Source organism: Aeromonas sp. 2MA4, assembly GCF_029237305.1.
GTDB lineage: Bacteria > Pseudomonadota > Gammaproteobacteria > Enterobacterales > Aeromonadaceae > Aeromonas > Aeromonas salmonicida.
Genome location: NZ_JAACFY010000002.1, coordinates 1 through 55667, shown reverse-complemented (window position 1 = coordinate 55667; position 55667 = coordinate 1). Strand labels below are relative to the sequence as shown.

54 protein-coding genes and 1 riboswitch (1 of these 55 running past the window's edge) are annotated in these 55667 nt (G+C 59.6%); of the genes, 37 read left to right on the top strand and 17 right to left on the bottom strand.

What is annotated here, in order from left to right:
• Positions 1-608 carry the 3' portion of an NAD-dependent epimerase/dehydratase family protein gene (locus GWQ31_RS02825; protein WP_275908585.1) on the top strand. The gene continues 205 nt to the left of window position 1, outside the view, so 608 of the gene's 813 nt are visible here — the last part of the coding sequence; the start codon falls outside the window, past its left edge; its stop codon occupies positions 606-608.
• Positions 609-757: 149 nt separating this feature from the next.
• On the top strand, positions 758-1156 hold the full coding sequence (gene yciA / locus GWQ31_RS02820) for an acyl-CoA thioester hydrolase YciA (RefSeq protein WP_005309782.1): 399 nt from the start codon (positions 758-760) through the stop codon (positions 1154-1156).
• A gap of 6 nt (positions 1157-1162) precedes the next feature.
• Here yciA and GWQ31_RS02815 read toward each other — a convergent pair whose 3' ends face one another.
• Complete coding sequence (locus GWQ31_RS02815) at positions 1163-1387, bottom strand: hypothetical protein (protein WP_034523267.1); 225 nt, start codon at positions 1385-1387, stop codon at positions 1163-1165.
• 111 nt (positions 1388-1498) lie between these two features.
• Between GWQ31_RS02815 and GWQ31_RS02810 the strand changes: the two genes are divergently transcribed.
• Positions 1499-2344, top strand: a complete 846-nt coding sequence (locus GWQ31_RS02810) for an endonuclease/exonuclease/phosphatase family protein (protein ID WP_011898910.1) — start codon at positions 1499-1501, stop codon at positions 2342-2344.
• Between the two features lie 85 nt (positions 2345-2429).
• Here the strand turns inward: GWQ31_RS02810 and GWQ31_RS02805 are convergent, their stop codons facing one another.
• Both GWQ31_RS02805 and gloB read right to left on the bottom strand, forming a co-directional pair.
• Positions 2430-3977 (bottom strand): LysM peptidoglycan-binding domain-containing protein, encoded by a 1548-nt coding sequence (locus tag GWQ31_RS02805; protein WP_275908584.1) that lies wholly within the window; start codon positions 3975-3977, stop codon positions 2430-2432.
• A gap of 69 nt (positions 3978-4046) precedes the next feature.
• Positions 4047-4811 (bottom strand): hydroxyacylglutathione hydrolase, encoded by a 765-nt coding sequence (gloB, locus tag GWQ31_RS02800; protein ID WP_125596376.1) that lies wholly within the window; start codon positions 4809-4811, stop codon positions 4047-4049.
• A 71-nt stretch (positions 4812-4882) separates the two neighbouring features.
• Between gloB and GWQ31_RS02795 the strand changes: the two genes are divergently transcribed.
• Positions 4883-5605, top strand: a complete 723-nt coding sequence (locus tag GWQ31_RS02795) for a methyltransferase domain-containing protein (RefSeq protein WP_275908583.1) — start codon at positions 4883-4885, stop codon at positions 5603-5605.
• Here GWQ31_RS02795 and rnhA read toward each other — a convergent pair.
• Positions 5593-6057 carry a ribonuclease HI gene (gene rnhA / locus GWQ31_RS02790; RefSeq protein ID WP_005309827.1) on the bottom strand — a complete coding sequence of 155 codons (465 nt, stop codon included), beginning with the start codon at positions 6055-6057 and terminating at the stop codon, positions 5593-5595. The two genes, GWQ31_RS02795 and rnhA, sit on opposite strands and share 13 nt — an antisense overlap.
• Positions 6058-6132: 75 nt before the next feature.
• Here rnhA and dnaQ point away from each other — a divergent pair, with 75 nt between their 5' ends.
• Together dnaQ and GWQ31_RS02780 are read left to right on the top strand one after the other, a co-directional pair.
• Positions 6133-6867 carry a DNA polymerase III subunit epsilon gene (dnaQ, locus tag GWQ31_RS02785; RefSeq protein WP_021137882.1) on the top strand — a complete coding sequence of 245 codons (735 nt, stop codon included), beginning with the start codon at positions 6133-6135 and terminating at the stop codon, positions 6865-6867.
• The gene (locus tag GWQ31_RS02780; RefSeq protein WP_099992455.1) at positions 6864-8120 is read left to right on the top strand and encodes a TIGR03503 family protein; all 1257 of its coding nucleotides are present in this window, start codon (positions 6864-6866) and stop codon (positions 8118-8120) included. The genes dnaQ and GWQ31_RS02780 overlap by 4 nt, the downstream gene beginning before the upstream one ends.
• A gap of 79 nt (positions 8121-8199) precedes the next feature.
• Here GWQ31_RS02780 and GWQ31_RS02775 read toward each other — a convergent pair whose 3' ends face one another.
• Positions 8200-9717: an HD domain-containing phosphohydrolase gene (locus GWQ31_RS02775; protein WP_021137880.1), complete on the bottom strand. Its 1518-nt coding sequence runs from the start codon at positions 9715-9717 to the stop codon at positions 8200-8202.
• Positions 9718-9882: 165 nt separating this feature from the next.
• A complete protein-coding gene (gene fadE / locus GWQ31_RS02770; protein ID WP_212540858.1) occupies positions 9883-12339 on the bottom strand; it encodes an acyl-CoA dehydrogenase FadE in 2457 nt (818 codons plus the stop codon).
• Positions 12340-12585: 246 nt separating this feature from the next.
• Between fadE and lpcA the strand changes: the two genes are divergently transcribed.
• The 3 genes from lpcA (at position 12586) to GWQ31_RS02755 (ending at position 14620) form a co-directional block, all read left to right on the top strand.
• A complete protein-coding gene (gene lpcA / locus GWQ31_RS02765; protein ID WP_005309841.1) occupies positions 12586-13164 on the top strand; it encodes a D-sedoheptulose 7-phosphate isomerase in 579 nt (192 codons plus the stop codon).
• A gap of 17 nt (positions 13165-13181) precedes the next feature.
• Positions 13182-13955, top strand: coding sequence for a class II glutamine amidotransferase (locus GWQ31_RS02760; RefSeq protein WP_005309844.1), 774 nt, complete (start codon positions 13182-13184; stop codon positions 13953-13955).
• 329 nt (positions 13956-14284) lie between these two features.
• On the top strand, positions 14285-14620 hold the full coding sequence (locus GWQ31_RS02755; protein WP_005309846.1) for an Hpt domain-containing protein: 336 nt from the start codon (positions 14285-14287) through the stop codon (positions 14618-14620).
• A 50-nt stretch (positions 14621-14670) separates the two neighbouring features.
• Here GWQ31_RS02755 and yvcK read toward each other — a convergent pair whose 3' ends face one another.
• Positions 14671-15582, bottom strand: a complete 912-nt coding sequence (yvcK, locus tag GWQ31_RS02750; RefSeq protein WP_059168588.1) for a uridine diphosphate-N-acetylglucosamine-binding protein YvcK — start codon at positions 15580-15582, stop codon at positions 14671-14673.
• 113 nt (positions 15583-15695) lie between these two features.
• Between yvcK and GWQ31_RS02745 the strand changes: the two genes are divergently transcribed.
• Positions 15696-16880, top strand: a complete 1185-nt coding sequence (locus GWQ31_RS02745; protein WP_096118412.1) for an FIST N-terminal domain-containing protein — start codon at positions 15696-15698, stop codon at positions 16878-16880.
• Positions 16881-16900: 20 nt separating this feature from the next.
• Positions 16901-18997 carry an ATP-binding protein gene (locus GWQ31_RS02740; protein WP_275908582.1) on the top strand — a complete coding sequence of 699 codons (2097 nt, stop codon included), beginning with the start codon at positions 16901-16903 and terminating at the stop codon, positions 18995-18997.
• A 229-nt stretch (positions 18998-19226) separates the two neighbouring features.
• On the opposite strand, the gene GWQ31_RS02735 is transcribed toward GWQ31_RS02740, so the two are convergent.
• The 3 genes from GWQ31_RS02735 to narQ form a co-directional block, all read right to left on the bottom strand.
• Positions 19227-19802, bottom strand: a complete 576-nt coding sequence (locus tag GWQ31_RS02735) for an LON peptidase substrate-binding domain-containing protein (protein ID WP_005309859.1) — start codon at positions 19800-19802, stop codon at positions 19227-19229.
• 103 nt (positions 19803-19905) lie between these two features.
• Positions 19906-20544: a two-component system response regulator NarL gene (gene narL, locus GWQ31_RS02730; RefSeq protein ID WP_017411638.1), complete on the bottom strand. Its 639-nt coding sequence runs from the start codon at positions 20542-20544 to the stop codon at positions 19906-19908.
• Positions 20544-22256 (bottom strand): nitrate/nitrite two-component system sensor histidine kinase NarQ, encoded by a 1713-nt coding sequence (narQ, locus tag GWQ31_RS02725; protein WP_275908581.1) that lies wholly within the window; start codon positions 22254-22256, stop codon positions 20544-20546. The genes narL and narQ overlap by 1 nt, the downstream gene beginning before the upstream one ends.
• 79 nt (positions 22257-22335) lie before the next feature.
• Positions 22336-22475, top strand: a riboswitch (molybdenum cofactor riboswitch).
• Here narQ and moaA point away from each other — a divergent pair.
• The 16 genes from moaA to GWQ31_RS02645 all read left to right on the top strand — a co-directional run bounded on the left by moaA (position 22463) and on the right by GWQ31_RS02645 (position 35750).
• A complete protein-coding gene (gene moaA, locus GWQ31_RS02720; RefSeq protein WP_275908580.1) occupies positions 22463-23443 on the top strand; it encodes a GTP 3',8-cyclase MoaA in 981 nt (326 codons plus the stop codon). Its footprint overlaps the riboswitch before it by 13 nt.
• A 265-nt stretch (positions 23444-23708) precedes the next feature.
• Positions 23709-24218, top strand: coding sequence for a ferredoxin-type protein NapF (gene napF / locus GWQ31_RS02715; protein ID WP_087756010.1), 510 nt, complete (start codon positions 23709-23711; stop codon positions 24216-24218).
• Between the two features lie 28 nt (positions 24219-24246).
• A complete protein-coding gene (locus GWQ31_RS02710; protein WP_059168583.1) occupies positions 24247-24510 on the top strand; it encodes a chaperone NapD in 264 nt (87 codons plus the stop codon).
• A gap of 129 nt (positions 24511-24639) precedes the next feature.
• Positions 24640-27129: a nitrate reductase catalytic subunit NapA gene (napA, locus tag GWQ31_RS02705; protein WP_275908579.1), complete on the top strand. Its 2490-nt coding sequence runs from the start codon at positions 24640-24642 to the stop codon at positions 27127-27129.
• Positions 27130-27145: 16 nt separating this feature from the next.
• Positions 27146-27880 (top strand): ferredoxin-type protein NapG, encoded by a 735-nt coding sequence (gene napG / locus GWQ31_RS02700; protein WP_275908578.1) that lies wholly within the window; start codon positions 27146-27148, stop codon positions 27878-27880.
• Complete coding sequence (gene napH / locus GWQ31_RS02695; RefSeq protein WP_265461266.1) at positions 27877-28752, top strand: quinol dehydrogenase ferredoxin subunit NapH; 876 nt, start codon at positions 27877-27879, stop codon at positions 28750-28752. The genes napG and napH overlap by 4 nt, the downstream gene beginning before the upstream one ends.
• Positions 28752-29207: a nitrate reductase cytochrome c-type subunit gene (locus GWQ31_RS02690; protein ID WP_005309884.1), complete on the top strand. Its 456-nt coding sequence runs from the start codon at positions 28752-28754 to the stop codon at positions 29205-29207. The genes napH and GWQ31_RS02690 overlap by 1 nt, the downstream gene beginning before the upstream one ends.
• Before the next feature lie 94 nt (positions 29208-29301).
• Entirely contained in the window at positions 29302-29892 is a 591-nt protein-coding gene (locus tag GWQ31_RS02685) for a cytochrome c3 family protein (RefSeq protein ID WP_005309887.1), read from the top strand.
• A gap of 261 nt (positions 29893-30153) precedes the next feature.
• Positions 30154-30660, top strand: coding sequence for a molybdenum cofactor biosynthesis protein B (gene moaB / locus GWQ31_RS02680; protein ID WP_159165998.1), 507 nt, complete (start codon positions 30154-30156; stop codon positions 30658-30660).
• A 49-nt stretch (positions 30661-30709) separates the two neighbouring features.
• Positions 30710-31204 (top strand): cyclic pyranopterin monophosphate synthase MoaC, encoded by a 495-nt coding sequence (moaC, locus tag GWQ31_RS02675; RefSeq protein ID WP_059113847.1) that lies wholly within the window; start codon positions 30710-30712, stop codon positions 31202-31204.
• Positions 31201-31446 (top strand): molybdopterin synthase sulfur carrier subunit, encoded by a 246-nt coding sequence (gene moaD / locus GWQ31_RS02670; protein WP_265421616.1) that lies wholly within the window; start codon positions 31201-31203, stop codon positions 31444-31446. Before moaC ends, moaD begins: the two co-directional genes overlap by 4 nt.
• Before the next feature lie 101 nt (positions 31447-31547).
• A complete protein-coding gene (moaE, locus tag GWQ31_RS02665; RefSeq protein ID WP_125607942.1) occupies positions 31548-32027 on the top strand; it encodes a molybdopterin synthase catalytic subunit MoaE in 480 nt (159 codons plus the stop codon).
• 88 nt (positions 32028-32115) lie between these two features.
• Positions 32116-32841, top strand: a complete 726-nt coding sequence (gene modA, locus GWQ31_RS02660) for a molybdate ABC transporter substrate-binding protein (protein WP_169046419.1) — start codon at positions 32116-32118, stop codon at positions 32839-32841.
• A 221-nt stretch (positions 32842-33062) separates the two neighbouring features.
• A complete protein-coding gene (gene modB, locus GWQ31_RS02655; protein WP_275908698.1) occupies positions 33063-33743 on the top strand; it encodes a molybdate ABC transporter permease subunit in 681 nt (226 codons plus the stop codon).
• A complete protein-coding gene (gene modC, locus GWQ31_RS02650) occupies positions 33740-34840 on the top strand; it encodes a molybdenum ABC transporter ATP-binding protein (RefSeq protein WP_275908577.1) in 1101 nt (366 codons plus the stop codon). The genes modB and modC overlap by 4 nt, the downstream gene beginning before the upstream one ends.
• A 130-nt stretch (positions 34841-34970) precedes the next feature.
• Positions 34971-35750 (top strand): alpha/beta fold hydrolase, encoded by a 780-nt coding sequence (locus tag GWQ31_RS02645; RefSeq protein ID WP_169046417.1) that lies wholly within the window; start codon positions 34971-34973, stop codon positions 35748-35750.
• A gap of 67 nt (positions 35751-35817) precedes the next feature.
• Here the strand turns inward: GWQ31_RS02645 and moeB are convergent, their stop codons facing one another.
• Positions 35818-36573, bottom strand: coding sequence for a molybdopterin-synthase adenylyltransferase MoeB (gene moeB, locus GWQ31_RS02640; protein WP_275908576.1), 756 nt, complete (start codon positions 36571-36573; stop codon positions 35818-35820).
• The gene (gene moeA / locus GWQ31_RS02635; protein ID WP_275908575.1) at positions 36570-37796 is read right to left on the bottom strand and encodes a molybdopterin molybdotransferase MoeA; all 1227 of its coding nucleotides are present in this window, start codon (positions 37794-37796) and stop codon (positions 36570-36572) included. Before moeA ends, moeB begins: the two co-directional genes overlap by 4 nt.
• A gap of 320 nt (positions 37797-38116) precedes the next feature.
• Between moeA and folE the strand changes: the two genes are divergently transcribed.
• Both folE and GWQ31_RS02625 read left to right on the top strand, forming a co-directional pair.
• Positions 38117-38773: a GTP cyclohydrolase I FolE gene (gene folE, locus GWQ31_RS02630; protein ID WP_059113584.1), complete on the top strand. Its 657-nt coding sequence runs from the start codon at positions 38117-38119 to the stop codon at positions 38771-38773.
• A 414-nt stretch (positions 38774-39187) separates the two neighbouring features.
• Entirely contained in the window at positions 39188-40843 is a 1656-nt protein-coding gene (locus GWQ31_RS02625; protein ID WP_275908574.1) for a methyl-accepting chemotaxis protein, read from the top strand.
• Between the two features lie 205 nt (positions 40844-41048).
• On the opposite strand, the gene GWQ31_RS02620 is transcribed toward GWQ31_RS02625, so the two are convergent.
• The gene (locus tag GWQ31_RS02620) at positions 41049-42791 is read right to left on the bottom strand and encodes a formate--tetrahydrofolate ligase (protein WP_275908573.1); all 1743 of its coding nucleotides are present in this window, start codon (positions 42789-42791) and stop codon (positions 41049-41051) included.
• Positions 42792-42857: 66 nt separating this feature from the next.
• On the opposite strand from GWQ31_RS02620, the gene GWQ31_RS02615 reads away from it, so the two are divergent.
• A complete protein-coding gene (locus GWQ31_RS02615; protein WP_275908572.1) occupies positions 42858-43295 on the top strand; it encodes a hypothetical protein in 438 nt (145 codons plus the stop codon).
• A 13-nt stretch (positions 43296-43308) separates the two neighbouring features.
• Here the strand turns inward: GWQ31_RS02615 and GWQ31_RS02610 are convergent, their stop codons facing one another.
• Complete coding sequence (locus GWQ31_RS02610) at positions 43309-44211, bottom strand: LysR family transcriptional regulator (protein ID WP_005309942.1); 903 nt, start codon at positions 44209-44211, stop codon at positions 43309-43311.
• A 110-nt stretch (positions 44212-44321) separates the two neighbouring features.
• Here GWQ31_RS02610 and GWQ31_RS02605 point away from each other — a divergent pair, with 110 nt between their 5' ends.
• The 4 genes from GWQ31_RS02605 (at position 44322) to GWQ31_RS02590 (ending at position 47330) form a co-directional block, all read left to right on the top strand.
• A complete protein-coding gene (locus GWQ31_RS02605) occupies positions 44322-44882 on the top strand; it encodes a YceI family protein (protein WP_058395707.1) in 561 nt (186 codons plus the stop codon).
• Complete coding sequence (locus GWQ31_RS02600; RefSeq protein WP_275908571.1) at positions 44882-45619, top strand: hypothetical protein; 738 nt, start codon at positions 44882-44884, stop codon at positions 45617-45619. Before GWQ31_RS02605 ends, GWQ31_RS02600 begins: the two co-directional genes overlap by 1 nt.
• A gap of 186 nt (positions 45620-45805) precedes the next feature.
• A complete protein-coding gene (locus GWQ31_RS02595; RefSeq protein WP_021137850.1) occupies positions 45806-46927 on the top strand; it encodes an adenosylhomocysteinase in 1122 nt (373 codons plus the stop codon).
• 91 nt (positions 46928-47018) lie between these two features.
• Positions 47019-47330 carry a SelT/SelW/SelH family protein gene (locus GWQ31_RS02590; protein ID WP_005309953.1) on the top strand — a complete coding sequence of 104 codons (312 nt, stop codon included), beginning with the start codon at positions 47019-47021 and terminating at the stop codon, positions 47328-47330.
• Between the two features lie 107 nt (positions 47331-47437).
• On the opposite strand, the gene GWQ31_RS02585 is transcribed toward GWQ31_RS02590, so the two are convergent.
• Positions 47438-49204 carry a GNAT family N-acyltransferase gene (locus GWQ31_RS02585; protein ID WP_275908570.1) on the bottom strand — a complete coding sequence of 589 codons (1767 nt, stop codon included), beginning with the start codon at positions 49202-49204 and terminating at the stop codon, positions 47438-47440.
• Positions 49205-49463: 259 nt separating this feature from the next.
• Positions 49464-50687, bottom strand: a complete 1224-nt coding sequence (pepT, locus tag GWQ31_RS02580) for a peptidase T (RefSeq protein WP_275908569.1) — start codon at positions 50685-50687, stop codon at positions 49464-49466.
• 1079 nt (positions 50688-51766) lie between these two features.
• Between pepT and speA the strand changes: the two genes are divergently transcribed.
• Together speA and GWQ31_RS02570 are read left to right on the top strand one after the other, a co-directional pair.
• Entirely contained in the window at positions 51767-53668 is a 1902-nt protein-coding gene (gene speA / locus GWQ31_RS02575) for a biosynthetic arginine decarboxylase (protein ID WP_017411628.1), read from the top strand.
• Between the two features lie 286 nt (positions 53669-53954).
• Positions 53955-54143, top strand: a complete 189-nt coding sequence (locus tag GWQ31_RS02570) for a hypothetical protein (RefSeq protein ID WP_005309974.1) — start codon at positions 53955-53957, stop codon at positions 54141-54143.
• Positions 54144-54262: 119 nt separating this feature from the next.
• On the opposite strand, the gene GWQ31_RS02565 is transcribed toward GWQ31_RS02570, so the two are convergent.
• The gene (locus tag GWQ31_RS02565) at positions 54263-54550 is read right to left on the bottom strand and encodes a hypothetical protein (protein WP_005309977.1); all 288 of its coding nucleotides are present in this window, start codon (positions 54548-54550) and stop codon (positions 54263-54265) included.
• Between the two features lie 401 nt (positions 54551-54951).
• On the opposite strand from GWQ31_RS02565, the gene GWQ31_RS02560 reads away from it, so the two are divergent.
• Positions 54952-55539 (top strand): histidine phosphatase family protein, encoded by a 588-nt coding sequence (locus GWQ31_RS02560; protein WP_275908568.1) that lies wholly within the window; start codon positions 54952-54954, stop codon positions 55537-55539.
• The last annotated feature ends 128 nt before the right edge of the window (positions 55540-55667 follow it).

Sequence of the window (55667 nt, the reverse complement as noted above, 5' to 3'; positions counted from 1 at the left end):
GCGAGCTGGTGATCTGCGTGCCACCGAGCAAGACGGAGGATTACCCTGCGGCCATCGCCCGGCTATGCCAGCTGGCAAAAGCTGCGGGTGTGCAGAGAGTGCTGTTCGTCAGCGCCACTTCGGTATGGGCGCCAGGGCAGGGGGAAGGGGAGCAGCCCAGACCCGGCCACGCCAGAGGGGAGCGAATGCTCGCTGCCGAGCAGGCTGTGTTGACCGCCGGTTTTGAGTGCGCCATGGTGCAGCGCCCCGCCGGTCTTTACGGCCCGGATCGCCATCCCGGTCGTTTTCTGGCGGGCAAGACTCTCGATGGCGGAGCCCAAGCGGTAAACCTGGTGCATCTGGATGATGTGGTGGCGGCTTGTCAGCTGATGCTGACGCACGCAGAAAACGGGGATGCCTATAACCTGAGCGCTCCCGTGCATCCGCGCCGCGAGCAGTTCTATCCATTTGCGGCTCGCCTGCTCGGTTTGCCGGCACCCAGCTTCATCGAGCCAGCCGGGACCTTTGCCCCCATCGAGGGCCAGCTTATCTGCCAGCGCCTCGGTTTTAGCTACAGTTGGCCCGATCCGGCCCACTGGTTTGCCGAGCAGGCCGCACTGGGTCACTGAGGCTGCCTCGCCTTCGTTCAATCGTGTTTCCCTGCCGGGTAACATGCGGCTCCAAAGGCCCATTTTGGCTGAGAACGCAGGGCAATTGAGGTTTGCCAAGGCGGGGCTCGCCCCCTATCATGCCGCCATTCATGATAGAGAGAGCGGTAATGATGGTAGATACAAAACGTCACCCTGACGGGGAACTGTTGCTGAGAACCCTGGCGATGCCAGCCGATACCAACCCCAATGGCGATATCTTCGGGGGCTGGATCATGTCCCAGATGGATATAGGTGGGGGCATCATGGCCAAGGAGCTGGCAAAAGGACGTATTTGTACCGTTTCCGTCGAAGGCATGACCTTTCACAGCCCGGTCAAGGTCGGTGATGTGGTGTGTTGCTACGGGCGTTGCCTGAAGATTGGCCGCAGCTCCATGCGTCTGAAGCTGGAGGTCTGGGTCAAGCCGGTGCTGCGTGCAAACGAGGCTCAACGTTACTGCGTGACCGAGGGGATTTTCACCTATGTTGCCATCGACGAGCAGGGTAAATCCCGTCCGGTACCCGTCTGATCCGGCTCAGACAAGTCGGGCGTTGATGATGGATATTTCCTGCTCAAAGCCGGTTTTTTGCCGTATCATGCGTTCCAGCATCTCTTCCGAGCCGACACACTGCTCGGTGTCGAACAGGCAGAGATCGCACTGGGGATCCCGTCTGATCTGATAGACGGTGGAAAGCTCCACTTGATGACAATTTCCTTGTTGATCATAAAATGTCACGCGGTACTGGTGCTGTCTCGCCATCGTTGAATTCCTTCTGGATGAGCCGGGCCGGACACGAGCTATGAGCCTAGTCGGCAGCGGTGACGTTTGTGATGGTCATGACACAATGCAGAGGCAGGTGGTTGTTAGCCAATGAAAAATAGTTATCGCATTCTGGGTACGTCGCTGTTGACGTTGGGGTTGGTTGGCTGTTTCGAGGTACCGGATCAGGATCATATGATCACGGCGCAGGGCATCATTCCCGGCGTCAACTGCCAGAAGCCGCCACTGGTGGCGCTGGCCTCCACCGCCTTGCCCCGCGAGTTTGGCATTACCGTCTGGAACCTCTACAAGGGTCAGCGTAAAAACTGGCGCGAGGGGCTGGACGAGTATGCCAAATCCCAGGATCTAGTGTTGTTGCAGGAGTCGGCGACCCGTCCGGACATGCTGGACTGGCTCAAAGCCGGTGAGTTTCAGTGGCAACAGTTGCAAGCCTTTACTCAGGGCGGCGTTTCATTTGGTGTCATGACGGTCGCCAAAACACCACAGGCTTTCGTCTGCGGCGTTCGTTCCCCCGAGCCTCTGCTACGCATTCCAAAATCTGGTCTGGTCAGCCTGTACCCCTTGCAGGGCGATCCTGACGGTGTGCTGGTGGTAAACCTGCATGCGGTCAACTTCGAACTGGGCATGGCCACCTTCCGCGAACAGCTCAATGACCTGACGGCTCTCATTCGCCGTCATCAGGGGCCCGTCATTCTGGCCGGGGATTTCAACACCTGGAGCGACAAACGGGAATTCTGGTTGAACAAGCTGGTGGGGGAGCTGGGGTTGCAGGAAGCCATTCCTGTGCCGGATCTGCGCCGTACCGCATTTGGCCGTCCGCTGGATCACCTCTATTACCGCAATCTGGATCTGGTAGAAGTGAGCAGCCCGGCCACCGATGCCTCGGATCACAATCCCATCATGGCGCGCTTTTCGGCCCAGGCCATCACCCCCTGATGGATGCTCCCGGATAGGAGCAGCAAGACGTGATAAAAAAACACCCCGCACTTGGCGGGGTGTTTTCGTATTGAGTGGTGAACAATCAGCTGCTGTTCTTCACGAACAGGGTCAGTTCCTGACCCGGCTTGAGATAGTCACTCTTGCCAAGTTGATTCCAGCGCATCACATCCATTACGGCGACCTGAAAACGGGCGGCAATGGCGGAGAGAGAGTCACCGCGGCGTACCTGATAGACCATGGACTTGTTGCTGCTCTTGCCCTGCTTGGGCCAGATCACCAGCTTCATGCCGGGTTTCAGGGACGATTTGGCATTGAGACCGTTCCACTTTGCCAGCTCATCATGATTGACCCCGTGAGCCTGGCTGATGCTCCAGAGGCTGTCGCCGGAACGCACCTTGTACTGGAGCTTGCCACCGCTGCGCTTGGCGACTTGCTGCGGCTTGCTTTGAACGGCCGGACTGACAACAGCCTTGCTGCTGCCGGTCGGGATCATCAGGGTCTGGCCACGGCGCAGATTGTTGCCACGCAGGTTGTTGGCCAACTTGAGCTGTTGCACACTCACCCCGTTGTTCTGGGCGATGCGGGAGAGGGTATCGCCACTGGTGACCTGATAGGAGCGGGTGCGTATACGCTCGCTCTGCGGCAGATCGGCCAGCGCCAGCTCCAGGGTATCGGCATATTCGACCGGTACCAGTAACCGATAGGGGCCCTGGGGAGATGTCGACCAGCGGCTCAGGGCCGGGTTGACCTCTTTCAGCTGAGCCGGACGCAAGCCCGCCAGCTGAGCGGCCACGTTCAAGTCGATCTGGCCTCCGGTATTGACCACCCGCAGCTGCGGTTTGTTGGCCAGTACCGGCAGGGTGACATTGTAGTTGTCCGCATTGCGGATCATGTCAGCCATCGCCAGGATCTTGGGGACATACATCCGGGTTTCGCGCGGCAGATCGAGAGACCAGTAATCGGTGGGACGACCGGCCTTCTGGTTGCGCACAATGGCGTTTCGCACGCGCCCTTCACCGGCATTGTAGGCAGCCAGAGTTTGCAGCCAGTCGCCATCAAAGAAGCGGTTCAGGTATTCCAGGTAATCCAGCGCTGCATTGGTGGAGGCCAATACATCGCGTCGGCCGTCATACCAGCTGTCCTGGCGCAGACCGAAGTTCTTGCCGGTCGCAGGCACGAATTGCCACAGGCCGACCGCATTGCTGCGGGAACGGGCGTGGGGATCGAACATGCTCTCGATCATGGGAATGGTAATAAGCTCCATTGGCAGCTCACGCCGTTCGATTTCCTCTACCATCAGATACAGGTAGGGCTCAGCCCGGCTGGCAATGGTCGCCAGATGCTTATCGTTGCGCAGTAACCAATCACGCTGTTGGCTGACACGGGCATTGTCCTGTGGTTCAAACTGCATATCATCGCTGATACGCACCCACAGGTTATCCGTGTCATCCAGTGCGTCGATCTGTTCGTCACCGAACAGGAAGCGCGTCGAATGTTTTTTATACGCTTTTTTGTTGACTTGGGGGGACTTGATCGGCTCGATTGCCGTTAGCGCCCGGTCATCCTGATGGCTCAGGTTTTGGCAGCCGCTGAGAAACAGCGCCGCCAATAAGGCCGTTCGTACCTTCATCTCGCTCAGGTCATCTCTTGAAAAACAGCTGGCATCATAAGGGGCAATGGCCCCCTGATCAAGGTTCGTTCAAAAAACGTCCTTCCAGCTGCGCAGGACGGCGAAGGTATCCTCTGGATTTTCCAAGCATTTTAAGGCGTGTTTTTCAGCAGAAAATTTCACGGAATCCTGCTCGCAACGCAGAAAAACGTTGAAATCGCGCTCATCGCCCAGGCGAGAAGGGAGACTCGGCAGGCCCTGCTGGCGCAGTTTGCTGATCATGCCGATCCGCTGCTGGATCGCCTTGTTGTCGGGCTCGACTGCGTAGGCGAAGCGCAGGTTGGAGAGAGTGTATTCGTGGGCACAATAGATGAGGGTGTCGTCAGGCAGGGCCGCGAGCCGTTGCAGCGAGTCATGCATCTGGGCCGGGGTGCCTTCGAACAGGCGACCGCAACCGCCGGAGAAGAGCGTATCACCGCAAAACAGCATGCCATGGCCGTGGTAGGCAATATGGCCATGGGTATGACCGGGCACATGAATCACATCCAGGCTCAAACCATGCCAGTTGATCTGATCCCCGTCATCGAGCCACTGGCCATGGTGATCGGGCATGGGGTCATGTTTGGGGCCATACAATCTGGCATGGGGGAAATGCTTGAGCAGGGCGGTGACGCCGCCCACATGATCCTGGTGGTGGTGAGTCAGCAAGATGGCATCGAGCTGCAAGTCCAGGGCAGCCAGCCGATCCAGCACGGGGCCCGCATCGCCCGGGTCGACCACCAAGCAGTGATTTTCGTGTCTGATCAACCAGATGTAATTGTCGGTAAAGGCTGGAACTGTGATAACGGTATACATGAGTTAGCTTCTCTTTAGGGAGGGTATCTTATATAACTGGATGGCGTTCGCACCCCAAGTTGAGCCCCATTATGCAGTTGGCACGTACCGAACAACAAATCGAGGTCCCGACCAGCTGGTCGGCGTTACCCATGGGGGACTGGGTGGCTGCCGAGATCCAGGAGCGGCTCGATAGCTGGTGCCCACATCTGTTTGGTTATCATCTGCTTAAAGTGGGCGCCCTGAGCGCAGAGCTCTCCTGTGGTTGCTCTTCCATTCGCCACCAGATAGGGGTGGCGACCAGTGGTCGCTTGCTGGATATCAAGGGCGATCCGCTGGCCTTGCCGGTACGCGCCGGCAGTGTGGATGCCTGTCTGCTTGCCCATTGCCTAGATTTCTCGCCCGATCCCCACCAGGTACTGCGTGAAGCAGAGCGGGTGCTGACCGACGATGGCTGGCTCATCGTCAGCGGCTATAACCCGCTCAGTCTGGTCGGTATTGGTCATTGTCTGCCTTTCCTGCGCCAACGTCTGCCCTGGTCGGCACGAATGTTCACCCCGGCACGGGTCACCGACTGGTTGCAACTGCTCGGTTGTGAGGTGATGTTTGACGAACGCTTCGGCTATTCGTTCATGAGCAAACAGAGCCGGATCGGCTGGTGGCGGGAGAGTGTGGGGCGGGATTACTGCAGACCGTTTGCATCCGTCTATGTTATAGCGGCGCGCAAACGGCGTTTTCCGCTCATCCCGGTGCGTCGTCGCTGGCGTTTGCCTGAGTCGATAGCGGCACCGGGCATGGCACGTCAGGGCTGGTAGCCGGTATCTTCGGCGAGTTCCTTGCCGCTGGCGGCATCGCGCGCCAGTTCATCGCAGCGTTCGTTCTCGGGGTGACCCGAGTGCCCCTTGACCCAGAGCCACTCGATCTGATGGCGGGCCACTTCGGCATCCAGCTCTTTCCAGAGATCGACGTTCTTGACCGGCTGACGATTTGAGGTCATCCACCCCTTTTTCTTCCAGCCGATGATCCATTGGGTGATCCCCTGGCGCACATACTGGCTGTCGGTGGTGAGCCGTACCTGGCAGGCGGCATTGAGGGTACGCAGCCCCATGATGGCGGCCATCAGCTCCATCCGGTTATTGGTGGTCAACCGAAAACCGCCGGAAATCTCCTTGCGGTGATCGCCATAGACCAGGACGGCGCCATAGCCACCCGGGCCGGGATTACCGAGGCAGGAACCATCCGTGTATAAATCAATGTGTTTTAACATGAGCAATCGATCTTTTTTAGCGTGAGTCTTGGGGTAAACTAGCGGGTAAGGCCGAAGTTTGACATAGATTGGATCATGAACACACCCCAACTGAATCGCCAGATCATTCTGGATACTGAAACCACAGGTATGAACACAGCCGGTGGCCCCATCTATCTGGGACACCGCATCATAGAGATTGGCTGTGTGGAGGTGATCAACCGCAAGCTGACCGGTAATCACTACCACGTCTATATCAAGCCGGATCGGCTGGTGGATCCCGAGGCCATCCAGGTGCATGGCATCACGGATGCCTTCCTGGCAGACAAGCCCTCGTTCAGCCAGATCGCCAACGATTTCATCGAGTTCATTCGTGGTGCCGAGCTTATCGCCCACAACGCCCCCTTTGACGTGAGCTTCATGGACTATGAGTTCGGCAAGCTCGGACTCAACTTCAAAACCAGGGATATCTGCAGCATCACGGATACCCTGGCGATGGCGCGGGATCTTTTCCCGGGCAAACGCAACAACCTGGATGTGCTGTGCGATCGCTACGGCATAGATAACTCTCACCGCACTCTGCACGGCGCCTTGCTCGATGCGGAGATCCTGGCCGACGTTTACCTGCTGATGACGGGTGGCCAGACCAAGCTGAACCTGGCCACCGAAAGCAGTGAGAGCGAGCGCAATCAGGACACCAGCATTCGTCGACTGGAGAGCAATCGCCCGCCGCTCAAGGTAGTGCGCGCCGGCGCCGATATCGAAGCGGTGCACGAAGCCAGGTTAGACCTGGTCCAGAAGAAGGGAGGTGCCTGCCTGTGGCGGCAATGAGCAAGCTATGGAGTGGCCTGCTGCTGTTGACTTCATTGACGGTCACGGCCAACGAGGTGTTTGCCCCCTCTGACATTCCCCTGCTCGATAATCGCTTTCGCATCGATTATGGCGTGAAGGAGATTACCTTCATCGTCACGCGCAAGCCGGGCACCTCCTCCGTGATCCTGGTGCGTCCCGATGGCAGCAAGCTCTATGTCGGCAAGGTCACACCACCCGAGGTGGGCTGGCTGGCGCTCAAGGATCATGATCTCATCACCATTCGTGATCCCATGCCAGGTCCTTGGCAGGCCATCGGCGAGGTAGACCCTGACAATCGGGTGCGGATCCTGTCGAACATCAAGCTTGAAACCGAGCAGTTGCCGACCCAGCTCTATCAAGGGGAGGTGATCAAACTCAAATCCTGGCTGTTGATTGACGATGCGCCGCCCAAAGACGGGTATTACCTCACGGATCTCGGCATGACGGTGAAGTTGCAGCGTTTCAATGATGATACCCAGCAGGGTGAGCCCATTCTGGATGAAGTGCTTGGCCGCTACCTTGATGATGGCAAGGGGCTCGACGAGGTGCCGGGAGATGGCGTCATGACCGCCGAGGCTCTGCTCGATGTTCCGGCCGGCAAGTATCGGGCTTTGTACAGCACCGGCAATCAGGTCTTCTCCCGGGCCCGGTCTCAGGATGTGCTTGTCTATCCGCTCCCCGTCAACTTCACCTTGACGCCCCCGTCACAAGAGGCAGGCGCCCTGCTCTCATTTTTGATCGACGGTGATGAGCTGGATCCCGCCTCCGTGGTTGTCAAAGGCAAGGCGATGAACACGACCAATGAGAGTCTGCCTTTCAGTGCTGTGGCAACCGGGTTCAAAGTCGAAGTTGATCTGTCGGCGCTCAAGGCGGTTGGTCAGTATGAGGTGAGTGCGACTCTGTTTGGGACAACCCGGTTGGGCCGCGAGATCCAGGTCATACTGCCGGTCAAATCGTTCAATATTTTCCCCGTGCAGGCGGCCCCACCTCCGGTTACACCTGTGGCATCGGTTGCGGTACCGACCCAGGTCAAATTTGAGGAGAAAGAGAGCAGCGGCTGGTTGATATGGTTGCTAGGCGGGGTTGGGATACTGGTTGTCCTGCTCGGTGGGGTGGGATTCATCTTGCTGCAAAAGCGCCGTGCGATGAAGAAAGCGATGGCCGCGCACAAGGCCGAAAGCGAAGGGGCCAAACCCGAGGCCAAACTGGACCTGAACCTGCCCGAACAGTAACGAGCAGGCCTTCACTAAAAAGCCGCCTGTTGAGGCGGCTTTTTTATATGCAGCAGTTGGTGCACGGGTGTGAAAGGGGTCAATGATCCCCGACATAGATATCCTTGTGCTGATCGCGGATCTCGAGGAACTTGTCCAGATTGGCCAGCATCAGCTCCACCAGTTGGGGATCGAAGTGCTGTCCCTTCTCTTCTTCTATCAGCGCCAGTACCTTGTCCAGCGGCCACGCCTTCTTGTAGCAGCGATCCGACCCGAGAGCATCAAACACGTCGGCCAGCGCCACGACTCGTCCCTCCAACGGAATATCGTCTCCCTTGAGACCGCGGGGATAACCGCTGCCATTCCACTTTTCGTGGTGGTTACCTGCTATGGTGGCACCTATCTGGAACAGGGCCAGGTCGCTGCCGGAGAGCATGTCCTGCCCCAGTTGGGCATGGGTCTTCATGATCTCCCACTCTTCCGGGGTCAGTTTGCCTGGCTTGTGCAAGATGGCATCCGGGACCCCGACCTTGCCGATATCGTGCAGGGGAGAGGCGCGCTTGATGAGCTCGCTCTGCTCCTCGCTCATGCCAAGCAGCTGGCAGAGCAGCTCAGTGTAGAGGGCGACCCGTTTGACGTGCAGGCCGGACTCCTTGGAGCGGGTTTCCACCAGCTCGCCGATGCGATAGATGATCTCGCGCTGGTTATCTGCAATGACCTCGTTGAGCCGGATGTTCTCCAGCGCCACTATGATGTTTTCGGTAAACAGGCTCAGCAGCCCCATGTCCATCTGGCTGAGCTGACGGGTGGTTTCGATGTGAAACAACAGGTGATGGCGGGGATTCTGACAGTAGAGCACCATCTGGTTGCCATCATAGACGTTGGCGCGATTGGTCATGGCCTGACGCAAAATAGCAGGAGCATCGACAAGCCGCACGGACGGGTGGCCGGGCAGCAGAGGCTCCAGGATCTGATCCCTCACCTCATAGGCAAGCTGCTTCACGTCATAGATCTGGGACTCTTCCAGATTGAGCAGAGCGCTGAGCTGTTCCTGCGCGCCCTCGACAAACTGGCGTAGCGCCCGTTTTTCGAAGATCCCCTTGGAAGCCTCAATGACCTTTTCCAGTCCCTGGCGATTGCTCTCCAGGGTACGGATGTCGCGGTATGAACGCAGGCTGGCCCGCAGCAGGGTGCGCAGCTTCTGGGAGGTGAGCTCTGTCTTGTCCTTGTAATCGTTGATGTCGTAGTTGGTGACCACATCATCTTCCGGCGCTTGTCCCGGTTGCCCGGTTCGCAGCACGATGCGCACCATCTTGTTTTGCAGATCTTCGCGCACGAATTTGACCACATCGAGACCGGCGTGATCGACTTCCATGACCACATCGAGCAGCAACAAAGCTACATCCGGGGTCTTGGCGAGCAACTCCTTGGCCTTGGCAGCTGAATAAGCATGCAAAAATTCAATGGGTTTGTTATCGAATTCAAACTTGCTCAGGGTGATCTTGGTGATGCGATGCACTTCGGGCTCATCATCCACAATCATCACCTTCCATCCAGCTTGCTGCTGTTCCTGAAGGGGCAGATCGTCATCGTCAATAATCAGGATTTGGTCATCCATCATGCAATCCTGTTTGGGATCCTGTGCTTACATTAACTGCTTCACTAAGGATAGGAAACTTATTGAGAAATAAAATTTGATCTGTGAAATCTCTTTGTTGTCATCGTGATCCAGGTCCATAAAAAACGCCTCCACATGGGAGGCGTCAGGTTCGTTTTCTGCGTATCAGGCAGCTCTGTGATAGGCCGATGGTTCGAACAGGGCCTTGTTGGCAACCAGGTCGATGGGGTCGAAATCATCAACGTTGATGGTACGCAGGCGGCTCTCTTCGGCCCGGCGCAGCAAGTCGGCCTCATTCTGGTTGAGTACACCGAGCGCCAGACCCGCATCCGCCACCTTGTCCAGTTGCATAAACAGACGCTTGATACCGTCAGCTTTGCATACTTTGTCAAACAGCGGTTCGGCCGCCAGCACGTCATCCAGCGCCTGTTCCAGCAAGCCGAAGGGGTTGCCCTCTTCGCGGGTCAGGTATTGACCTTGTGCCAGTCGGCTGCGAGTCTCGCTCGGCGTTTGCAGCAGGCGGGCCACTTGCTGGTCCAGCTTGTCGCTCGGGCGCTTCATGTCACGGCCAAGGGGCAGCACTATGACGCGCAGCGCAAGGCCAATCCAGCGGTTCGGGAAGTTGCGCAGCAGCTCGTCGATCGCCTCTTGCGCCTTGAACATGGCATCTTGCAGTGCCCAGTGCAGCAGTGGCAGATCCGCCTGCTGACGACCCTCATCCTGATAGCGTTTGAGGGCACTTGAGGCCAGATAGAGCTGACTCAGCACGTCACCGAGGCGAGCGGAGACGCGCTCCTTGCGCTTGAGCTCGCCGCCCAGGGTGCCCATGGCCATGTCTGACAGGAACGCCAGGTTGGCCGAGAGGCGGGAGAGCTGCTGGTAATAGCCCTTGGTCTGATCCTTGTAAGGGGCTGCGGCGAAGCGAGCACCGGTCAAGCCCAGCCAGAAACTGCGCACCAGGTTGCTGATGGCAAAACCGACGTGGCTGAACATGGCCTTGTCGAAATCCTTCAGCGCCTGCTCCTTGTCCGGATGGCTGGCTGCCAGCATCTCCGGCAGGACATAGGGGTGGCAGCGGATGGCGCCCTGACCGTAGATGATCATGCTGCGGGTCAGGATGTTGGCCCCTTCTACTGTCACTGCGATCGGGGCACCCTGATAGCCACGGGCCAGATAGTTGTTCGGGCCCATGCAGATGGCCTTGCCGCCGTGGATGTCCATGGCATCTATGATGCACTTCTGGGCACGGTCGGTGAGGTGGTATTTGACGATGGCGGAGATGACCGAGGGTTTTTCCCCCAGATCGATACCGGTCACTGTCAGGTTGGCGGCAGCGCCCATTATGTAGGCGTTGCCACCGAGACGGGCCAGCGGCTCTTCAATGCCTTCCATCTTGCCGATGGGCAGCTTGAACTGGCGGCGGATGCGGCTGTAGGCGCCGGTCGCCAGGGCCAGCATCTTGACGCCGCCCGTGCTGTTGGAGGGCAACGTGATACCGCGGCCAACCGAGAGGCATTCGACCAGCATGCGCCAGCCCTGACCGGCCATGGCCGGGCCACCTATGATGAAGTCGAGCGGTACAAACACATTGTCGCCACGGGTCGGACCATTCTGGAACGGCACGTTGAGCGGGAAGTGACGACGGCCTATCTCTACCCCCTTGATGTGGGTCGGGATCAGGGCACAGGTGATGCCCAGCTCCTCTTCGTCACCCAGCAGGTGATCCGGGTCGCGCAGCTTGAAGGCCAGACCCAGCACGGTAGCAATAGGAGCGAGCGTGATGTAGCGCTTGTTCCAGGTCAGGCGCATGCCAAGCACCTCTTCCCCTTCCCATTCACCCTTGCAGATAATGCCGAAGTCGGGAATGGAGCCGGCGTCGGAACCCGCTTCCGGGCTGGTCAGGGCGAAGCAGGGGATCTCTTTGCCTACCGCCAGGCGGGGCAGGTAGTGGTCTTTCTGCTCATCGGTGCCGTAGTGTTGCAGCAGTTCACCCGGGCCGAGGGAGTTGGGGACGCCTACTGTGGAGGCCAGCACGGCGCTGGCGCCACACAGTTTTTGCAGCACACAGGACTGGGCATAGGCGGAGAATTCCAGACCACCGTATTTCTTCTTGATGATCATGGCGAAGAACTTGTTGTCCTTCAGGTATTGCCACACCTCGGGGGAGAGATCGGCCCGCTCGTGAGTCACTTCCCAGTCGTTGACCATGCGGCAGACGTTTTCAACCGGGCCATCCATGAAGGCTTGCTCTTCGGCTGACAGAACGCTGACCGGGATGGCGTGCAGCTTCTTCCAGTTCGGGTTGCCGGCGAACAGGTCCGCTTCCCACCAGGTGGTCCCGGCTTCGATGGCTTCCTTCTCGGTGCGGGACATCTCCGGCATGATCGACTTGTAGATCTTGAACAGCGGCTTGGTCAGCTGATTGCGGCGAAAATCCACCAGGTTGAGGGGGATGGCAATCACGGCAAACAGTGCCCACACCAGCAGGGGGACATGGCCATAGAGGGTGCCAGCGACCAGGGCGGCGGCCGTGGCAAGCGTGGATGTGAACAGAGACGCCCGGCGATAAGCCATGGCGCCGATCACCAGGATCACCCCGAGCAGAGTGAGGGTCGTCGTCATTTTTCGCTCCTTGCATGAGTTGCCGAAGTTGGCTAAGCAGTAGATTGACTGATCCAGAGGTCTGACCTGTTGGATATGGCCCCTGTTGTAATTCATACGCACAAACTTATCAAGCTGTTTACAAGCTCGTTACCTTCACGCTGTGAGCGGCATAACGTCCTGCAGGCGGCATCTTGGCTGGCTGGGGGGCGACGATTGGATTGGCTTGTGCGACAATGACGCCGCCCACATTTTGGAAGAGACATCATGTACCAAGAACTGATCCGCAATGAATTGACCGAAGCTGCTGGCGTGCTCCAGGCGTTCCTGGCAGATGAGCAGAATCTGAAGAACATAGAGGCAGCCGCCAAACTGCTGGCAGACTCCTTTAAACAGGAAGGCAAGGTGCTCTCCTGTGGCAATGGTGGCTCCCACTGTGATGCCATGCATTTTGCCGAGGAGCTGACTGGCCGTTATCGCGAGAACCGTCCAGGCTATGCCGGTATTGCCATTTCCGATCCCAGCCACCTCTCCTGCGTCTCCAACGACTTTGGCTACGACTATGTGTTCTCCCGTTATGTGGAAGCGGTCGGCCGTCGCGGTGACGTCTTGCTCGGCATTTCCACCAGTGGCAACTCGGGCAACATCCTCAAGGCCATCGAAGCCGCCCATGCCAAGGGCATGAAGGTGATAGCGCTGACCGGCAAGGATGGTGGCAAGATGGCGGGTCTGGCCGATGTCGAGATCCGGGTGCCGCACTTTGGTTATGCCGACCGCATTCAGGAAGTGCACATCAAGGTGATTCATATCCTGATCCAGTTGGTCGAAAAAGAGATGGCCAAGTAATAAGGAGTCCGCTGGTTATGTGCGAACTGCTCGGCATGAGTGCCAATGTGCCGACCGATATCTGCTTCAGCTTTACCGGTCTGATGCTGCGCGGCGGCAAGACGGGGCCACACAAGGATGGCTGGGGGATCACCTTCTATGAGGGGAGGGGGTTTCGCACCTTCAAGGATCCCGAGCCCAGTGCCCAGTCGCCGATAGCCAAGCTGGTACAGGCGTTGCCCATCAAGAGTCGCGCCGTGGTCAGCCATATCCGGCAGGCGAACCGCGGCTGCGTGTCGCTGGAAAACACCCATCCGTTCACCCGTGAACTGTGGGGCCGCTACTGGACCTTTGCCCATAATGGCCAGCTGACCGGCTACAAGCGACTTGCAACCGGGCGGCACCGTCCGGTGGGAGACACCGACAGCGAACATGCTTTTTGCTGGCTGCTCAACCGACTGGAGCAGAAATATCCCAAGCGTCCCGCCAATTTCCCCGCCATGTTTCGCTATCTGGCGACCCTGTGCGATGAATTGCGCGGACTCGGGGTATTCAACATGCTGCTGTCGGATGGGGAGTTTGTGATGACCTATTGCAGCAACAACCTGCACTGGCTCACCCGGCGTGCTCCGTTTGGCGAGGCCCGGCTGCTGGATGAAGATGTGGCCATCGATTTTCAGAGCGAGACAACCCCGGATGACGTGGTCACCCTGGTGGCGACCCGCCCGCTCACTGGCAATGAAAATTGGGTCAAAATGGCGCCCGGCGAGTTCAGCCTGTTTCGCCTTGGTGAGCGAGTATGCGGCAGTTAGATTCGGTAATCGTCTGATTTAAATGTAAAAAAATACCAGGGTAGAATCCTACCCTGGTTCTTCGCAGCAGCCATACAGGCAAAAAGGGATGAGAGAGGTGTTGCTGAGCTGCATCATTCTCACGGCCTTTATTGTTATTTAAATGTTAATTTATTGGCAATGTTTATATTTCAATAACGCCTGCCTCTCACCAAATTAATAGAGCTCGATCACACTTTCCTTCTCTCCACCGTTTGCCGGTCAGCAAGTGAATATGGGCGAGGGATGACGCTGTCACGTTGGGCATCTATAGTATGGTCTGTTTGAATACCACCAGAGAGGGCTGAGGGATGGAATGGTTGGATCAGAAAGTGTTGCGACAGCTGGCGGAAGATATAGGTCAGGAGATGATGCCGGTCGTGATCTCGGTGTTCATCGAGGAGGTGGGTGAGCAGCTCACCCAGCTTCGGCCTCTCTACGAACGGCGGGACTGGCCCGCGCTTGCCCGGCTTGCCCACAGCATGAAATCGTCCTGCGGCAGCTATGGTGCCCAGCTCAGCTATCAGCAGGTGGTGGCACTGGAGCTGGCCTGCAAGCACGAAGATGCCGACGAGGTTGCCCGCTTGCTGACCCAGCTGGAGCAATCCCTGCCTCAGGTCCTCTCCCACCTTGCCAACTATCACTGAGCTTGTTGCGCAGTGGCCCCGTGTTCATCGCTGCGCGTCTTTGCCAGTTACTAGCGTTGATTGATTAGTTGCTGGATAACCCTATCCAGCGCCAATTTTAGTTTCAGCCGATCGTGGCGATGGGGGAGGTCAGCCTCACCCAGTTCGGCCTGGATCAGCTGGCTGGCCAGCTCGACAGGATATTCCCCTGCTGGCGCCAGAATGGCATCGACACGGCCTGCACCTACCCGTGATTCCAGCCAGCGCCATTGATTGAGCAGACTCAACTGGCTGGCAGGTCCATTTTCGGCCACCAGATTGCAGATGAATACCAGCATGGCATCGCTCTCGTTGATGGCTTGTGCCACTTCGGCCAGCAGCAGGGGCGGCATGATGGAGGTGAGGAAGCTGCCGGGTCCGAGGATGATCATGTCGGCCTGAGCCAGGGCTTGCACCGCCTCGCGGGTCGCCGGCACTTCCGGGCTCAGGCTCAGGGAGAGGGGAGGCGTATCGAGTTGATCGATGGAGACCTCTCCCAGGATCTGGTTGCCACAGACGGTGTGGGCACACAGATCGGTGGGAAATTCTGACATGGGTAACAATTGTGACTCTATTTTCAGCATGTCACTGATGAGCTTGATAGCATCAAGAGGGCGTACGCAGAGGTTATCGAGCGCCAGCAGCATCAGATTGCCGAGGTTGTGGCCCGCCAGCTCGCCGCGGCCGGCGAAGCGGTATTCGAACAGCAGGCTGCCAATACTGGGGTCGGTGACCAGTTGATTGAGGCAGTTGCGCAGATCTCCCCAGGCGATGCACTCCTGGCTCTTGCGCAGCCGTCCTGTGGATCCGCCGTCGTCCGTGGTGGCGACGATACCGGTCAGGCGCTGGCCGAGAAACGAGAGTGAGGAGAGCACACGGCCCATGCCGTGCCCACCACCGATGGCGACGACCCGGTCAAAGTCATTGATATTTTTCTGCCACATGCAGCTGTCCTGTGGTTGGGCTCAATCGAGGGCTATTCTAGCCGACGAAACGGGATAATTGTTTGATTAAGGTATGATTTTTGCTTACCTCCAGCATCATGAACAACTAGGAGATGGTGTTGAACTTTCTGACGGCTCACTCTCTTGAAGAGACCTCCCTGCTGGCTGCGCGGCAGGTCAGTGAGCGGCTGCTCGCTCAAGCACCCCATTCCCCTTCGCTGTTATTGGTCTATTTTACCCAAGCCCACGATGCCGAGGAACTGCGTCGCCACCTCAAACAGCAGTTTCCAGCCACTCGACTGATAGGTTGCAGCTCCTGCGGCGGTGTCATGACCCAGACAGGGCACCACGCTCGTCAGGGATTCGGGCTGGCGGTGGCGGCTCTCTATGATGACAAGGGCGCCTACGGGGTGGCCGGGCAGACGGGGGATGACGTGGATGTACGCCAGTTGCTGCGCAGTGCCATCGCCGATGGCGGGCGCCCCGGCGAATTGCCCCAGCTCATCTTGTTGCACGCCAGCCCGGGTCAGGAGGAGGCGATGCTTGCCAGCATCGAAGCCGAGCTGGGCACGACCGTCCCTGTCGTGGGGGGCTCGGCGGCGGACAACAGCGTCGGCGGTGACTGGCAGCTGTGCTGGGATGAGGGCAGTGCCCGCGAGGGCGTCGCGCTGGCCGTGCTCTATCCTGAGTGCCAGCTGGCGTTCCAGTTCCACTCCAGCTATGTCCCTACCGAGCATCGTGGCACCATTACCGCCCTGGCAGGACGGGAGATCCTCACCATTGATCATGCGCCTGCCGCCGAGGTCTATGCCCGCTGGATTGGACGAACCACGCCCTGGCCTGTGGGGCCCATACTGCGGGAGACAACGCTCTCGCCGCTGGCTCGTCAGGTGGGCACTCTGGACGACATGCCCTACTACAAGCTCTCCCACCCGGAGGCGGTGACAGAAGGGGGCGGTTTGCGCCTCTTTACCGATACCCAGATCGGGGAGAAATTGCTGCTGATGTACAGCAGTCAGGAGGGGCTGTTGCAGCGGAGTCTGAACGCGACCCGCATCGAACCCGAATACGGCATGACCACAGAGATGCGGCCGTTTGGGGCCCTAGTGATCTTTTGTGCTGGTTGTCGCTTGGCTCTTGGTGATAGCTTATGCCAATTCGTCGACCAATTTCACACACGGCTGGGGGATATCCCCTTCATTACCCCGTTTACCTTCGGTGAGCAGGGGCGTTTACCCCACGGTGAGCTGGCACACGGCAACCTGATGGTATCGAGCGTGATCTTCCTCGACAGCTGATATATGGCGCTGGAAACAAGATGATAGGTAATACCGAACTGGAAGCCCTCGGGGACAAGCTGCAGACCACGCTGGTGGAGCTGGTGCGTTGTCGGGAACGCGAGGCCAAATATCGCCAGGAGTCGCAGACCCTGCTGTGTGGCGTGGCTACGCTGGCCGATGCCCAGACCCTGGAGCAGGTGCTGGACAGTCTGATCCAGGTGCTCAAGCCCTTCATCGGTTTCGAACATGCAGACGTGGTGGCCTGGGAGGGGGATGTCGGCGTCACTTACCTCAGCACCCAGGATGGCGAAGTGGGTCGGGACTGGCAACTGACGCCCCTCTTCTCCCGCGCCATTGAGGGGGAAACACTGGTCATCTATGATCCCACCCAATTGCCTGAGCTGGCGCCGCTGGCCCACGTATCCGGCTGGGCCAGTGTCATGATGACGGGGCTGCGCGCCCCCGGTTTCTCCGGTGTTCTCATCTGCCGTCACGCCGTCATGGGTACCTTCGATCTCAAGAGCAAGGCCGCGATGCAGCGCTGCCGCCCGCTCATCTCCCAGGCCCTGGTCAACATCGCCTATCGTGCCCGGCTGCAAGAACAGGTTGAACTCAAGACCCTGGCGTTGCAGACCAGCGAACAGCGTTTTCGCAGCTTTGCCGGCATGGCCTCCGACTGGTTCTGGGAGACGGACACAGAGCACAGGCTCAGCTATGTGTCGGCGCCCGGCTATCACGGGGACGTGCTGGTGCATCAGCCCGGCCAGAGCCTCTACGATTACGCCTATGACAGACGGGATCCCGAATGGGGCAAGTACCGTCGTCTCATCGCGCTGCATCTGCCGGTGCGGGCGGTACGGGCCCAAGTCAGCCTGGTCAAGGGCCCCTGCTGGATGGAGATCAATGCCGAGCCCTGCTTCGATTCCGCCGGTGTATTCATCGGCTATCGGGGGACTGCGCGGGATGTGGGCAACCAGATCCGCCGCGAGCAGGAATTGGCACGGGCACGAGATGAGGCCGAGGCAGCCAACCGCGCCAAGTCGCAGTTTCTGGCCATGATGACCCACGAAATTCGTTCCCCCATGAATGCGGTGCTGGGCATGCTGGACCTGTTGCAGCACGCCCAGCTTGAACCCCAGCAGCAGACTCTGCTTGGACATGCCACCCACTCGGCACGCCTGCTGCAAACCATCATCGACGATGTGCTCGACTTCTCGAAAATCGAATCCCATACCCTGGAATTTCATTGCGAGACCCTGCACCCGACCCAGCTGTGCCAATCCCTGATCGAGCCGCTGCAAGCGCGTGCCAGTAGCAAGGGAATTATCCTGCGCTGGCTGGTGGATGAGGCAGTACCCCCCCAGTTGCAGGGGGATCCGGTACGCCTGTCACAGGTCATCAGCAACCTGCTCGGCAATGCGGTGAAGTTCACCAGTCAGGGCAGCGTATCCTTGCAACTGGGTTGGCGCCATGAGCGGCTGCGAGTCTCTGTCACCGACACCGGCATCGGTATCTCGGCCGAAGATCAGGCGCTCCTGTTCGAGCCTTTCTCCCAGGTCGACAGCTCGGCGACCCGCCGTTTCTCCGGCACCGGCCTGGGGCTGGCCATCAGCAAACGGCTGGTGGAGCTGATGGGCGGCGAGATCCGATTGCAGAGTGCCCCTGGTCAGGGCAGCTGCTTCTGGTTCGAGCTGCCCGGCATGGCGCGGCCATGCGAGTGCAGCAGCCGGCCCGAGCCGGATCAATTGCCCATTCAGGATCTGGATGTGCTGGTGGTGGAAGACAGCCCGGTCAACCAGCTGGTGGTGTCCCTCATGCTGCAAAAACTGGTGACCCGGGTACGGCTGGCGGCCAATGGTCTGGAAGCGCTGGCCCAGGTGGCGGAGCAAAAGCCGGATCTCATCCTGATGGATATGCGGATGCCGCAGATGGATGGATTGGAGGCGACTCGCCGCCTGCGGGAGCTGGGCTGCAAGATGCCCATCGTCGCCTTGACGGCCAATGCCATGGCCGAGGACAGGGCTCGTTGTCTGGCTCAGGGAATGGATGACTTTCTGGCCAAGCCCATCAGCCTGATGCGGCTGAGAGAGTGCCTGCAACGCTATTTTCATCCCGAACTGCCGGATCGCAGGTAAAAAAAATGGTCAACCTGGGTGGTTGACCAATTCTTCAGCAAATACTGAAGAGAGCACGGGATAAATCGGGTTGTACTGTTCTATATGAAAAAGTCGTGCCAACTTTTTCAGAACCTGTTTATGCGGCTTGCAGCGGTATTGTCTGTTTTTATTGCTATCCGCTGTTTGCAAAATGCGAAATTGTTATTTTCATTGTGGGAATATTCGCATTTTGCAAAGACTTTTTGACTCACTGTGCGATCAGTCGGCGCAAGAATTGACGAGCCGCTTCGCTATTTTGTTTGGCAATCAACATCTGTTTTTCATAGATCGGCATGGGCAGGATCTCGAGCCAGCGTTGGCAGAGCCAGGCCGCATCGTCAAACTGCTTGTCCGGATAGAGCTCATCGAGCTCGGGATACTGCTCGAACACTTCCCGCAGCCGGGTGACCAGCGGCTTGTCACTGAAGTCTGAATGGGCGCTTGGCCAGTTCGGCAGGGCTTCGACCCTGGCACGGCGCAATCCCATCTCGTCCGTTTCCATCTCATGAATGCAGAAGCGTTCCATGCCGAGCACAGTGACGCCGAGCAGACCATCATTCAGGGTATAAAAATCGGTCACCTTGACCCGGGTGCCGACCGGCAGGATCCGCCCGGATTTACCCGTGGTGGTCGCCTCTTCCATCACTATGCCGAACCCCTGGTCATTGATGAATGACTCTTTGAGCATCTGCAGGTGGCGCGGTTCAAACAAACGCAGCGGAAGCTTGCCACCAGGCAGTATGTGGGAAGGCAAGGGGAACAATGCCAAAGGTTGAAGTTTCATGTTCCGTCCTCCATTGAGTAGTTGCTGAATAGGACAATGCAGCGACTGTGCCAGAGGATGAAAAAAGCCACCGAATGGTGGCTTTTTGTGGGGAAGGGGGAGGTTAGTTGCGCTGCTCCAGGTACATGACAGCCGCTTCCACGCGGCTCTGGGCCTCGAGTTTCTTCAGCAGGCTCTTGACGTGAACCTTGACCGTGCCTTCGGAGATATGAAGCACGGAAGCGACCTGTTTGTTGGAGAGGCCCTTTGCAATTTCGCGCAGGATTTGCATTTCGCGACGCGTTAAGCTTTCCAGCTTCTGTTGCAGGTGGTCCAGCTCGTAGATGTTCTCGAGGTAGGGACGCAGCGGCTCGCTCAGGATCTGCTTGCCGGTCATCACGTCTGCCAGCTGGGCCAGCAACATCTCTGGCTCAGTATCTTTCAGCAGGTAACCATCGGCGCCGGCCTTGAGCAGGGCGACCACGTCCTGGCGAGCGTCGGAGACGGTCAGGATCACCACGCGGGAGGTGACTTCCTCAGTGCGCAGCGCCTTGAGGGTATCCAGACCGGAGAGCCCCTTCATGTTGAGATCGAGCAGGATCAGATCCGGTTCGGACTCTTTGGCCATGGCGACGGCATCGGTGCCGTTGGACGCCTCGCCAATCACCTCTATGTTCTCTTCCAGGGCCAGCAGTTGCACAATCCCTTTGCGCATGAGGGGATGGTCATCCACGACCAGAACACTATATTTCATCTCGTCCATCAGGCATCTCTTGTTAGGCTGGTGGGAAAGGTCAGATGTACGCAGGTGCCTCTGGGCGGCTGTTCGCTGATGGTCAGCAGACCATGCAGCTTGCTGGCTCGCTCATTCATGATGCTGAGGCCATAGTGGTTGACCGCCGAGCTTGCGATCCCTATTCCAACACCGTCATCTGAAATCTGAACCTGAATGTTACCATCGGCGAGGGTCTCACAGCTAACATCAATCACTTGCGCGCTGGCATGTTTGATGGCATTGAGCACTGCCTCACGGATCAGCTGCAGAATATGAATGTGCTGACCCGCTTCAAGATCCGTGTCAGCCAGACCGTAATGGAGCCTGATCTCGGCCTGGGTCTGAGGCTTGAGCTGCTCCAGCATCACCTTGATGGCTTCCCCCAGATTGGCATCGCCAATGCTGAGGCGGAAAGTGCCCAGCAGCTCGCGCAGCTGGGTGTAGGCGCTGCTGAGTCCCTCGTCTATCTGCTGCATGGCCGCCTCTGCCTTGGCGTTATCGCCCTTGGCAAAAGAGCGTTTGAGCAGAGTGGACTGGATCTTGAGGTAGGAGAGCGCCTGGGCCAGCGAGTCGTGCAGCTCGCGGGCGATGACGGCTCTCTCTTCCATCAGCAACAGCCGCTGATGTTGCAGCAGGGTCTGATCCTTGTGCAGCACTTGAGCCAGCAGCATGGAGAAGTTTTTCATCAGCCGCTCGTCGATGGGGTGAGTGCTTATCATGTCGAGCCGGCCGTACTCCTGCTCATCCATCTGCAGATGAAAGCTCACCACTGAGTCGAGATCGCCGGGCCAGCCCTTGCGGCCTGTGATGTAGTCCGGCATGGCGTTGTGTTCAAAGCGGGTCAGCCGGATATGGTCTATGTGCTGATGGGCTGCGGCCCGCTCCAGCAGTTTGAGCAGAGTGCGCCGACTCAGCGGCGCCGCATGCAGCTTCTGGGCGGTGGAATAGAGAAAGGAGAGGGTGTCGTTGGCCTGTTGCAGCTTGGCCGTTTTCTCTTCTACCTTGCTCTCCAGCTCCCGATAGAGCTTGCCGAGCTCATCTGCCATGGTGACGAAGGCAGCCGACAATTCTCCCAGTTCATTCTCGCAATGGGGAGGCAGGGTGAGATCGAACTCCTGGCGCTGGATCTGGCGGGCGCAATAGACCAGCTGGTTGAGCGGGGCCACCACCTGCTGACGGGTGAAGCGTACGGTAAACCAGGCGATGGTGATGATGGAGAGCAGGCCCAGCCCCTCCGCCAATGCCAGCATGCGCACCTTGAACTCCACGTGGTACTGCATCTGATTGACGAAATCATCGATGGCCGCGACAAACTGTTCCGTATTGTCGGTGTAGCGTTTGGGGGTGGCGTTCTCGATGTGCTCGCGCATCATCTGCCATTGCAGCAATACCTCGCCATAGGTTCGGCGCAGGGAGGCCGGAGTGATCCAGCGCTGTGTCTCTTGCAGCTCGCGTGCATGCAGGGTCTGTTCGAACTGATCGAGCCGTCCCAGCACTGGCTGGCCCTGCTCTATTTCGTAGGCCATGCGATAGGCCTGCATCCGCAGCGAACCCGACAGGTTGATCGCCTTGGCATCGGGCACCGAGTAAAACAGGGTCACCATGGCCACGACGGCGATCAGGCTCGCCATGAACAGAATGAGCACCATGGAACGCCCGATGGCGCTGCTGACCGAATTTACTTTGAACCATTTTCCCATGCTGGCTGGCGTCCCCGACCTCTGGCAATAACCCCATAAAGTTGCGTGGGAGTGTACTCCAACTTGTGCTAGCATCGAAAAACTAGATGAACTCCGAGCTGTTTTGCCTAAGTCCTTGGGATAAGGGAAAGCCGCCGTCAGCCGATGTTCGAGCTGTAAGGGTCAGGAAAGAAATGCCCTGGCCTCCCGTATTTGGAAAGGTGTTTATGTTGCCACTGCAAGATGGTTTTTCCCGTCGTTTTTACTATTTGCGCCTGTCGGTTACCGACGTGTGCAATTTTCGTTGTACCTACTGTTTGCCCGACGGTTATCGTCCCGAGGGTAGAAAGTCGTTCCTGTCTCTCGATGAGATCCGCCGCATTGTCTCCGGCTTTGCCGCCATGGGTACCCGCAAGGTGCGTCTGACCGGGGGGGAGCCGTCACTGCGCCGTGATTTCACCGCCATCATAGAGACAGCGGCCAATACCCCGGGTATCGAAAAGGTGGCCATGACCACCAATGGCTATCGCTTGAAAGAGCGGGCCCGGGAGTGGTTCGATGCGGGTCTTACCGCCCTCAATGTCAGCGTCGACAGTCTGGATCCCCGCCAGTTTCACCAGATAACCGGTGAGAACAAGCTGGCGGAGGTGATGGATGGCATTGAGACGGCGCTGGCCGCCGGCTTCAAATCGGTGAAGATCAATGCGGTGCTGCTAAAGGGGCTCAATGACCATCAGCTGGATGCATTTCTGGCCTGGATCAGGCACAAGCCCATCGAGTTGCGTTTCATCGAACTGATGCAGACCGGCGAGATGGACACCCTGTTTCGTGACCACCACGCCAGCGGCGAGCTCATCAAGCAGCGGCTGCTGGATGGCGGCTGGGTACAGCAGTTGCGCGGTACTGATGATGGTCCGGCGCAGGTGTTCATGCATCCGGCTTCGTTGGGGGGAGTGGGGCTCATCATGCCCTACAGCAAGGATTTCTGCGCCGGTTGCAACCGGCTTAGGGTCTCCTCGGTGGGCAAGCTGCACCTGTGTCTGTTCGGTGATAACGGGGTGGAACTGCGTGACTTGCTGTCAGCCGACAGCCAGCAGGATGCGTTGCAACAGCGCATTCGTCAGGCCCTCATCGGCAAGGCGGCCACTCACAGGTTGCATGAGGGGAATGCCGGTATGACCCCTCATCTGGCTTCCATCGGCGGTTAAGCCGCCAACCCCTCCGCAAAAATAGCCATCGATTAATAAGCAATCCTCAAATGGGGGTATTTTGACCTGCCCCCATTCTTTGTTCCTGCGCCAAGGGTTTGATCCAGCGCAATAATCCCCCCTGTTTATCTCCCTGGTGGTATATCCCTGAACTTGTCAGGGCCGCAATATACACCCACTCTTATAATAGGTATTGAAAATGCCTGTCATGAGACTCGCTTGTGCGCTATATGACACCAGACGTTACCACCAGGAAGGAGTCGATATGCCGGATAGGGTCAACCTGTCACGTCGTGGTTTGTTTCGGGGACGCCTGACATCGAGCGAGCCTCAGGTGCAGTTGCCCTGGTCCGTCGCCTGGCCCGATTTTGTGGCCGACTGTACCCGTTGTGGTGACTGTCTGACGGCCTGTCCGGAGCAGATCCTCATCAAGGGTGACGGTGGTTTCCCTGCGGTGGACTTCCTGCGTGGTGAGTGCACCTTCTGCGGTGACTGCGTCACAGCTTGCAAGGCGCCGGTATTTCGTTCCGTGACGGAGGCGCCCTGGCAATACATAGCCCATATTGAAGCCAACTGTCTGGCCAGTGCGCAGGTCTTTTGCCAGCGCTGCCAGGACAGCTGCGAAACCCGTGCGATCCGCTTTTCTCCCATGCTGGGCCGCGTGCCGACTCCCAGCATAGATACCGCCTCGTGTACCGGTTGTGGCGCCTGCGTGATGGATTGCCCGGTGGGCAGCATCCGGGTTGGTGCGCCCAGAACCGAGGCTCCAACATGAATCATGTATGTGTGAAGCAGGAGCCACAATGAACCAAGAGTTCCATGTATCGAGCCTGGTGGTGCTGACCCAACCCCCCTTTCGTCACCAGCTCGCGCAGCAGATTGCGACCCTTGAAGGGGCCGAGGTCCACGCTGTCAGTGACGAGGGCAAGCTGGTGGTGACGCTGGAAGGTCCCAGCCAGCGCCCCATCATGTCAGCCATTGATGCGATACAGGCAATGCCGGGCGTGCTGTCCGCTGCCTTGATTTACCACCAGTTCGATGAGCTCGATGTCGAATGCAAAGAATAGAAACGCCGTGAGGCCGGAGCCGCGAGGTTCACGATGCCCGATAAAAGCAATAAAGCGCCATGAAGCTGAGCCAGCGCGGCTCGTCACAATGGCTGTCATTGATGTGATTACGCAATGCGAGGAGATGTCATGAAGCTGAGTCGACGCGACTTTATGAAGGCCAACGCGGTGGCAGCTGCCGCAGCCGTGGCCGGTGTCAGTGCCCCCACCCTGGCGGCGAACCTGATCACCAGTACCGACAAGACCGCCATCAAGTGGGATAAAGCCCCGTGCCGCTTCTGCGGTACCGGCTGTTCCGTGCTGGTGGGTTCCCAGGATGGACGTGTCGTGGCGACCCAGGGTGACCCGGATGCGCCGGTCAACCGTGGCCTCAACTGTATCAAGGGCTACTTTCTCTCCAAAATCATGTATGGCGAGGATCGTCTGACCCAGCCCATGCTGCGCATGACCAATGGCAAGTTCGACAAGAATGGTGACTTTGCCCCCGTCAGCTGGGATCAGGCATTCGACATCATGGCCGAGAAGTTCAAGGCGACCCTGAAAGAGAAGGGCCCCACCGCCGTCGGCATGTTCGGATCCGGTCAGTGGACTGTGTGGGAAGGCTACGCCGCCGCCAAGTTGATGAAGGCGGGTTTTCGTACCAACAACCTGGATCCCAATGCTCGTCACTGCATGGCTTCCGCCGTGGTTGGCTTCATGCGTACCTTCGGCATGGATGAGCCCATGGGTTGCTATGACGACATCGAGCAGGCCGATGCCTTCGTGTTGTGGGGATCCAACATGGCCGAGATGCATCCCATCCTCTGGTCACGGATGTCCGACCGTCGCCTCTCCAACCCGGATGTGCAGGTGCATGTGCTCTCCACCTTCGAGCACCGCAGCTTCGAATTGGCAGACAACGGCATGGTGTTCACGCCCCAGACCGACCTAGCGATCCTCAACTACGTCGCCAACTACATCATCCAGAACGACAAGGTGAACTGGGAGTTCGTCAACAAGCACACCCAGTTCCGCAAGGGCACCACCGACATCGGCTATGGCCTGCGTCCGATGCACCCGACCGAAGCCAGGGCCAAAAACCCTGGCAATGGCGACTCCACGCTGATGAGTTTCGATGACTTCGCCAAGTTCGTGGCGGACTACGATCTGGAGTCTGTCTCCAAGCTCAGTGGCGTGTCGAAAGAGAAGCTGGAAAAACTGGCTCAGCTCTATGCCGACCCGAGCAAGAAGGTGGTCTCCTACTGGACCATGGGCTTCAACCAGCACACCCGTGGCGTCTGGGCCAACAACCTCTGCTACAACATCCACCTGCTGACCGGCAAGATCTCCACTCCGGGCAGTGGTCCCTTCTCCCTGACCGGCCAGCCCTCTGCCTGCGGTACCGCGCGGGAGGTCGGCACCTTTGCCCACCGCCTGCCCGCCGACATGGTTGTGACTGATCCCAAGCACCGCGCCATTGCCGAGAAGATCTGGAAACTGCCGGAAGGCACTATCCCTGAGCAGGTGGGGTATCACGCCGTGCTGCAAAACCGCATGCTCAAAGATGGCAAGCTCAATGCCTACTGGGTGATGTGCAACAACAACATGCAGGCCGGCCCCAACATGAACGAAGAAGCGCTGCCCGGTTATCGCAACCCGGCCAACTTCATCGTGGTGTCCGACCCTTACCCGACCGTCACGGCGCAAGCGGCCGATCTTATTCTGCCTACCGCCATGTGGGTGGAGAAAGAGGGTGCCTACGGCAATGCCGAGCGTCGCACCCAGTTCTGGCACCAGCAGGTCAAGCCGCCGGAAGGAGCCAAGTCCGACTTGTGGCAGCTGATGGAGTTCGCCAAGCGCTTCACGGTGGAAGAGGTGTGGCCGGCCGAGCTTATCGCCAAGATGCCGGAAGTGAAGGGCAAGACGCTATTCGACATGCTCTACGCCAACGGTCAGGTCGATCAGTTCCCCAAAGAGCAGAGCAAGGGCGAGTTCAATGACGAGTCCGAGTCCTTCGGTTTTTACGTCCAGAAGGGGTTGTTCGAGGAGTACGCCAGCTTTGGCCGTGGTCATGGTCACGATCTGGCCCCCTTCGATCAGTATCACGAGGCGCGAGGTCTGCGCTGGCCCGTAGTGGATGGCAAGGAGACGCTGTGGCGCTATCGCGAGGGGTTCGACCCCTATGTGAAGGAGGGCGAGGGGGTGCGTTTCTACGGAAAGCCCGATGGTCGCGCCGTTATCTTCGCACTGCCTTACGAGCCGGCCGCCGAGGCGCCGGACAAAGAGTACGACATGTGGCTCTCCACCGGTCGTGTGCTGGAGCACTGGCACACAGGTACCATGACCCGTCGGGTGCCCGAGCTCTATCGCGCCTTCCCGGATGCGGTGCTCTTCATGCACCCGGAAGATGCCAAGGCCCGTGGCGTACGCCGTGGTGAAGAGGTGATCGTCTCTTCTCGCCGTGGCGAGGTGAAGACACGGGTCGAGACCCGTGGTCGCAACCGTCCGCCCAAAGGCCTGGTGTTCATGCCCTTCTTTGACGCAAGCCAGCTGGTCAACAAGTTGACCCTGGATGCGACGGATCCGCTCTCCAAAGAGACGGATTACAAGAAGTGCGCCGTCAAGGTCGTCAAGGCGTAAGGCGGGGGAGCGCGAGATGAGTCGTAGTCGCCGCCAGTTTCTGGCCGACATGGCCAAGGGGGCCTGCGGTGTGGGCCTGCTTGGTGTGGGTCTGGGCGGAATGGCGCGTCAGCAGGCAGCGGCGGTGCCCGCCCTGGCACTGCGTCCGCCGGCAGCCCTCGACGAGGCCGAGTTCCTCAGTGCCTGTGTGCGCTGCGGGCTCTGCGTCGACGCCTGTCCCTACGACACCCTCAAGCTTGCCCGGCTGTTTGAACCCGTCACCACGGGCACCCCTTATTTCCAGGCGCGCGCCGTGCCATGCGAGATGTGTGACGACATCCCCTGCGTGGTGGCCTGTCCAAGCGGAGCCCTGGATCAGGGGATGACCGACATCGATCAGGCACGAATGGGGGTAGCTGTGCTCATCGATCACGAGACCTGCCTCAACTATCTGGGTCTGCGCTGCGATGTTTGCTACCGGGTCTGTCCCTTGATTGACAAGGCCATCTCGCTCGAACTGGTGCGCAACCCGCGCACCGGCAAACACGCCATGTTTTTGCCGACGGTGCACAGCGACATCTGCACCGGTTGTGGCAAGTGCGAGCATGCCTGTGTGCTGGAGGAGTCCGCCATCAAGGTGGTGCCGCGCCAGCTCGCCAAAGGGGAGCTTGGCCATCACTACCGGCTCGGCTGGGAAGAAAAGCGCAAAGCGGGCAAGTCACTCATCGGTGAGCGGCTCACACTGCCGACCCGTAAACCGGAGGAGTTATGAGTCGTTATCCGGGAGCCGAGGCCAGCGCCAGGCTCGGCTGGTGGCGCGCCCACCGCTTCTTGCTGCTGCGTCGTCTGACCCAGTTCAGCGTGCTGGGGCTCTTCCTGCTGGGGCCGCTGGCGGGTGTCTGGATCCTCAAGGGCAATCTCTCCAGCTCGTTGTTGCTGGAAACGGTGCCGCTGAGCGATCCCTTGACCCTGCTGCAGTCGGTAGCGGCGGGTCATTGGCCCATCACCACCCTCTGGATCGGGGCTGTCATTGTGCTCTTGGGGTACTGGCTGGTCGGGGGGCGGGTGTTCTGCTCCTGGGTCTGTCCGGTCAATCTCGTCACGGATGCCGCCGCCTGGGTCAGGGCCAGACTTGGCCTCAAGGGCAATGGCCAGTTCAGTCGCAATACGCGCTACTGGTTGCTGGCCATGGTGCTGGTGGCCCCGGCCATTGCGGGCGTGCTGGTGTGGGAGCTGGTCAATCCGGTGTCCTTGGCCATGCGCGGTCTGCTGTTTGGGATGGGGGCTGGCTGGGCACTGTTGGCGATGATCTTCCTGTTCGACTTGTTCGTGGTGGAGCGGGGCTGGTGTGGTCATCTCTGTCCTGTGGGGGCCTTCTACGCCCTGATCAACCGGGTCGGGTTTATCAAAATTTCTGCCAAGGGACGCGAGCGGTGCAGCAACTGCATGGATTGTTATGCGGTCTGTCCGGAGCGCCCCATTCTGCGCGGCCCCGTTCACGGTGCCAAGCGTGGTCACGGGCCCCTGATTGCGGCTCAAGAGTGTACCAACTGCGGCCGTTGCATTGATGTCTGCGCGGAGCAAGTTTTTGAAATCACTGTAGGTTTTGCCGTCAAGGCAGAGAAAATGTCGGAGAACACATAATGAAAAAGCTGATTGGAGCAATGCTGGCCTGCCTGATGGCGGGTTCCTTGATGGCCGCCATCCCCGAGATCACCAATAGCACAGGGGGGATCAAATCCGAGCGGGGGAGCACGGATCTCACCACGGAGGCTGAAGCCGCCCCTTTGAAGAACTTTCGCAAGGACGGGGATCTCTACGATCGCCAGTACATGCATCAGCCGCCGCTGATCCCCCACGATGTTCGCAACTATGAAGTGGACACCAAGGTCAACAAGTGTCTGGCCTGTCACAGCTTCAAGAATGCCAGCAAGATGAAGGCACCCAAGATCAGTCCCACTCACTTTGAGACCCGTGACGGCATGACCCTGGGTGAAGTGTCGCCGCGTCGCTACTTCTGCCTGCAGTGCCACGTACCGCAAGCGGATGCCAAGCCGCTGGTGGAAAATACCTTTAAACCGGTTGAAGCACTGAACTGAGGAGTTCGCAGATGACATTATTCGGCGTTGTTCAGCGAGTCTGGAACACCTTTAACACTCCAGTGAACGAAGCACTGAACTGAGGAACCCATAGATGAAATTACCCGGCTTTATCCAGCGTCTGTGGACCACGTTCAAGTCACCGTCAAAGGCGGCACTCTGGGTGCTGCTGCTGATGGGCTTTTTCGGTGGCGTCATCTTCTGGGGCGGCTTCAACACCGCCATGGAAGCTTCCAATACCGAGAAGTTCTGTGTCGGTTGCCACGAGATGAAAGACAACGTGTTCGTGGAGTACCGCGACACCATTCACTATGCCAACCGTTCCGGTGTGCGGGCCAGTTGCCCGGATTGCCACGTGCCTCACGAGTGGACCTACAAGATCATTCGCAAGGTACAGGCCTCGAAAGAGCTGTGGGGCATGTTGACTGGCAAGGTGGATACCCGCGAGAAGTTCGAGTCGCACCGGCGCGAAATGGCCGAGCGGGAGTGGCAACGCATGAAGGATACAGACTCGAGGGAGTGCCGCAATTGCCATAACTTCGAGTACATGGACTTCTCTTTGCAAGGCAAGCGGGGTGCCCAGATGCATTCCACCAGTCTGGCCAGTGGCGAGAACACCTGCATCGACTGTCACAAGGGCATAGCTCACCAATTGCCTGACATGACGGGGGTAAAGGGCTTTTAAGCCATCTTGAACAGACCGGGGTTGGCCGGTCTGTTCATATTCCCGCCAGCCAGCTTGAAACGGTATTTGTGCCTCCTTTAAATCCCCCCTCTTGCGCGAGTTTTGGTAGAATCGGGCCGCCGTGAGTCGCAGGGAGTGAGCCGGTGGTCAAGGTTGTGCCCGAGCAGGCACTGGCCATCCCGAGAGCAGGTACCGCAAGCCGGGATCCTGACCACTCTCTTCTTCTCTTTTCTCACGGTCTTTTGCTATCAGGAGCTGCCCATGGGACAGAAAAACAGCGCATTCATTCCTCTCAAGATCGCCGTGTTGACGGTCTCCGACAGTCGTACCAGTGCCAATGACAGTTCGGGCGATTATCTGGTGTCTGCCGTGACAGAAGCAGGTCACCAGCTGGCCGATCGTGCCCTGCTCGCCGACAACCTTTATCAGGTTCGTTCCCGGGTCAGCCAGTGGATTGCCGATGAAACCATACAGGTGGTGCTGATCAATGGCGGCACGGGTTTTACCGATCAGAACTGGGTGCCGGAGGCGGTCGGCGTACTGTTCGATCGCACCGTCAAGGGCTTTGGCGAGTTGTTCCGCCAGCTCTCGTTTGCCGAAATCGAAGGGTCGGCCATGCAGAGCCGTGCCCTGGCCGGGCTCGCCAACCGTACTCTGGTCTGCTGCCTGCCCGGTTCTCCCGGTGCTTGCCAGCTCGGCTGGGAGCAGCTTATCCGGGATCAGCTCGATGCCCGTACCCAGCCCTGCAACTTCGTGGCCCATCTCTGAGTCGCGAGTCATTGATCCCAACACTATGTCAGCCTTAAAGGGGAGCGTGATGAACCTGACCCATCTCAACCAAAGCGGCGAAGCCCACATGGTGGACGTGACCGACAAGCAGGTCACCGAGCGTGAGGCCCGCGCCGAGGCCTTCGTCGCCATGGCATCTGACACCCTGGCCCTGATCCTGAGCGGTCAGCACCACAAGGGTGACGTGTTCGCTACCGCCCGCATCGCCGGCATCATGGCGGCCAAGAAGACCTCGGATCTTATCCCGCTCTGCCATCCGCTGGCATTGACCAGGGTCGAGGTGGAGATAGTGCCGTTACCTGAGCAAAACAGGGTTCATATCCGCACCCTCTGCAAACTCTCCGGCAAGACAGGGGTGGAGATGGAGGCACTGACGGCCGCATCGGTTGCAGCGCTGACCATCTATGACATGTGCAAGGCAGTGCAAAAGGACATGGTGATCGAACAGGTTCGACTGGTGGAGAAAAAGGGCGGCAAGTCCGGCCACTTTCAGTTGGGATCGAATGCAGGAGATAACGCATGATCAAGGTGCTGTTTTTTGCGCAAGTAAGAGAGCTGGTGGCCTGTGATGAGCTGAGCCTGCCCTGTGACTACGCCACCGCTGAAGCGCTGCGCAGCAGCTTAAGCAAGCGCGGCGACAAGTGGGCACTGGCGCTGGAGGCTGGCAAATTGCTGGTCGCGGTCAACCAGACCCTGGTGCCCCTCGATACCCCCATCAATGATGGCGATGAAGTGGCCTTCTTCCCCCCAGTGACCGGAGGCTAAGGATGAGCGAGATAATGACCGTGGATCGCACCACTGAGCTGTGCGGTGGCGACGAAGTGGCCTTCTTCCCTCTCCCTTCAGTAACGACCGGAGGCTGAGCCATGTCTCAAGCAACCACGACACCCATAGATCGCATTCTGGTGCAGCGAGAGGACTTCTCGCTGGCAGACGAATATGCCCGCCTCGCCACCCGCGCCGACAGTGGCGCCATCGTCACCTTCGTTGGCAAGGTGCGCGACTTCAATCAGGGGGAGGAGGTGAAGGGGCTGGCCCTCGAGCACTACCCCGGCATGACAGAGAAGGCGCTGGCCGATATCGTGCAGGAGGCCCGCGAGCGCTGGCCGTTGCAGGAGTGCACCCTGATCCACCGCATCGGCGAGCTGTGGCTTGGCGATCAGATAGTGCTGGTGGCGGTGAGCAGCGCCCACCGTGATGCCGCCTTTGATGCCTGCCACTTCATCATGGATTTCTTGAAAACTCGGGCGCCGTTCTGGAAAAAAGAGCTGACCGCCGAGGGTGTACAACGCTGGGTCGAGGCCAAGGAGAGTGACAACGCCGCCGCCGCCCGCTGGCAAGCCTGACCTGTTCATCACGAGGGGCTCAGGTTCAACGGGAACCACGGCCCCGCTTAGGGGCGCGGATGTTCGGGCCCCCATCAGGAGAAAGGGAATGAAACCGCTGTTATCTATTGTCATCGCAGGGGTCTGCGCCGCCACCTTGCATACCGGTGCCGTGCAGGCGGATGAAGTGAAGGTGGCCGTGGCTGCCAACTTCAAGGGCACCATAGAGCGTATCGGCAAGGCGTTCACGGCCAAGACAGGCCACACTCTGGCCATCTCGTCTGCCGCCACCGGGGTGCTCTACACCCAGATCAGTCACGGCGCGCCGTTCGATCTCTTCCTCTCCGCCGATGTGGCGACTCCCGAGAAGCTGGAAAAAGAGGGCAAGGGGAGCGATCGCTTCACCTACGCCATCGGTCAGCTGGGACTGTGGAAGAAGGGGGGCCCGGCTCCTGACGAGGCGACCCTGCGCAGCTGGAAAGGCAACCTTGCCATCGCCAATGCCCGCACCGCACCCTATGGTGCTGCCGCCATGGCGACCCTCACCCATCTCAAGATCGATCCCAAGCAGTACCGGCTGCTGACCGGCGCCAACATCGGCCAGACCTGGCAGTTTGTCGACACCGGCAATGCCGAGCTGGGCTTCGTCGCCTGGGCCAATCTGGTGGAAGCTGGCAAGACCGGCGAAGCCTGGGCTGTGCCTGCCAACTTCTATCCCGCCATCGAGCAGCAGGGGCTGGTATTGAAGAAAGGGGCTGCGGTGGAGGCGCTGGTTGCCTGGCTCAAGGGGCCGGGCCAGCACATCATCAAGGAAGCGGGCTATGCCCTGCCTTGATAAGGGCATGGGATTGGCACGATACCCTGAGTGGTCGGCCTTCGGGTCGGCCACTCTTTGCAATGAGGCATGGACACCATGCCGTTGGCTGCATTCAACCGGGAGCCGGACGATGAGTAGAGATCTGTTGGCGATGGCTTGCCTGACTCAAGATCAGGTCTACTGGGAGCTCAGCTCATTTGCAGTGTCTGGTGCTGAACCAGGCGTTGGGAGTGAGCCCGATGAGTGAAGGGGATCTGCTGGCGATCTGGCTCACCCTCAAGCTGGCCGCCTGTACCACTGGCATATTATTGCTGCTGTCGCCGCCGCTGGCCTGGTGGTTGTCCCATAGCCAGCACAGATTGCGGCCGCTGGTGGAGGCCTTGGTGGCCTTGCCGCTGGTGCTGCCCCCCACCGTGCTAGGTTTTTATCTGCTGCTTGCCTTTTCCCCTGAATATGGCTTTGGTGCCTGGTGGCGTGACACCTTCGGCGCTCCGCTCGCCTTCAGTTTTCTTGGCCTGCTGTTCGCCTCCATCCTCTATTCGCTGCCGTTCGTAGTGCAGCCGCTCACCTCCGCCTTCGTCAACATGGGCAACAAAGAGCTGGAAGCCGCCGCCACCCTGGGGCTGGGGCCGGTCGAGCGCTTCTTCCACATTATTTTGCCGATGACCCTGCCCAGCTTCGTGATGGCGGCGGCCCTCGGCTTTGCCCACACCCTGGGGGAGTTTGGCGTGGTGCTGATGATTGGCGGCAATATCCCTGGGGAGACGCAAGTGCTCTCCATCGCCCTGTTTGATCATGTGGAGGCGATGGATTACCAGAACGCCCATATTCTGGCGGGGGGCCTGATGGGCTTCTCGCTGGTGATGCTGGTGCTGGTCTATGGCGTATTGCAGCGCCGGCAGCGGAGATTGTTCGGATGAGCCAGCCAGCCAATATGTCGCAGGGCAACGCACTGCACCGCCATCCCTTGCAACTTGAGGCTCGGCGCGAGTTTGGCCTCTTTACCCTCGATTGCACACTGACCCTGGAGCTGGGGGGCATTCTCGGTCTGTTTGGCCCCTCCGGCTGCGGCAAGAGCACACTGCTGCGCATCATCGCTGGGCTCGATCGCCAAACAGGGGATCGCTTGCTGTGGCGCGATCGGGAGTGCGCTGAACTGCTGCCCGAAGCACGCCGTATCGGACTGGTGTTTCAGGATTCGCGCCTCTTCCCCCATCTGACGGTGCTCGGCAATCTGCAACTGGCGGCCCGCAAGGGGCGAGGGCGCTGGCAGCCCGAGTCGCTGGCGGCGCGGCTCGGCTTTGCCGATCTGCTGGCGCAGCCTGCTCATGCGCTTTCTGGTGGTCAACGCCAGCGGGTAGCATTGGGGCGGGCGCTGCTGGCTGAGCCCGATTTGCTGCTGCTCGATGAGCCCTTCTCGGCGCTGGACAGCCGCAGCCGCATCCATCAGGCCCACGTGCTCAAGGGGTTGCAGCGCGAAAGCGGCATCCCCATGATCTTCGTCAGCCACGCCATGGAGGAGGTGAGTCTGCTCTGCGATCAGCTGGTGCTGCTGGAAGGTGGCAGGGTGGAAGCGCAAGGCCGGCCGAGCGAGATCTTTGCCCGCACGGATCTGTCGCTCGCCAGTCGCGACGATGCCGGTGTGATGCTGGATGCCACCCTTGCCCACTACGATGACGACGAGCAGATGGCGACCCTGCAGCTCGGCGAGCAGACATTGCGGGTCACCATGAACAGGATGCCGGACGAGAGTGGCCCCTTGCAGATCAAGGTGGCGGGGCGGGATGTGGTGATCGCCACGGCGCCTATCGAGCACTCCAGTCTCTCCAACTGCCTCACCACCCGTTTGATGGCGGTGCGCGAGGTGCGCCCCGGGCAGACCCTGTTGCAGTTGGCGCTGGGTGAGCAGATACTGCTGGCCCGGATCACCAGTCGCTCCGCCACCCGTCTGGCGCTGGCGCCGGAGCAGCAGATATACGCCTATATCAAGGCGGTCAGTCTGGTCAGTGAAGGTTGAATGGGTGGTGATCTGATACATTGTGGTGCGGCATACCCGGCTAGCGCAGAGGATATGCCCGCAAGCTGGCTGGTGACTATCGGGATAAACAGGGCATGGTTCAGGCAATGAGTCGAGAGGCGATGAACTGATGCGTCGCAATCAGGTAATGAAATCCAACGGTCTTGCCCTGCGCAGTGCGGGGGAGGGTCCCTTGCTGTTGCTGTTGCACGGGCTTGGCTCTTCCAGCCTCGACTGGCAGGCGCAGATAGAGCGTTTTTCCGAACACTACCGGGTGGTGGCGCTGGACTTGCGCGGCCACGGCCAGAGCATGCAGGAGGGGCCGTTCGATGTGGCGACCCTGGCGGCCGACGTGGTGAACTGGCTTGATGAACAGCCTGAGCCCGCTTGGGTGGTGGGATTGTCGCTGGGGGCCATGGTGGCGCTGGAGCTGGCCTTGCAACTGCCGCACAAGGTGCGAGGGCTGGTGCTGGTCAACGGCTTTAGCGAGTTTTTGCTGGAGACCCCCAAGGAGCAGGAACGCTACGCCCAGCGCCTCAAGTGGCTGCGCTGGTTCGGCATGCGCCCGCTTGCCTGGTGGCTGGGTCGCGAGCTCTTCCCGGGGCCCGACCTCGCCCAGGTGCGCCACACCTTTCGGCTGCGCTTCGTGCGCAGCAACAAAAAGAAGACCTATCGGGCGCTGCTCGATGCGCTGCCCGGCTGGTCGGTACGCGCACGGCTTGGCAGCATCTGGCAGCCGGTGGCCATCATCTCCACCAGTCACGACTACCTGCCGCTTGCCAAACGGGTGGAGCAGTTCGCCGCCCTGCCCAACGCCAGTATTCATACCCCCAATGGCCACCATGCCTGGCCGGCAGAAGATCCCTCAGGGTTCAATCACCTGCTTCAGCGGATCCTCTCGACCCATTGAACAGATCCTGCCAGATAGCAAAAAGCCGAACCTGCAGGTTCGGCTTTTTTGTGGGTATCAACCGGGTTCAAGGGTGAGAGCAGACCGGGCAGTCGGGGCGCTTTGGCAGCTTCATCTCGCGGAAGGTGCCAGTGAGACCGTCGATCATCAGGAGGCGGCCGCTGTAACTGCGGCCCATCCCCGCCAGCAGCTTGATGGCCTCCAGCGCTTGCAGGCTGCCGACCAGTCCGACCATGGGGGCGAGCACCCCCGCTTCGACGCAGGTCAGCGCTTGCTCGCCAAACAGGGCGCTGAGGCAGGCGTAACAGGGTTCACTCTCCTGCCAGGTAAAGCTGCACAACTGCCCTTCGAGCCGGATGGCGGCACCACTGACCAACGGTACCCCGTGTTTGCGCGCGTATTGGTTGAGCAGATTGCGGATGGCCAGGTTGTCGGTGCAATCCAATACCAGCTGGTGCCGGGGCAACAGAGCATCGAGCAGTGCTTCGTCGGCAACCGCGGCGTGAGTCTCCACTTTGAGCCAGGGAGTGAGAGCGCGCAGCGCCTCGGCCGCAGAATCCACCTTGAGCTGGCCAATGCGCGCATCCGTGTGCAGTACCTGGCGTTGCAGGTTGGAGAGTTCCACCTTGTCAAAATCCACCAGCGTGAGCTGGCCGACCCCGGCCACCGCCAGATACTGGCTGGCGGCGCAGCCCAGGCCCCCCGCGCCAATGACCAGCACGCTGGCCTGTTTGAGCGCCTCCTGCCCCTCGAAATCGAAGGATTTGAGCACTATCTGGCGGTTGTAGCGCAAGAGTTCTGCGTCCGAGAGAATGTCGCTCACAGCAGCAAGCTCCCGAACGGCTCGACGGTGACGGTTTCCCCTGCCGCCACCTTGCCCCGCTCACGCTCCAGCACTATGTAGCAGTTGGCGTGGGACAATGAACTGAACACGGCGGAATCCTGGGAGCCTGTGCTGCGCACTTCCAGGCCGTTTGGCCCCTGGCTCAGGATGCCGCGCTGAAAATCGAGCCGCCCCGGGGCTTTTTTGAGGGGCTCGGCAGCGACGGCCAGCAGTTGCAGCGGACGCTCGAATTGCTGGCCGGCCAGCTTGGCCAAAGCCGGTTGCACCAGCTGATCGAAGGTAACCATGGCAGAGACAGGATTGCCTGGCAGGCCAAAGAACCAGGCGCGGGGCAGGCGGCCGAAGGCGAATGGTTTGCCCGGTTTGATGGCCAGTTTCCAGAAGCCGATCTCGCCGAGCTCCTCCAGCAGCTGCTTGGTGAAGTCTGCTTCACCGACCGACACGCCACCCGTGGTAATGAGGGCATCGGCCTCGCTGTCGGCCCGCAGGAAGGCGGCGCGAAGGGCGACAGGGTCGTCCGGTATGATGCCAAGGTCGAGGCACTCACAGCCAAGGCGCGCCAGCATGGCCTTGACCCCGTAGCGGTTGGAGTCATAGATGTCGCCGTGGGCGAGCGGGGTACCGACCGGCTTGAGCTCGTCCCCCGTGCTGAAGATGGCGACTTTTAGCGGGCGGCGCACCGGCACTGTGGCGATGCCCAAGGAGGCCAGCAGTGGCAGCTCTCGCGGGGTGAGGCGGCAACCCGCACTCAGTACGCTGGCCCCCTCGTGAATGTCTTCCCCGCGGCGGCGGATATTCTGGCCCAGGGTGGGCGGCACCAGAAAGGTGATCTGGTTGCCGTCGGCCTGCGTTTCTTCCTGCATCACCACAGCGTCTGTGCCCACAGGTATCGGAGCACCGGTCATGATCCGCACACAGTGACCGGCGGGCCACTCCCCCTGATAGGGCTGACCGGCAAACGCCTTGCCTGCCATGGTGAGCGGAGTGCCGGAAGCCAGATCCGCCAGCCGCACTGCGTAACCGTCCATGGCCGCGTTGTCGAAGGGAGGCACTGACAGAGGGGAGGCGATATCGCCAGCGATCACGCGGCCAAGGGCGTGGGGCAGGGGCACTTGCTCTGTGTCGCAGCAGCAGGCGAGTTGGTCCAGCATCCCTTGCAGGGCATCGCTCAGGGGGAGTAGTCCGCTGGTATCAAATCCCATCGTCATTACCTCTTTGGTGTGGTTGAGGGCAGATTATCCCAAAAATCAGTGTGGATGGGCAGGCTTATCAAGGGCTGGCACCAGGTTGCCTGACACAGGGTGGTGGTGGAATGGCGGCGGAATAGAGGTCGTTTGTCGCAACCCTCCCCGTATGGGGTGGGTCATCAAGGGGTAAAACCCGACGGATTGGCATAAAGTCAGGAGACGGACTTGAGTTAGCTTGAATTATGGCAATAATCGCCGTTTACTATTGCGCCACAACAAAGTGCCGCCACAGACAAGGTGGCCATTACAGTCCCTGAGCGTGGGAGAGGAACAAGATGACGAGCTTAAGCCAGGAAGCCCTGTTGGTCAGGGCAGCCCTCGAGGCCGAGGGCCTCGAGACACCTCTGGTGGCCAATGCGTTGAATGGTCAGCAGAAGAAGGAGAAGATCGAAGGCCACATGCGCGCCATCATGGAGACGCTGGGGCTGGATCTGACCGATGACAGTCTGGCGGAGACGCCGCACCGCATCGCCAAGATGTACGTGAACGAGATCTTCTCAGGCCTCGATTACACCACCTTCCCCAAGGTGACTGTGATCGAGAACAAGATGAAGGTGGACGAGATGATCATGGTGCGGGATATCAGCCTCACCAGCACCTGCGAACACCACTTCGTCACTATCGACGGGCTGGCCCATGTGGCCTATATCCCCCGTGGCAAGGTGATCGGGTTGTCGAAGATCAACCGCATAGTGCAGTTCTTCGCCCGCCGTCCCCAGGTGCAGGAGCGCCTCACCCAGCAGATCCTGCTGGCGTTGCAAACCCTGCTTGGCACCAAGGATGTGGCCATCAGCATCAAGGCAACCCACTTCTGCGTGAAGGCTCGGGGCGTGATGGATTCCACCTCCTACACCACCACCACCTCCCTTGGTGGTGTGTTCAAGACCCAACCCGATACCCGCGCCGAGTTTCTGGGCGGTTTGAAGGGCTGATCTGTCAGGAGGCATGGCGCCATGGTGGCATGCCTCCTTTCTCCCTTCTTCTCTCCCTCTTCAGTTCATGGGGCCCGTCGGCCATCTCTCCTGTTTCATCCACAAATTCCCTTAAGGGATTGACCGGTGCGGTCGATATACCTCGGTATGGTTCACTTTGGCTCTCTTTTGGGCCCATGCTGAGCCACAAGGGGCGGGCATCCGTGGTTATGTTGGCCGCCGCCATGCCTCCCAGCAGGCCTGAACGGGCTTGTCAGGCAGGCACCCCGCACCTTTGCAAGGTTCTCGCCTCGTTCATGTAAGGATACATATTCATCAGGGCTGGATGAGCCGCCATGGATGGCAGTCACAGATCCGTGCCGACAGGCGCGGATCAAACGGGCGCTATCTGTTCACTCATATCCAGGACATGCCATGAATACCAGTACCATGACTATAGGCAAGAAGCTCACCGCCGGCTTTGCCGTGCTCGGCCTGATGGTGGCCTTTATCGGCGGCTTCTCGCTGCTCGAGTTCAGCAACATGAACCGGGCCGCCATCGGTTTCACCGACAGCATTTTGCCCGCCGTCAACCGCACCAGTGCCATCGGCGAGAGCATCAGCGAGCTGCGCCGCTATGAGCTGGGATTCTTCCTGGTGGCTTCGGATCCGCAGAAAAAAGCGGAGTATCGCAGCGAAACCAGCCGTAGGTTTGAACAGGTCGCCCAGCAACTGGTCGAGCATGACGCCACCATCTGGGCGGAAGATGTGGAAGAGCGCCGCACTTTCGATACCGTCAAGGCTGACTGGGCCCGCTACGCGGCGCTGCACCAGAGGGTGAAGCAGTTGCAGGATAGCGATCAGCTGGCCTCTGCCCAGCAGGTCTTCATGAGCGAGGGGATCCCGCTCTACCTCAACTTGACCAAGTCGGTCAGTGACCTCATTCGCATCAACCATGGCTATGCCAAGGCGTCGCGCAAGGTGGTGGTAGCCGCTTATGACTCCGCCAAGTTGAGCGTCACAGTGTCGCTGCTGGTCGGTCTGGTGCTGGTGGTCGGCCTCTCGGTGGTGCTGACCCGTCAGATCCGGGACCCGCTCATCATGCTGGCCCGTCAAGCTCAGCGCATTGCCAACGGCGATCTGGGCAAGGGAGAGTTGCAGGAGTGGATCCAGGACAACCGCTTCAACCGCGACGAGCTGGGTCAACTGGGCTCGGCGCTCAACCGGATGCAAAACGCGCTGGCCAATCTGGTGAGCGAAATCGCCGGCTCCGTGAGCCAGCTCAGCAGCGCTGTGGAGGAGGTGAGTGCCATCTCCGAGCAGTCTGCTACCGGCATGGCTCGCCAGCAGAGCGAGGTTTCCCAGGTGGCTACCGCCATGAACGAGATGCAGTCCACGGTCAACGAAGTGGCCCGCAATACCACGGATGCCATGAGTGCGGCCAAGGATGCTTCCCATACCTCGGCCCAGGGCAACCAGGTGGTGCGCAGCGCCATCAGCAGCATCGAGGATGTGTCGGTCAAGATTGAACAGGCGGGAGTCGTGGTACAGCAGCTGGAGACAGACAGCGCCAACATCAGCATGGTGCTGGACGTTATTCGTGACATCGCTGGCCAGACCAACCTGCTGGCGCTCAACGCCGCCATCGAGGCCGCCCGCGCGGGTGAGCAGGGTCGTGGTTTTGCGGTGGTGGCGGACGAAGTACGCTCCCTGGCGCAGCGTACCCAGGACTCCACAGCCGAGATCAGCAAGATGATAGAGCTGCTGCAGAGCCGCGCCGCCGAGGCGGGCAGCGCCATGCAGCTGAGCCGTCAGCAGATGCAGGCGAGCGTCGGGTTGGCGCGGGATGCGGGCAGCAGCATAGATACCATCAATGGGGCCGTCACCCAGATCACCGACATGAACACCCTGATCGCTACTGCCACCGAGGAGCAGAATGCGGTGACCGAGGAGCTCAACCGCAGCATAGTCAACATCCACAATGCCGCCGACGAGAACGCCCAGGGGGCGCAGCAGACTGCCCAGGCCTGCGTCGAACTGAGCAAGCTGGCCACCTCGCTGCATCATATGACCCAGCGCTTCACCCTCTAGGGGCTAACCCGTCACTTAACGGGTGACCGCTGTTATAAAACAAGGCCCCGCCAAATTGGCGGGGTCTTGTTGTTTCTGGCGATCTTGAGCATGGAAAACGTCAGCTCAGTCCGACTATCTCGCCGTCCTCGCCGATATCTATATGGCGATAATTGGTGGCAGGCTGCCGAGGTGGTGGCTTGGCCTGCAACTGCTGCCACTGCCATCAACTCAGTCCGACTATCTCGCCGTCTTCGTCGATATCGATATGGCGATAGGCAGGCAGACTACCGAGCCCCGGCATTGTCATGATGGGGCCTGCCAGCGCATAGACGAAACCGGCACCGGCGCACAGCTTCACCTCGTCGATGGGCACCTCGAAATCGGTCGGCACTCCCTTCCTGGCGGGATCGTGACTGATGGAGAGCGGCGTCTTGGCCACACAGATGGGCAGGTGATCCCAGCCTGCAGCCGAGAGCGCGGCCAGCTGTCGGTGCGCCTTGTCAGAGAGGATGACACCACGGCCGCCATAGCCGCACTCCACCAGGGTGGCGAGTTTGGCACACAAGCTCATCTCATTGGGATAGAGCAGCTGGATTTGGCTTGGCATCTCGCAGGCGGCGACCACGGCCCTGGCCAGTTCACTGGCGCCCGCACCGCCCTCTACAAAGGCGGTCGAGATGGCTGCACCACAGGCACCGGCTTGGCGCGCCTCGCGCATCAGCAGATCCAGCTCGGCCTGGCTGTCGGTGGGGAAGCGGTTGACTGCTACCACAACGGGCAGTCCATAACGGCGCGCGTTGTGGATGTGCCAGGCAAGGTTGGCGCACCCCTTTTCAAGGGTGGGCAAGTCTTCCCCCAGCAGGCTCGCAGGCAGCGGCTGGCCCGGGCGGATATCGAGCAGGCCGCTGTTGGCCTTGAGGCCGCGTACCGTTGCCACCAGTACCACGCAGGCCGGCGTGATGCCGGACTGGCGGTGCTTGATGTTGAAGAACTTCTCCAGCCCCATGTCGGAGCCAAAACCCGCCTCTGTCACCACATAGTCGGTCAGTTGCAGCGCCATGCGATCGGCAATCACCGAGGAGTTGCCGTGGGCTATGTTGGCAAAGGGGCCGGCGTGCACCAGCACAGGGGTCTGTTCCGTGGTCTGCATCAGGGTCGGCTGCAGCGCGTCTTTGAGCAGCACCGTCATGGCGCCGGCGACTTCCAGTTGCTCGGCCGTGATGGGTTGGCCCTGGCTGTCGAGGGCCAGCTGGATGCGGCCGATGCGCTCGCGCAAGTCTTTCAGATCGCTTGCCAGCGCCAGAATGGCCATCAGCTCGGAGGCCGCAGTGATGACGAAGCGATCCGTGCGCTCCACCCCATCGGCCGGGCTGCCCTGGCCTATGGTGAGGTGGCGCAGGGCGCGGTCATTCATGTCGAGGGTACGCGGCCAGAGGATGTTGGCGGGATCGATATCGAGCCGTGCCAGCCCGGTCCTGGCGGTGAACTGACTGCCGAGTTTGGTCTCATGGAACAGGCGGGCATCCAGCGCGGCGGCCGCCAGGTTGTGGGCGGCGGTGAGGGCGTGGAAATCACCGGTCAGGTGCAGGTTCATCTCCTCCATCGGCACCACCTGGGCATGGCCGCCACCGGCGGCGCCGCCCTTGACCCCGAATACGGGCCCTAGGCTCGGCTGGCGTATGGTGGCGATGCTGGGCTGGTCAATATGGTTGAGCCCCATGGAGAGACCCAGGGTGGTGACCGTCTTGCCCTCGCCAAGGGGCGTCGGCGTGATGGCGCTCACCAGCACCAGCTTGCCCGCTTTTTTGCCGGGCTTGCTGGCGGTTTGCTTGAGCAGTTCGAGACTGAGCTTGCCCTTGTAGTGGCCGTGAGGGCTGAGCAGATGGGCCGGGATGCCCAGGCGCGAAGCCAGGGCCTGGATGGAGAGACGGGGGGACTGGCGGGAGATCTCGATATCGCTTAGCATCAGCACCTCGTTGGCATGTCAGGTCAAATATGCGGCGCAGTCTAGTGGAATCAACAGGGTTATCCAATGAGTAATAACATTTTGTCCGGCAGTCGTGAGCTGCATCTAACCCCCATACTGCTGGATCTCAATGCGCTCTACCATCCTCCCAAGCGGCCGCTCACCGCCCTTGGCGTGATCAGCGCCTTCATGCCGCTGTTTGGCTATGGCTGGCAAGCGATGACCCAGGATCCCGAGACCCACTTTCGCCATGAGATTGGCAAGCGCATCAACAAGCACAAGACGGATGAGGCCAACCTCATTCTGATATTGCAGCTGGCCGGCATGCTCGATTGCCACTGCCTGCACATCACGCTGCCCTATGCCCTCGGCGAGGAACAAGTCGCCACCTTGCAGCGCCGTCTGCCGCGCTGGCAAATAACGCAGACCGATCAACTGCTGGTGGCCGAGCTGCCGTTGCCCGCCGCACCCGCATCCCCACAGTCCGACTCCTCTGCATCATAAATCCGGCATAGGCTCACGCTTTGCGATCCCAGTAGTGAGGCGCCAGGTAGCGCTCCTGCACGAACTCGATAAAGCAGCGCACCTTGCCGGAGACGAATCTGCGATGGGGGTAGAGGGCATAGAGCCCCACCTGCCCCTTCTCCCACTCCGGCAGCAAGGGGACCAGCTCCCCCGAACGCAGCGCATCCCCGACGATGAAGGTGGGCTGCAAGATAATGCCCTGATGATCGCAGGCGGCCCGGGTCAGGGCTACGCCATTGTTGGCGCGAAGCGGCCCCTGCGGGCGCACGCTCAGCTGTTCTCCTCCCTGCTTGAAGACCCAGTCAGGCTGGGTCAGGGTATAGATGAGGCAGTCGTGCTGCTTGAGATCCTCGGGGCTGTTCGGGGTGCCCCTGCGGGCCAGATAGGTGGGGCTGGCACACACCTCCAGCTTCATCATGGCCAGCGGCTTGGCGACCAGAGAGGAGTCCGGCAGGTTGCCGATGCGCAGCGCCAGATCGAACCCCTCTTCCACCAGAGCCACCCGCCGGTCGCTGTACTCTATTTCCAGTTTCAGATCCGGGAAGCGTTCACGAAACAGCGGCAGGGCAGGGGAGAGATGCAGGTAGCCAAAGTCCATCGGCACCGACAGCTTGAGGGTGCCCTGGGGCTGCTGGTTGTTGCGGGTGAGCTGGCTGTGGGTCTCTTCCAGCTCTGCCAGCAGAGCCTGGGAGCGCTGGTAGTAGAACTGTCCCGCCTCAGTGGGGTTGACCTGACGGGTGGTGCGCGACAGCAAGCGTGTGGAGAGGGACTCCTCCAGTTGCTGCATCAGCTTGGAGGTCATGGCGACCGAGATGCCGAGCTGGTTGGCGGCCTTGGTAAAACTCTGACATTCCACCACCTTGATGAAGGTGCGCATGGCGGCTATCTGGTCCATCTTTCACTCTCAGTTGATAATTATTTTAATAAATCGCTGATTATCTATTCCGATATGGAGGTTAGCATCTTGGTTGTTGTTGTGAACCCCCAATATGAAGGAACGAACGGATGAAAATGACTCAGGCCCTGCTGGCCTCCTGCCTGTTTATGGCGGCTCCCCTGATGGCGGCCGATTACGACGTCGATGCGGCTCACACCACAGTCCAGTTCAAGGTGGGGCACCTCGGCTTCTCCGAGCTGGTAGGCCGTTTCAACACCTTCAGCGGCACCTTTAGCATGGACGATGCCAACCCGGCAGCGGCCAAGGCGAGCTTCGAGATCGATGCCGCCAGCGTGGACTCCAACCATGAAGCCCGCGACAAACACCTGCGCAGCCCCGATTTTCTGGACGTCAAGCAGTACCCCAAGATGACCTTCGTCAGCACAGCGTATGAAGGGACCAAGGAGAAGGGCGTATTGAAAGGTACCCTGACCCTGCACGGCGTTGCCAAGGAAGTGGCGTTTGACCTGGTCAAGATTGGTGAAGGCAAGGATCCCTGGGGCGGCTATCGCAGCGGCTTCAATGCGTCTACCACCATCAAGCGCAGCGACTTTGGCGTGAACTACATGTTGCCGGGTATCCCGGACGAGATGAGCATCAATCTGTTCGTCGAAGGTGTGCGCAAGTAATGGGCGCAGCACTCTTGTTACAAACCCTGGCGGCCCCTTTGGGGGCCGCTTTGCTGTCATGGCGCTGGCCACGACTCGGGTATCTGTGGGGGGCCCTGGCGCTCTGGCTGGTGGGCTGCTTGCTGGGTGGCGTCTATGGCGTGCCGGTCAAGGCGTGGCAGTGGCTGCCACTGGCCTTGCTGGTGCCAGCGATTGCTGCGCAACTGGCAGACAAGCGGGCCGCGTTGTTGCTGTTCGCGGGGCTCGGTGCCCTGGTGTGGTGGCAGGGGCTCGCCTCTGTGCTGACCAGTGAACCGCGGATCTGGCTGGCGCTGCTGCCTGCCATCGTCTGGGTTGGCTGTACTGATCTGCGTGGTGACAGCCGGGAAGGGCTGGGCTTTGCCCTTGGCTTTATCTGGTTGGCGCTGGTGATCGGTATCGATGGCAGCCTGCTGATTGCCCAGCTGGCCGGGGCGCTCGCTGCCTTTGCCGGTTTCCGTGCCCTGATCGCTGTGTTTGCGGGTGTGACCGCCACCCCTGCGGCCCTGGCCCTGGCGCTCGCTTTTATGCAGATGCTTGCCTGGCAGTATGTGGAAGTACCACTCACTGTCTTGCTGCCGGTCTGGCTGCTGCCCCTGCTGGAGTGGACCCTGCGCAACAAACCTTGGCTACAGCGCTGGCTTGTGCTGATCCTGCTGGCGGGTGCGGGCACGGGGTTGAGTCTGTGGAAGGTGTGGCCCGAGGCCTCTCTTTACTGATTTTTAGCATAAAAAACAGGCTATTAACGCTAAAGTTGCCGACCTCGTCATAGTCTGTACAGATAAAGATTGAGCCACTTGGTGGTTTCAGATAAAAAGGATTTTCAATTATCTGGACACACACAGAACCCGGTCATGCCGGGTTTTGTTTGCCTGCATGTTTGCGGCGCGCTAAGGAGGCCACAGTTGCGCAGTCAAGGATCTGAGCATCTGTTTTTTCGCCATTTCACCGAGCAGGGACGTCTCGACGGTCTCTGCATCCTGCTGGTTACCCATCTGCTTCCCGATCGCCCCCAGTTTATCCAGGCCCTCGCGCAAATCGGGCGGATCGGCGCCATCTTGCCCAAACCCAAGTCAGTACACGGACCGACTCTGACCTGGGCCCAGCAGCACTATCCCGTGCTGCCATTGAACCGGCAGTGGACCAATGCGCCGCAGGGGGTGATCGATCATATCGCCCCCTTGGTCGCCCCCCACGAGCGGCTCATCATACTGGATATAGGTGGCTACTTTGCCAAGACCCAGGCGACCCTGAGCGAGTATTTCGGTCCCCGTTTTCTCGGTGTGGTGGAGATGACCGAAAATGGTCATCAGCGCTACGAGCAGGAGGTGCTGGCCACCCCTGTCATTTCGGTGGCGCGCAGCCCCCTCAAGCAGGCCGAGGATATCCAGATTGGCCTGAGCGTTGTCTATTCCGCCGAGTCTCTGGTCCGTACCCTCAACCGTACCTTCAACGTCTGCCAGGCTGCCCTGTTTGGCTATGGCAAGGTGGGGCGCAGCATTGCCCGCGAGCTCAGGTGCCGCAATTTGCACCTGGAGCTGGTGGAAACAGATGTGCTGCGCCAGGTGGAGGCGCTCTCCCACGGCTTCAAGCTGGTGGGAAAAGAAGAGGCCCTCAGCCGGGCCGAGCTGGTGATCTGCTCCACCGGCAACGGCTCGCTGGACCTGGCCGATTTGCAGCGATTGCGCCCCGGCACCATGCTGGCGTCGGTCACCTCGGCGGATGACGAGTTTGCATTTTGTCTCTCCCAGTTGCCCTGGCCAAGCCAGGAGGTGTGCCCCCATGTACTGGCGCTGACGCGCCCGGATGGCAGCCAGATTTTTTTGCTCAATCGGGGGGAGGCGGTCAACTTCGTCCATGGCGCCGTCATCGGCGAATATGTCTATCTGGTGCTGGCGGAGATCATCGAAGGGGTGCGCCAACTGGCGCAGCAATCCATGGCCCCCGGCCTGTTCGATCTGCCGCAATCGACCATGCGCACCATAGCCCGCCACTGGTTGGCCGATTTTCACGGGGTCAGCCAATAAGCGAGGCAGGTCGTGCATCTGCTTTTTGAGCAAGGCATGGCGGGCTGTTATTGGTTTATCATCCGCTGGCCGATTTTTATGGAGTGATTCAATGACCGACGTACAGAGCCCCATCAGCAAGCCCCGTATCGAAATTCGTTACTGCACCCTCTGTCGCTGGATGCTGCGCGCTGCCTGGCTAGCCCAGGAGCTGCTATCCACATTTGACAGCGATCTTGGCGAGGTGGCGCTGGTGCCTGCCAGCAAGGGGGAATTTCGCATTCTGGTGAATGGCGTGCTGGTGTGGGACAGGGTAGCCGACGAGGGTTTTCCCGAGGCGAAAGAGATCAAGCAGCGGGTGCGCGACATTATTGCCCCGCAGCGGGATCTGGGTCACTCGGATCGCAAACCCGCCGGTGAGTGATAGCCGGGGATCGAATATAACAATGTGGATATGAGCGATTCGGATACAAACAGGGAGGCGGCGGCCTCCCTGTTTGTTGTCTGCCCGTCACTGTCTGTGGCGTATGCTCAGGCGCGCGCCGCTGTGGCAGCGGGTGTCCTGTCTTGTTCATCCTGATGGGGGCCGTCGGGCTGGTCGCCAATCTGCTGGCTGCCGATATAGCGGGCCCGCTTGTGGGGTTTGATGCGGCTCACGTCCACCCACACCAGGCCATCGATGCAGTGGTTGAAATCGGGGTCGATACCAAAATCCATAAACTGCACGCCCCCCGGTTCGCACAGCTCGGAATACTGCTTGTAGAGGGTGGGGATGGCACAACCCAGGTTGTCGAGCCTGGCCTTGAGCGCCTTGAGATCCGTCCCGTAATCCTGCCCCTCAAATAGCGGCAGCGTCTCGGGATAGGGGCGACGGGAGGGGGCCAGCGTCAGCTCGGGAGCAAAGTGCTGGCGATAGAAGCTCACCAGCAGATCCTTGGCCGCTGGCGGCAGGCTGCCGGAGAGTGAGACGGGTCCGAACAGGTAGCGGTAGTGGGGATAGCGGGCCAGATAGGCGCCGATGCCGAACCAGAGGTAGTCCAGCCCCCGTTTGCCCCAGTAGGCAGGCTGAATAAAGCTGCGGCCCAGCTCTATGGCCAGCTCAAGTCTTGGCAGCAGCCTGGCTTCAAAGCCGAACAGGGTGTGGCTGTAGAGGCCATCCAGCCCCTTGCTCGCCATCAGCTCGGCCACAGGGGCGAAGCGATAGGCGCCTATGATCTCGAGCCTGGCCGGATCCCACAGGATCAGGTGGTGATAGTCATCGTCGAAGCCATCGAGGTCCCGCCGTTTGCCCGAGCCTTCCCCCACGGCGCGAAAGGCGATCTCCCGCAGACGGCCGAGCTCGCGCAGTATCACCGAATGGCTCAGTTCATGGCGCCGGTAGAGGTAGATCCCCTGACCATCGGGGGTGTGGCCGAGGGCTTCACACGCCTCTATGGCCTGCTTGAGCTGACGGCGCTCCTCCGGCTGGGCAATGGGGGCCTCGGTCGCCAGCTTGCCCTTTTTACCTCTCCCGATGCGATAGAGGTGGCTGCGCACCAGTTGCGCCGCCGTCTTGGCGGGGAGGTCGCGAAAGCTGTCGACGGGAATGCGTGCCCCTATGGTGACGGGGATGCGCCCCCCTTGCTGGCGAAACAGTTGCTTGACCAGCAAGAGCCCTGCCCAGGCGTTGTTGAGCCAGGCGCCGAAATAAAATCCCAGGCCATTGCGCCCGCCGACGTGAATGGGCACCAGCGGGGTGCGGGTGCGTTGGGCCAGCTTGATAAAGCCCCCTTGCCAGGGGCCATCCTTCACCCCCTTGATGCCGAGTCGCGACACTTCGCCGGCGGGGAAGATCACCAGGGCCCCCTCGCTGGCCAGATGCTCGCCCATGGCCAGAATGGCGCGCCTGTCCGTCTTGCCATTCAGGTTGTCGACCGGCAGCAGCAGCGGGCGCAGCGCCGTGAGTTGTGCCAGCAGCTGGTTGGCGACTATCTTCACATCCGGCCGGATGCGACCGAGCAGGCGCAGCAGGGCCAGCCCGTCCAGCGACCCTATGGGATGGTTGGCCACTATGATGACCCGGCCGCTGCTGGGTATGTGCTCCAGCTCCGCCTCGCTCACCTTGTAGTCAAAGTCGATCTGTTGCAGCGCCTGCTCGACAAAGTCGAGGCCGCGCAGATGGGGGTAGCTGCTGGCAAAGTGCTGGAAGGCCTTCTCGTGCAGCAACCAGCGCAGGCCCTGGCCAAGCAGGGGGCGCAGCACTGGGTTGTTCGAGAGATGGGGGAGGTGCTGTCTTAGCAGGGTATCGACGCTGAACATGGGGCTGGGCTCCGGTGATCCTTTGCCCCAGCATGTGCCGCCTCTGTTCCCGCTGTGTGTCGGCGGTATGACAAATTTGTGGCAGTGGCTGCTTGTTACCCCGGTGCTCGCATTTCCTGTTCCCCCTTTTCTTGGTGTGGGCAGGATAACAATTTTGTGGCAGTGGCTGCCTGTTACCCTCGTTCCCTCTCTTTGCTGGCCGCGAAATGACCGTGTGATGGCGGGGCGAGCCCATTGTCTCGCCCCGCACGAACCCGGGTTATCCTCGCCAGGCGGAGGTCAGCCGTACCAGCGCCACCAGGGTGGCGACCGCTTTTTCCATGGATTGCAGCGGGATGAACTCGTGCTTGCCGTGGAAGTTGTGACCGCCGGTGAAGAGGTTGGGGCAGGGCAGCCCCATAAAGGAGAGGCGGGCCCCATCGGTGCCGCCACGGATGGGTTTGATCTTGGGCACCACGTCGGCCGCCAGCATGGCGACCCTGGCCAGCTCGACGATGTGCATGTGCGGCTCTATCTGGCTGCGCATGTTGCGATAGCTGTCGGTCAGGGTGAGCTCGATGCGGGCCTTGGGGGCATCCAGCTGCAGGGAGGCGACCCGCTCCTTGAGCTGGGCCTTGCGGGCGGCGAAGGCGTCATCATCAAAGTCGCGGATGAGGTAGTGCAGGGTGCTCTCCTCCACAGTGCCGTTCATCTGGGCCAGGTGGAAGAAGCCCTCGTAACCGTCAGTACACTCCGGAGTCTGCTCGGGGGGCATGGCGGCATGAAAGCGGGCGGCCAGGGTCTGGCTGTTGATCATGTTGCCCTTGGCGGTGCCGGGGTGAACATTGTTGCCCGTGATGCGCACAGTGGCGCTGGCGGCGTTGAAGTTCTCGTATTCGAGCTCCCCCAGCTCGCCACCATCAACGGTATAAGCCCATTTGGCCGGGAATCTGTCCAGGGGGAACAGATCGGCGCCACGGCCTATCTCTTCATCCGGGGTGAGACCGACCCAGAGATCGCCGCGGGGGATGTCGGGGTGGGCCAGCAGATAGTCGATGGCGGTGAGGATCTCGGCGATCCCTGCCTTGTCATCGGCCCCCAGCAGGGTAGAACCGTCGGTGGTGATGAGATCCTGCCCCAGGTAGTTTTTCAGGCAGCGGTATTGGCGAATGGCCAGTACCTCGTCCCCCTTGCCAAGGCAAATATCGCCTCCCTGATAGCTTTCGATGATCTGGGGCACCACCTGCTCGGCGGCGTAATCGGCTGTGTCCATGTGGGCGATGAGGCCGATGGCAGGGGCATCCGGCTGGTTGCCCGGCAGGCAGGCAGTCAGGTAGCCGTGCTCATCCAGGGTGACCCGGGTCAGTCCCATCTGCTCCATTTCATCTCGCAGGGCCCGGGCAAAGATCAGCTGCCCCTCGCTGCTGGGACAGGCGGGATTGGTCGCATCGGAGCGGGTATGAAAAGTCACGTAACGCAGAAAACGCTCAAGCAGGGTATCCATTGGCAAGCCTCACACTTCAAACCGGTAATGAAGGGCCATTTTGGCCAATCAGGTTGCGTGTCTTATTGCGTCAGCGCAGGTTTTCCCCATTTTCTGACGCAGCGGCCAGGGAGGTATTGAGTCGGAGGGGGCAGTTTGTTGCCATTTTTCATGCATAAAAATAGCGTTTTTATTGATACGCAGTCATCGCCATAACGACAGGAAATCCCCTGAACTGCCCCCTGACAAGGCATGCAGCCTGCCATGCCCCGACAGCAGGCTTTTCATGGGGGGCAACCGCAGGGGAATATTCTGCGCCATCCCAGAGCCAGCCTGCCTGGCAGCAAGATTTGATCACCTTATTAAAAGCAGTTTTTGAACACTATTTTTTATTGTCACCGCTGGCGGTAAGTGTGTACACTCCGCGCCGATCCAAGGGTAACTCTGAAGCAGGCAGACGCCACCAGAAACCTGAAAGATCATACGCCTATAGGGCGAGGCACGCAGAAACGACAGACACTGCTGGGGTATGGTTTCTTTAATACCGGTTAGGCTCCGGTATCAGGGAGAACAACGGACACTCATTAACCATCTGACCGAGTGAGCCAGCGGCTCATCATCTTCCCTTGTCATGGGCGGTCACTGGTGTTGGGTAGGCTGTGGTTGTTGTCGTCTATCAACACGCTTGCGTGCTGACGCCTTCGCTTCTCTTCCTTGAAACCTCCCTTGTCGTTGTGATGGTGCCGAATGATGAACTGACGGCGTGGCTGATGCTGTCTGTCATCAAAGTACCGCGGCGCCCCATTAAGGTGGCACCGCATACCGTTGAGCTTGATGTAAAGCCACCAGCCCCACATCAAGACTCGTTACTTCCCAAGATCCACCAGGCAGCCTTTGGCTTGCCGCGATGTGCAATAGCTGGATGTGATGGAAGGTAACAAGTGGTGAAACGAAGGCGGTCATCCGTCGCGCTTTCATGACTCGTTGCTGTTCAGATCCCACCAGGCAGCCTTGGCTTGCCGCAACTTGCAATCGATGGTCTGGATGTGATTGAGGGTAACGAAGGCGGCCACTGGTCGCTCATTTGCGAGGCATAGCCCATGACTAACTGGTCCAGCAAGGACTCCTTGAAGGTCTACAACGTTCCCTACTGGGGTGCGGGTTTTTTCAACATCAATGACGCCGGTCATGTGACCGTCGCTCCCGACAAATCGCGCCCTGATGCACACATTGTCATCTCTGATGCCATCGAACAGTTGCGCCAGTCCGGTTTGACCACTCCCGTGTTGCTGCGTTTCCCCGACATCCTCAAGAGTCGGGTCGATGCACTGTTCAACGCTTTTGGTCAGGCCATCGAGAAGTCAGGCTATGAAGGGGATTACCTCTGTGTTTACCCGATCAAGGTAAACCAGCAGAGTCGAGTCATCGAGACCATCAGCCAGTCTTACAGCGACAAGCCACGGCTTGGCCTGGAAGCGGGTTCCAAACCGGAGCTGCTGGCCGTGCTCTCCCATCACCATGAGCAAGGCTCGGTGATCGTCTGCAACGGTTACAAAGACCGCGAATATATCCGCCACGCCCTGCTCGGCAACCTGATGGGCCACAAGGTCTACATAGTGGTGGAAAAACCCTCCGAACTGGAAATGGTGCTGGACGAGTCAGCTCGCCTCAACATCAAGCCCAATATCGGGGTGCGTGCCAAGCTCGCGTCCACCGGCTCCGGCATGTGGGAATCGAGCGGCGGCTCCATGTCCAAATTTGGTCTCTCCGCCTCCCAGATCCTGGCGCTGGTCGAGCGTCTGCGCAGCCTGGACAAGCTGGATTGCCTGCAACTGCTGCACTTCCATCTGGGCTCCCAGATCGCCAACATCCGTGACATTCAGGGCGGTATCCGCGAGTGCGGTCGCTTCTATTCCGAGTTGCGTCGTCTGGGTGTGCCCATCGACGTGGTCGACGTCGGCGGTGGCCTGGGTGTGGACTATGAGGGCACTCGCTCTCAGAGCCATTGCTCCGCCAACTACAGCCTGTCCGAGTACGCCAACAACGTGGTGTGGGGCATCGGCGATGTGTGCCGCGAGTTTGATCTGCCTCACCCGACCATCATCAGCGAGTCTGGCCGTGCCCTGACCGCTCACCACGCCGTGCTGGTCACCAATCTGATTGGTGCCGAAGGGGTGGAGATGAGCGACATCAGCGCGCCGGATGAGGATGCGCCGACCCTCTTGCAGAACATGTGGCAAGGGTGGCTGGACCTGCGTGGTGAAGATCCCTCTTTGCTGGAGATCTTCCATGACTCAGTGGCTGATCTGGGCGATGTAAACACCCAGTACACCATGGGCTTGCTCAATCTGGAGCAGCGCGCCTGGGCCGAGATGCTGCACCAGAACACCTGTCTGGCACTGAAAGAGATGCTCAACCCGGTCAACCGCAACCACCGGGCCCTGGCCGACGAGCTCTCCGAGAAACTGGCCGACAAGTGCTTTGCTAACTTCTCCCTGTTCCAGTCCCTGCCGGATGCCTGGGGTATCGGTCAGGTGTTCCCCGTGATGCCGCTGACCGGGCTCGATCGTCCGCTCAGTCGTCGTGGCATCCTGATGGATATCACCTGTGACTCCGATGGTCAGGTTGAACACTACGTCGACGGTCTGGGGGTCGAGAGCACGCTGCCGATGCCGCAGTATGAAGAGAACGAAGTGTGCTACGTCGGTTTCTTCCTGGTTGGTGCCTATCAGGAGATCCTGGGGGATCTGCACAACCTGTTCGGTGACACCCACTGCGCGGAAGTGTGTCTCGATGAAGAGGGCAAGATGGACATTCGCAATGTGGTGCGCGGCGATACCGTCGACCAGCTGCTGCGTTACGTCAACATCGACCCCTCCGTCATTCGCGAGAACTACCAGCGTATCGTCTCCCACCCGGCGCTGGATGACGCGACCCGCAAAGCCCTGCTCGATGAGCTGGAGCTGGGTCTGCAAGGCTACGCCTATCTGGAAGACGAATAAGCCTCTGGCTTGTTCGCCCCGTCGGTGGAAACAAAAAGACGGGAATGAAAAAACGGCGCCTTCGGGCGCCGTTTTTGTTGATGGCATCTCATCCCCTTCACAAGAGCAGGGAGGCGGACAGCCATCTTCATGAGTGGTGGATGGCGGTAGTGCGCGGCTCAGGGCCCGGATCCGGCAGATATCCGCCTCAGCCAGCCTCTTCCCTTGATCTGCATCAAACCTGTGGTGGGCGGGTTATTTTACGGTCAGGAGTGATGTGGGTGGTATGTAACAAAAGGATGTGATTATGGAACTGGAAAGGGACCCGAGATGCTATACCGACCTTTGTATCGACGGTAAGTGGTATCACTATGACCACTGCAGCACACATGTCTACATGCTGATGGGAGGTGCGGCCCCGAGTCTGGAGCTGACCCACGAGCCCCGCAGCGAAGAGGAGCTGATCGAGATGCTCCAGCAACTGGCCCGCTTCTGACGCAGGTTGTCTGCTGCTCGTCACATGGCCATCGGACACCTTGCCGCGATGGCCACTTATCGTCTCTTGCTGGTTTTCTGCTAACGATGCCTGCTGGCGACTTCTGTCAACGAGTCTTGTCAGCGCGTTTTGCCGCCCAACAACCCCTTGCCGACGTCCATCAAGGCGATCGCCGCAGCGTAGCCACTGTCTGATTTGCCCATCTCGTCCGCCACGTAGAGGAAGTTGGATTTGTATTTCTCGACGGCCTCACTGCGACTCGCGGCATCGATAAAGTCTTCCTGCACCTCGAATCCCTGCGCCAGCAGCGCCTCTTTCTCGGTCAGAAAGGTGGGGGAGGCCATGTCGATAAAGGTGTACTGCTGCCGGTTGGATGCCGGAATGGAGAAAAACTGGTATCTAGCCATGTGCGATTCCTCGCCTGAACGGGTGATAAATGATGTGACCTTCTTCTCGTCGAACTGTCCCCTTGGGCGCTATGACAAAGTGACCATAAAAAGTAACGTTCGAGTCTTATATTTTGCTCGAGATTACCCTGACCCAAAGCACAGCACAACGAAAATATGCGACTTTTTTCGCCAAGAAAAAAATGAAGTGATCTCATCCTTCTGACAGTGAAAATCAGGCCCACTCTGGTCAGGTTTTCATGGCCGCCCTGTTTCAGCGCGCATAGCTTGGGGGATTGCCCCGGGCGATTGAAGCCTGGGTCCTGCTCGTCTTGTCCCGTTTGTATCTGTGTCCGTACGGCACATCTGTTATCATCATGGCCTTTCATGCCACTTATCTAATTGAACTTGCTGGAGAAACCATGTCTCGAACCCTCTATCTGCTTCGTCACGGCCAGACCCGCTATAACGCCGAGCAGCGGTTACAGGGGCGCTGCAACTCCGACCTGACTGACAAGGGGGAGGCGCAGGCCACCGCCATGGGGGCTCGTCTGCGCGATGTGCTGGACGAACCCGCACGCTGGACTCTCTACGCCAGCCCCCTTGGCCGAGCTCGGGAGACGGCGCTGTTGGTGTGCCAGCAGCTGGGGCTCGATAGTGAGCGCATCGTCTGGGATGAGCGACTGGTGGAGTTGAACATGGGGGAGTGGGAGGGCTGCCGGGTATCGGATCTGGTGGCAGCTCACCCCGAGCTTGATATCAGCCAGCCGGACTGGTATCTGCAGGCGCCTGGTGGTGAAGATTTTCAATGCATACAGCGCCGGGCCCAACAGTGGCTGCAGGATGAGGGCATTGCCGATCGTGCTATCTTGGTTTCCCACGGGTTGTTTGGCGCCATGCTGCGCGGTGCCTATGCCGACATCGACTACACCACCACCTGGTCACAAGACCTGCCGCAGGATGCTTTCTTCAAACTCAGCGGCGGCCAGATCGAGCGGATTGAGTGCTAACTGTGATCTCTCTGTAGGTTGTTCACTCGGGGCATTCCCGGAAAACTGGAGGCGCCAACCAAACCAATCATCCGAGGTGCCCCAGTGAACAACCATAAAAATGCCCGATTAACCGTCTTTGGTCGACA

What these genes read in the sequence shown, in the direction of transcription:
- napA (WP_275908579.1), top strand. Translation starts at nt 24,640, where the DNA reads ATGAAGCTGAGTCGACGCGACTTTATGAAGGCCAACGCGGTGGCAGCT.
- folE (WP_059113584.1), top strand. Translation starts at nt 38,117, where the DNA reads ATGACGAGCTTAAGCCAGGAAGCCCTGTTGGTCAGGGCAGCCCTCGAG.
- napH (WP_265461266.1), top strand. Translation starts at nt 27,877, where the DNA reads ATGAGTCGTTATCCGGGAGCCGAGGCCAGCGCCAGGCTCGGCTGGTGG.
- moaA (WP_275908580.1), top strand. Translation starts at nt 22,463, where the DNA reads ATGTTGCCACTGCAAGATGGTTTTTCCCGTCGTTTTTACTATTTGCGC.
- GWQ31_RS02645 (WP_169046417.1), top strand. Translation starts at nt 34,971, where the DNA reads ATGCGTCGCAATCAGGTAATGAAATCCAACGGTCTTGCCCTGCGCAGT.
- moaC (WP_059113847.1), top strand. Translation starts at nt 30,710, where the DNA reads ATGAACCTGACCCATCTCAACCAAAGCGGCGAAGCCCACATGGTGGAC.
- moaE (WP_125607942.1), top strand. Translation starts at nt 31,548, where the DNA reads ATGTCTCAAGCAACCACGACACCCATAGATCGCATTCTGGTGCAGCGA.
- modC (WP_275908577.1), top strand. Translation starts at nt 33,740, where the DNA reads ATGAGCCAGCCAGCCAATATGTCGCAGGGCAACGCACTGCACCGCCAT.
- GWQ31_RS02570 (WP_005309974.1), top strand. Translation starts at nt 53,955, where the DNA reads ATGGAACTGGAAAGGGACCCGAGATGCTATACCGACCTTTGTATCGAC.
- GWQ31_RS02760 (WP_005309844.1), top strand. Translation starts at nt 13,182, where the DNA reads ATGTGCGAACTGCTCGGCATGAGTGCCAATGTGCCGACCGATATCTGC.
- moeA (WP_275908575.1), bottom strand. Translation starts at nt 37,796, where the DNA reads ATGGGATTTGATACCAGCGGACTACTCCCCCTGAGCGATGCCCTGCAA.
- speA (WP_017411628.1), top strand. Translation starts at nt 51,767, where the DNA reads ATGACTAACTGGTCCAGCAAGGACTCCTTGAAGGTCTACAACGTTCCC.
- rnhA (WP_005309827.1), bottom strand. Translation starts at nt 6,057, where the DNA reads ATGTTAAAACACATTGATTTATACACGGATGGTTCCTGCCTCGGTAAT.
- GWQ31_RS02685 (WP_005309887.1), top strand. Translation starts at nt 29,302, where the DNA reads ATGAAATTACCCGGCTTTATCCAGCGTCTGTGGACCACGTTCAAGTCA.
- yciA (WP_005309782.1), top strand. Translation starts at nt 758, where the DNA reads ATGATGGTAGATACAAAACGTCACCCTGACGGGGAACTGTTGCTGAGA.
- GWQ31_RS02615 (WP_275908572.1), top strand. Translation starts at nt 42,858, where the DNA reads ATGAGTAATAACATTTTGTCCGGCAGTCGTGAGCTGCATCTAACCCCC.
- GWQ31_RS02590 (WP_005309953.1), top strand. Translation starts at nt 47,019, where the DNA reads ATGACCGACGTACAGAGCCCCATCAGCAAGCCCCGTATCGAAATTCGT.
- napF (WP_087756010.1), top strand. Translation starts at nt 23,709, where the DNA reads ATGCCGGATAGGGTCAACCTGTCACGTCGTGGTTTGTTTCGGGGACGC.
- pepT (WP_275908569.1), bottom strand. Translation starts at nt 50,687, where the DNA reads ATGGATACCCTGCTTGAGCGTTTTCTGCGTTACGTGACTTTTCATACC.
- GWQ31_RS02565 (WP_005309977.1), bottom strand. Translation starts at nt 54,550, where the DNA reads ATGGCTAGATACCAGTTTTTCTCCATTCCGGCATCCAACCGGCAGCAG.
- fadE (WP_212540858.1), bottom strand. Translation starts at nt 12,339, where the DNA reads ATGACGACGACCCTCACTCTGCTCGGGGTGATCCTGGTGATCGGCGCC.
- GWQ31_RS02775 (WP_021137880.1), bottom strand. Translation starts at nt 9,717, where the DNA reads ATGGATGACCAAATCCTGATTATTGACGATGACGATCTGCCCCTTCAG.
- GWQ31_RS02755 (WP_005309846.1), top strand. Translation starts at nt 14,285, where the DNA reads ATGGAATGGTTGGATCAGAAAGTGTTGCGACAGCTGGCGGAAGATATA.
- GWQ31_RS02740 (WP_275908582.1), top strand. Translation starts at nt 16,901, where the DNA reads ATGATAGGTAATACCGAACTGGAAGCCCTCGGGGACAAGCTGCAGACC.
- GWQ31_RS02805 (WP_275908584.1), bottom strand. Translation starts at nt 3,977, where the DNA reads ATGAAGGTACGAACGGCCTTATTGGCGGCGCTGTTTCTCAGCGGCTGC.
- GWQ31_RS02625 (WP_275908574.1), top strand. Translation starts at nt 39,188, where the DNA reads ATGAATACCAGTACCATGACTATAGGCAAGAAGCTCACCGCCGGCTTT.
- GWQ31_RS02795 (WP_275908583.1), top strand. Translation starts at nt 4,883, where the DNA reads ATGCAGTTGGCACGTACCGAACAACAAATCGAGGTCCCGACCAGCTGG.
- gloB (WP_125596376.1), bottom strand. Translation starts at nt 4,811, where the DNA reads ATGTATACCGTTATCACAGTTCCAGCCTTTACCGACAATTACATCTGG.
- GWQ31_RS02585 (WP_275908570.1), bottom strand. Translation starts at nt 49,204, where the DNA reads ATGTTCAGCGTCGATACCCTGCTAAGACAGCACCTCCCCCATCTCTCG.
- GWQ31_RS02560 (WP_275908568.1), top strand. Translation starts at nt 54,952, where the DNA reads ATGTCTCGAACCCTCTATCTGCTTCGTCACGGCCAGACCCGCTATAAC.
- dnaQ (WP_021137882.1), top strand. Translation starts at nt 6,133, where the DNA reads ATGAACACACCCCAACTGAATCGCCAGATCATTCTGGATACTGAAACC.
- modA (WP_169046419.1), top strand. Translation starts at nt 32,116, where the DNA reads ATGAAACCGCTGTTATCTATTGTCATCGCAGGGGTCTGCGCCGCCACC.
- GWQ31_RS02710 (WP_059168583.1), top strand. Translation starts at nt 24,247, where the DNA reads ATGAACCAAGAGTTCCATGTATCGAGCCTGGTGGTGCTGACCCAACCC.
- moaB (WP_159165998.1), top strand. Translation starts at nt 30,154, where the DNA reads ATGGGACAGAAAAACAGCGCATTCATTCCTCTCAAGATCGCCGTGTTG.
- napG (WP_275908578.1), top strand. Translation starts at nt 27,146, where the DNA reads ATGAGTCGTAGTCGCCGCCAGTTTCTGGCCGACATGGCCAAGGGGGCC.
- GWQ31_RS02610 (WP_005309942.1), bottom strand. Translation starts at nt 44,211, where the DNA reads ATGGACCAGATAGCCGCCATGCGCACCTTCATCAAGGTGGTGGAATGT.
- GWQ31_RS02735 (WP_005309859.1), bottom strand. Translation starts at nt 19,802, where the DNA reads ATGAAACTTCAACCTTTGGCATTGTTCCCCTTGCCTTCCCACATACTG.
- GWQ31_RS02780 (WP_099992455.1), top strand. Translation starts at nt 6,864, where the DNA reads ATGAGCAAGCTATGGAGTGGCCTGCTGCTGTTGACTTCATTGACGGTC.
- lpcA (WP_005309841.1), top strand. Translation starts at nt 12,586, where the DNA reads ATGTACCAAGAACTGATCCGCAATGAATTGACCGAAGCTGCTGGCGTG.
- GWQ31_RS02815 (WP_034523267.1), bottom strand. Translation starts at nt 1,387, where the DNA reads ATGGCGAGACAGCACCAGTACCGCGTGACATTTTATGATCAACAAGGA.
- GWQ31_RS02745 (WP_096118412.1), top strand. Translation starts at nt 15,696, where the DNA reads ATGGTGTTGAACTTTCTGACGGCTCACTCTCTTGAAGAGACCTCCCTG.
- narQ (WP_275908581.1), bottom strand. Translation starts at nt 22,256, where the DNA reads ATGGGAAAATGGTTCAAAGTAAATTCGGTCAGCAGCGCCATCGGGCGT.
- GWQ31_RS02600 (WP_275908571.1), top strand. Translation starts at nt 44,882, where the DNA reads ATGGGCGCAGCACTCTTGTTACAAACCCTGGCGGCCCCTTTGGGGGCC.
- GWQ31_RS02605 (WP_058395707.1), top strand. Translation starts at nt 44,322, where the DNA reads ATGAAAATGACTCAGGCCCTGCTGGCCTCCTGCCTGTTTATGGCGGCT.
- modB (WP_275908698.1), top strand. Translation starts at nt 33,063, where the DNA reads ATGAGTGAAGGGGATCTGCTGGCGATCTGGCTCACCCTCAAGCTGGCC.
- GWQ31_RS02620 (WP_275908573.1), bottom strand. Translation starts at nt 42,791, where the DNA reads ATGCTAAGCGATATCGAGATCTCCCGCCAGTCCCCCCGTCTCTCCATC.
- moaD (WP_265421616.1), top strand. Translation starts at nt 31,201, where the DNA reads ATGATCAAGGTGCTGTTTTTTGCGCAAGTAAGAGAGCTGGTGGCCTGT.
- narL (WP_017411638.1), bottom strand. Translation starts at nt 20,544, where the DNA reads ATGGACGAGATGAAATATAGTGTTCTGGTCGTGGATGACCATCCCCTC.
- GWQ31_RS02810 (WP_011898910.1), top strand. Translation starts at nt 1,499, where the DNA reads ATGAAAAATAGTTATCGCATTCTGGGTACGTCGCTGTTGACGTTGGGG.
- yvcK (WP_059168588.1), bottom strand. Translation starts at nt 15,582, where the DNA reads ATGTGGCAGAAAAATATCAATGACTTTGACCGGGTCGTCGCCATCGGT.
- GWQ31_RS02690 (WP_005309884.1), top strand. Translation starts at nt 28,752, where the DNA reads ATGAAAAAGCTGATTGGAGCAATGCTGGCCTGCCTGATGGCGGGTTCC.